General features: G+C 43.1%; 55 protein-coding genes and 2 pseudogenes (1 of these 57 running past the window's edge). 11 read left to right on the top strand and 46 right to left on the bottom strand.

Features of this window, described 5'->3' with window-relative positions:
- A protein-coding gene (locus DWX00_RS10105; RefSeq protein ID WP_118595154.1) for a glycoside hydrolase family 3 protein crosses the window boundary here: on the bottom strand, positions 1-1,027 show its beginning. 1,589 nt of this gene lie to the left of the window's left edge; only the first 1,027 of its 2,616 coding nucleotides appear in the window; the start codon lies at positions 1,025-1,027; its stop codon lies beyond the left edge, outside the window.
- Positions 1,028-1,349: 322 nt separating this feature from the next.
- On the opposite strand from DWX00_RS10105, the gene DWX00_RS10100 reads away from it, so the two are divergent.
- Positions 1,350-1,754 carry an ACT domain-containing protein gene (locus DWX00_RS10100; protein ID WP_022461391.1) on the top strand — a complete coding sequence of 135 codons (405 nt, stop codon included), beginning with the start codon at positions 1,350-1,352 and terminating at the stop codon, positions 1,752-1,754.
- Between the two features lie 77 nt (positions 1,755-1,831).
- Here DWX00_RS10100 and DWX00_RS10095 read toward each other — a convergent pair whose 3' ends face one another.
- Positions 1,832-3,211: an MATE family efflux transporter gene (locus tag DWX00_RS10095; RefSeq protein ID WP_022461392.1), complete on the bottom strand. Its 1,380-nt coding sequence runs from the start codon at positions 3,209-3,211 to the stop codon at positions 1,832-1,834.
- A gap of 22 nt (positions 3,212-3,233) precedes the next feature.
- Positions 3,234-4,556, bottom strand: a complete 1,323-nt coding sequence (locus tag DWX00_RS10090) for an APC family permease (RefSeq protein ID WP_158578796.1) — start codon at positions 4,554-4,556, stop codon at positions 3,234-3,236.
- A 310-nt stretch (positions 4,557-4,866) separates the two neighbouring features.
- On the opposite strand from DWX00_RS10090, the gene DWX00_RS10085 reads away from it, so the two are divergent.
- The 4 genes from DWX00_RS10085 to DWX00_RS10070 all read left to right on the top strand — a co-directional run bounded on the left by DWX00_RS10085 (position 4,867) and on the right by DWX00_RS10070 (position 11,267).
- Positions 4,867-6,402 carry an aminotransferase class I/II-fold pyridoxal phosphate-dependent enzyme gene (locus DWX00_RS10085; protein WP_117804349.1) on the top strand — a complete coding sequence of 512 codons (1,536 nt, stop codon included), beginning with the start codon at positions 4,867-4,869 and terminating at the stop codon, positions 6,400-6,402.
- Between the two features lie 364 nt (positions 6,403-6,766).
- Positions 6,767-8,839, top strand: coding sequence for an EAL domain-containing protein (locus DWX00_RS10080; protein ID WP_118595152.1), 2,073 nt, complete (start codon positions 6,767-6,769; stop codon positions 8,837-8,839).
- A 270-nt stretch (positions 8,840-9,109) separates the two neighbouring features.
- On the top strand, positions 9,110-10,084 hold the full coding sequence (bsh, locus tag DWX00_RS10075; protein ID WP_055219508.1) for a choloylglycine hydrolase: 975 nt from the start codon (positions 9,110-9,112) through the stop codon (positions 10,082-10,084).
- Between the two features lie 229 nt (positions 10,085-10,313).
- A complete protein-coding gene (locus DWX00_RS10070) occupies positions 10,314-11,267 on the top strand; it encodes a tRNA dihydrouridine synthase (RefSeq protein ID WP_055227649.1) in 954 nt (317 codons plus the stop codon).
- 326 nt (positions 11,268-11,593) lie between these two features.
- Here DWX00_RS10070 and DWX00_RS10065 read toward each other — a convergent pair whose 3' ends face one another.
- From DWX00_RS10065 to DWX00_RS10050, 4 genes are all read right to left on the bottom strand, one after another.
- Positions 11,594-12,370, bottom strand: coding sequence for a GTP pyrophosphokinase (locus DWX00_RS10065; protein ID WP_118595151.1), 777 nt, complete (start codon positions 12,368-12,370; stop codon positions 11,594-11,596).
- Positions 12,371-12,452: 82 nt separating this feature from the next.
- On the bottom strand, positions 12,453-13,154 hold the full coding sequence (locus DWX00_RS10060; protein ID WP_022461465.1) for a response regulator: 702 nt from the start codon (positions 13,152-13,154) through the stop codon (positions 12,453-12,455).
- Positions 13,147-13,455, bottom strand: coding sequence for a sensor histidine kinase (locus DWX00_RS10055; RefSeq protein ID WP_243037997.1), 309 nt, complete (start codon positions 13,453-13,455; stop codon positions 13,147-13,149). Before DWX00_RS10055 ends, DWX00_RS10060 begins: the two co-directional genes overlap by 8 nt.
- Positions 13,456-13,586: 131 nt before the next feature.
- Positions 13,587-14,105: a DUF4118 domain-containing protein gene (locus DWX00_RS10050; RefSeq protein WP_118595149.1), complete on the bottom strand. Its 519-nt coding sequence runs from the start codon at positions 14,103-14,105 to the stop codon at positions 13,587-13,589.
- A gap of 101 nt (positions 14,106-14,206) precedes the next feature.
- On the opposite strand from DWX00_RS10050, the gene DWX00_RS10045 reads away from it, so the two are divergent.
- A complete protein-coding gene (locus DWX00_RS10045) occupies positions 14,207-15,883 on the top strand; it encodes a diguanylate cyclase (RefSeq protein ID WP_118595148.1) in 1,677 nt (558 codons plus the stop codon).
- Here the strand turns inward: DWX00_RS10045 and DWX00_RS10040 are convergent.
- The 15 genes from DWX00_RS10040 to DWX00_RS09970 all read right to left on the bottom strand — a co-directional run bounded on the left by DWX00_RS10040 (position 15,787) and on the right by DWX00_RS09970 (position 31,080).
- Entirely contained in the window at positions 15,787-16,962 is a 1,176-nt protein-coding gene (locus DWX00_RS10040; protein ID WP_117760761.1) for a glycosyltransferase, read from the bottom strand. The two genes, DWX00_RS10045 and DWX00_RS10040, sit on opposite strands and share 97 nt — an antisense overlap.
- A gap of 31 nt (positions 16,963-16,993) precedes the next feature.
- Complete coding sequence (locus tag DWX00_RS10035; RefSeq protein ID WP_199669505.1) at positions 16,994-17,806, bottom strand: LicD family protein; 813 nt, start codon at positions 17,804-17,806, stop codon at positions 16,994-16,996.
- A gap of 60 nt (positions 17,807-17,866) precedes the next feature.
- A complete protein-coding gene (locus DWX00_RS20430; protein WP_173815309.1) occupies positions 17,867-18,556 on the bottom strand; it encodes a response regulator in 690 nt (229 codons plus the stop codon).
- 94 nt (positions 18,557-18,650) lie between these two features.
- Positions 18,651-19,577 carry a hypothetical protein gene (locus DWX00_RS10025; RefSeq protein ID WP_147343060.1) on the bottom strand — a complete coding sequence of 309 codons (927 nt, stop codon included), beginning with the start codon at positions 19,575-19,577 and terminating at the stop codon, positions 18,651-18,653.
- Between the two features lie 214 nt (positions 19,578-19,791).
- Positions 19,792-20,892: a non-hydrolyzing UDP-N-acetylglucosamine 2-epimerase gene (wecB, locus tag DWX00_RS10020; protein WP_118595146.1), complete on the bottom strand. Its 1,101-nt coding sequence runs from the start codon at positions 20,890-20,892 to the stop codon at positions 19,792-19,794.
- A gap of 2 nt (positions 20,893-20,894) precedes the next feature.
- A complete protein-coding gene (locus tag DWX00_RS10015) occupies positions 20,895-22,313 on the bottom strand; it encodes a CotH kinase family protein (RefSeq protein ID WP_118595145.1) in 1,419 nt (472 codons plus the stop codon).
- A 28-nt stretch (positions 22,314-22,341) separates the two neighbouring features.
- Positions 22,342-23,022 (bottom strand): DUF4956 domain-containing protein, encoded by a 681-nt coding sequence (locus DWX00_RS10010; protein WP_070103674.1) that lies wholly within the window; start codon positions 23,020-23,022, stop codon positions 22,342-22,344.
- 59 nt (positions 23,023-23,081) lie between these two features.
- Positions 23,082-23,756: a polyphosphate polymerase domain-containing protein gene (locus tag DWX00_RS10005; protein WP_118595144.1), complete on the bottom strand. Its 675-nt coding sequence runs from the start codon at positions 23,754-23,756 to the stop codon at positions 23,082-23,084.
- A complete protein-coding gene (locus DWX00_RS10000; RefSeq protein ID WP_118595143.1) occupies positions 23,720-24,313 on the bottom strand; it encodes a hypothetical protein in 594 nt (197 codons plus the stop codon). The genes DWX00_RS10005 and DWX00_RS10000 overlap by 37 nt, the downstream gene beginning before the upstream one ends.
- The gene (locus DWX00_RS09995; RefSeq protein ID WP_118595142.1) at positions 24,313-25,434 is read right to left on the bottom strand and encodes a DHHW family protein; all 1,122 of its coding nucleotides are present in this window, start codon (positions 25,432-25,434) and stop codon (positions 24,313-24,315) included. The genes DWX00_RS10000 and DWX00_RS09995 overlap by 1 nt, the downstream gene beginning before the upstream one ends.
- Entirely contained in the window at positions 25,421-27,118 is a 1,698-nt protein-coding gene (locus DWX00_RS09990) for a leucine-rich repeat protein (RefSeq protein ID WP_118595141.1), read from the bottom strand. Before DWX00_RS09990 ends, DWX00_RS09995 begins: the two co-directional genes overlap by 14 nt.
- Positions 27,115-28,389, bottom strand: a complete 1,275-nt coding sequence (locus DWX00_RS09985; RefSeq protein WP_118595140.1) for a glycosyltransferase — start codon at positions 28,387-28,389, stop codon at positions 27,115-27,117. The genes DWX00_RS09990 and DWX00_RS09985 overlap by 4 nt, the downstream gene beginning before the upstream one ends.
- Complete coding sequence (locus tag DWX00_RS09980; protein WP_055227661.1) at positions 28,380-29,165, bottom strand: hypothetical protein; 786 nt, start codon at positions 29,163-29,165, stop codon at positions 28,380-28,382. The genes DWX00_RS09985 and DWX00_RS09980 overlap by 10 nt, the downstream gene beginning before the upstream one ends.
- Positions 29,166-29,225: 60 nt before the next feature.
- Positions 29,226-30,680, bottom strand: coding sequence for a sensor domain-containing diguanylate cyclase (locus DWX00_RS09975; RefSeq protein ID WP_118595139.1), 1,455 nt, complete (start codon positions 30,678-30,680; stop codon positions 29,226-29,228).
- A gap of 25 nt (positions 30,681-30,705) precedes the next feature.
- Complete coding sequence (locus DWX00_RS09970) at positions 30,706-31,080, bottom strand: response regulator (RefSeq protein WP_117509294.1); 375 nt, start codon at positions 31,078-31,080, stop codon at positions 30,706-30,708.
- Between the two features lie 293 nt (positions 31,081-31,373).
- Here DWX00_RS09970 and DWX00_RS09965 point away from each other — a divergent pair, with 293 nt between their 5' ends.
- Together DWX00_RS09965 and DWX00_RS09960 are read left to right on the top strand one after the other, a co-directional pair.
- Entirely contained in the window at positions 31,374-32,009 is a 636-nt protein-coding gene (locus DWX00_RS09965) for a LytR/AlgR family response regulator transcription factor (RefSeq protein ID WP_330416942.1), read from the top strand.
- An 82-nt stretch (positions 32,010-32,091) separates the two neighbouring features.
- A complete protein-coding gene (locus DWX00_RS09960; RefSeq protein WP_118595138.1) occupies positions 32,092-33,411 on the top strand; it encodes a sensor histidine kinase in 1,320 nt (439 codons plus the stop codon).
- A gap of 133 nt (positions 33,412-33,544) precedes the next feature.
- Here DWX00_RS09960 and DWX00_RS09955 read toward each other — a convergent pair whose 3' ends face one another.
- The 19 genes and pseudogenes from DWX00_RS09955 to DWX00_RS09875 all read right to left on the bottom strand — a co-directional run bounded on the left by DWX00_RS09955 (position 33,545) and on the right by DWX00_RS09875 (position 50,194).
- Positions 33,545-35,224 carry a PAS domain-containing hybrid sensor histidine kinase/response regulator gene (locus DWX00_RS09955; protein WP_118595137.1) on the bottom strand — a complete coding sequence of 560 codons (1,680 nt, stop codon included), beginning with the start codon at positions 35,222-35,224 and terminating at the stop codon, positions 33,545-33,547.
- On the bottom strand, positions 35,221-35,490 hold the full coding sequence (locus DWX00_RS09950) for a hypothetical protein (protein ID WP_118595136.1): 270 nt from the start codon (positions 35,488-35,490) through the stop codon (positions 35,221-35,223). Before DWX00_RS09950 ends, DWX00_RS09955 begins: the two co-directional genes overlap by 4 nt.
- Before the next feature lie 141 nt (positions 35,491-35,631).
- Complete coding sequence (locus DWX00_RS20115; protein WP_243036657.1) at positions 35,632-35,961, bottom strand: hypothetical protein; 330 nt, start codon at positions 35,959-35,961, stop codon at positions 35,632-35,634.
- Positions 35,945-36,403 (bottom strand): CHAP domain-containing protein, encoded by a 459-nt coding sequence (locus DWX00_RS20110; RefSeq protein ID WP_243036656.1) that lies wholly within the window; start codon positions 36,401-36,403, stop codon positions 35,945-35,947. Before DWX00_RS20110 ends, DWX00_RS20115 begins: the two co-directional genes overlap by 17 nt.
- A complete protein-coding gene (locus tag DWX00_RS20105; protein WP_117509298.1) occupies positions 36,400-36,816 on the bottom strand; it encodes a glycoside hydrolase family 73 protein in 417 nt (138 codons plus the stop codon). Before DWX00_RS20105 ends, DWX00_RS20110 begins: the two co-directional genes overlap by 4 nt.
- Positions 36,813-37,229: a phage holin family protein gene (locus DWX00_RS09940; RefSeq protein ID WP_118595135.1), complete on the bottom strand. Its 417-nt coding sequence runs from the start codon at positions 37,227-37,229 to the stop codon at positions 36,813-36,815. Before DWX00_RS09940 ends, DWX00_RS20105 begins: the two co-directional genes overlap by 4 nt.
- Positions 37,226-37,564 (bottom strand): hypothetical protein, encoded by a 339-nt coding sequence (locus DWX00_RS09935; protein WP_330416939.1) that lies wholly within the window; start codon positions 37,562-37,564, stop codon positions 37,226-37,228. The genes DWX00_RS09940 and DWX00_RS09935 overlap by 4 nt, the downstream gene beginning before the upstream one ends.
- Positions 37,564-39,561, bottom strand: a pseudogene (locus DWX00_RS09930) (hypothetical protein). Before DWX00_RS09930 ends, DWX00_RS09935 begins: the two are co-directional and overlap by 1 nt.
- Before the next feature lie 74 nt (positions 39,562-39,635).
- The gene (locus DWX00_RS09925; protein WP_118595134.1) at positions 39,636-40,010 is read right to left on the bottom strand and encodes a hypothetical protein; all 375 of its coding nucleotides are present in this window, start codon (positions 40,008-40,010) and stop codon (positions 39,636-39,638) included.
- A gap of 44 nt (positions 40,011-40,054) precedes the next feature.
- Positions 40,055-40,963 carry a radical SAM mobile pair protein B gene (locus DWX00_RS09920; RefSeq protein ID WP_118595133.1) on the bottom strand — a complete coding sequence of 303 codons (909 nt, stop codon included), beginning with the start codon at positions 40,961-40,963 and terminating at the stop codon, positions 40,055-40,057.
- Positions 40,951-41,640, bottom strand: a complete 690-nt coding sequence (locus DWX00_RS09915; RefSeq protein ID WP_117509300.1) for a radical SAM mobile pair protein A — start codon at positions 41,638-41,640, stop codon at positions 40,951-40,953. Before DWX00_RS09915 ends, DWX00_RS09920 begins: the two co-directional genes overlap by 13 nt.
- A complete protein-coding gene (locus DWX00_RS09910) occupies positions 41,637-42,074 on the bottom strand; it encodes a radical SAM mobile pair system MarR family transcriptional regulator (RefSeq protein ID WP_007884694.1) in 438 nt (145 codons plus the stop codon). Before DWX00_RS09910 ends, DWX00_RS09915 begins: the two co-directional genes overlap by 4 nt.
- Positions 42,075-42,232: 158 nt before the next feature.
- Positions 42,233-43,243 carry a helix-turn-helix domain-containing protein gene (locus tag DWX00_RS09905; RefSeq protein WP_117509301.1) on the bottom strand — a complete coding sequence of 337 codons (1,011 nt, stop codon included), beginning with the start codon at positions 43,241-43,243 and terminating at the stop codon, positions 42,233-42,235.
- 149 nt (positions 43,244-43,392) lie between these two features.
- Positions 43,393-43,581: a hypothetical protein gene (locus tag DWX00_RS09900; RefSeq protein WP_117509428.1), complete on the bottom strand. Its 189-nt coding sequence runs from the start codon at positions 43,579-43,581 to the stop codon at positions 43,393-43,395.
- A gap of 316 nt (positions 43,582-43,897) precedes the next feature.
- A complete protein-coding gene (locus DWX00_RS09895) occupies positions 43,898-44,245 on the bottom strand; it encodes a ParB N-terminal domain-containing protein (RefSeq protein WP_243037996.1) in 348 nt (115 codons plus the stop codon).
- The gene (locus tag DWX00_RS09890) at positions 44,235-45,020 is read right to left on the bottom strand and encodes a ParA family protein (RefSeq protein WP_118595132.1); all 786 of its coding nucleotides are present in this window, start codon (positions 45,018-45,020) and stop codon (positions 44,235-44,237) included. Before DWX00_RS09890 ends, DWX00_RS09895 begins: the two co-directional genes overlap by 11 nt.
- 14 nt (positions 45,021-45,034) lie before the next feature.
- On the bottom strand, positions 45,035-45,355 hold the full coding sequence (locus tag DWX00_RS09885; RefSeq protein ID WP_118595131.1) for a SymE family type I addiction module toxin: 321 nt from the start codon (positions 45,353-45,355) through the stop codon (positions 45,035-45,037).
- A gap of 122 nt (positions 45,356-45,477) precedes the next feature.
- On the bottom strand, positions 45,478-47,229 hold the full coding sequence (locus DWX00_RS09880; protein ID WP_279220413.1) for a recombinase family protein: 1,752 nt from the start codon (positions 47,227-47,229) through the stop codon (positions 45,478-45,480).
- Positions 47,222-50,194 carry a TOTE conflict system archaeo-eukaryotic primase domain-containing protein gene (locus DWX00_RS09875; RefSeq protein ID WP_110925840.1) on the bottom strand — a complete coding sequence of 991 codons (2,973 nt, stop codon included), beginning with the start codon at positions 50,192-50,194 and terminating at the stop codon, positions 47,222-47,224. The genes DWX00_RS09880 and DWX00_RS09875 overlap by 8 nt, the downstream gene beginning before the upstream one ends.
- Positions 50,195-50,549: 355 nt before the next feature.
- On the opposite strand from DWX00_RS09875, the gene DWX00_RS20100 reads away from it, so the two are divergent.
- Both DWX00_RS20100 and DWX00_RS09865 read left to right on the top strand, forming a co-directional pair.
- The gene (locus DWX00_RS20100) at positions 50,550-50,735 is read left to right on the top strand and encodes a hypothetical protein (protein ID WP_014080774.1); all 186 of its coding nucleotides are present in this window, start codon (positions 50,550-50,552) and stop codon (positions 50,733-50,735) included.
- Complete coding sequence (locus DWX00_RS09865; RefSeq protein ID WP_118595130.1) at positions 50,728-51,336, top strand: GNAT family acetyltransferase; 609 nt, start codon at positions 50,728-50,730, stop codon at positions 51,334-51,336. Before DWX00_RS20100 ends, DWX00_RS09865 begins: the two co-directional genes overlap by 8 nt.
- Before the next feature lie 47 nt (positions 51,337-51,383).
- Here the strand turns inward: DWX00_RS09865 and DWX00_RS20310 are convergent, their stop codons facing one another.
- Positions 51,384-51,518, bottom strand: coding sequence for a hypothetical protein (locus DWX00_RS20310; RefSeq protein WP_199669434.1), 135 nt, complete (start codon positions 51,516-51,518; stop codon positions 51,384-51,386).
- A 250-nt stretch (positions 51,519-51,768) separates the two neighbouring features.
- On the opposite strand from DWX00_RS20310, the pseudogene DWX00_RS09860 reads away from it, so the two are divergent.
- Positions 51,769-54,015: pseudogene (locus DWX00_RS09860) on the top strand (tetratricopeptide repeat protein).
- 37 nt (positions 54,016-54,052) lie between these two features.
- On the opposite strand, the gene DWX00_RS09855 reads toward DWX00_RS09860, so the two are convergent.
- From DWX00_RS09855 to DWX00_RS09840, 4 genes are all read right to left on the bottom strand, one after another.
- Entirely contained in the window at positions 54,053-54,925 is an 873-nt protein-coding gene (locus DWX00_RS09855) for an ATP-binding cassette domain-containing protein (protein ID WP_009265788.1), read from the bottom strand.
- A gap of 3 nt (positions 54,926-54,928) precedes the next feature.
- Positions 54,929-55,585, bottom strand: a complete 657-nt coding sequence (locus DWX00_RS09850) for a transporter (protein ID WP_243037995.1) — start codon at positions 55,583-55,585, stop codon at positions 54,929-54,931.
- Entirely contained in the window at positions 55,582-56,652 is a 1,071-nt protein-coding gene (locus DWX00_RS09845; protein ID WP_117813827.1) for an ABC transporter permease subunit, read from the bottom strand. Before DWX00_RS09845 ends, DWX00_RS09850 begins: the two co-directional genes overlap by 4 nt.
- 116 nt (positions 56,653-56,768) lie before the next feature.
- Positions 56,769-57,659: a HAMP domain-containing sensor histidine kinase gene (locus DWX00_RS09840; RefSeq protein ID WP_442857808.1), complete on the bottom strand. Its 891-nt coding sequence runs from the start codon at positions 57,657-57,659 to the stop codon at positions 56,769-56,771.
- Between the last annotated feature and the right edge of the window lie 12 nt (positions 57,660-57,671).

The following is a 57,671-nucleotide window of genomic DNA, read 5'->3' as shown; positions in this document are numbered from 1 at the left end:
CATCCGGTGCGGAATAGTAAACCTGTACGACTTCTTTTCCGGCGAATGTATCACCAATATTCTTTACGGATGCGGTAACGGTAACGTTCTTATCATCTGCCTTCACGTCCCTTACTTCCGTCTCGAAATCAGTATAGCCTTTGCCGTAGCCGAAGCAGTAGTTCGGGGTTACGTTGAAGGTGTCAAAATAACGGTAGCCGACATAAATGCCATCGCTGTAATACTCATCGTTAGTGTCACCGTTGTTGTGGCTGAAATTTTCGGAGGACGGATAGTCTTCATAGGAAGCAGCCCATGTATCGGTCAGCTTTCCTGATGGGATGCTCTTTCCGAGAACAACGTCTGCAACGATGTTTCCGGTTGCATTTCCGGCCTGTCCTGCAAGAAGAATTGCATTCAGTCCTTTGATTTTCTTTAACTCTGTGGTGTCTACAAGGTTCGCAATATTCAAAATTAAAACTGTTTTCTCATAATGCTCTGCCAGATAGGCAATGTCAGCGAGCTCGTTTTCGCCGAGCAGATAATCGCATGCTCTGTTATAGCGGTCTGCACCTTCACCGGAGTTTCTTGACAGAACGTAGATAGCGGTATCGGTGTCCTCTTTTTCGGTAATCGCAGGTACATCAGGCTGCGCAAATGCTTCCGAGAACATGACAGCAAAAATCGGAATGTGAAGCTCCTCTGCTTTTTTTGCCAGCTCTGCCTGATATGCAGCCTGCGCATCTGCAAGCACTTTGTCATATTCGTCAAGCCATTTACCGGTCAGAATTTCAAAGCCGGCCTCTTTTAAGCCCTGTTCAATCGTAACAACCGTTCTTGTGTTAACGTCTCCGGAACCGGTACCCCCTTTTACCGTGTGGCGGACGCCGTTACCATAAACTGCGACTTTTCCTGCACCGGCAAGCGGCAGGGTTCCGTCGTTTTCAAGAAGTGTCATGCACTCACCGGCCAGTTCACGTACCAGCGCGGAATGTTCTTTTTCTCTAGCAGATACTTCTCCTGTTTTTGATGCATAAAATGTTGCCATAATTCTAATACCTCCCAATAACAAATTCACATATAGCGCTTTTATTGTAACGCATTTTTCGTCATTATGCAAAAGTTTTTTCACCCGTTTTCTCATATTTTATTTGTATTTTGTGCATTTTCTCTTATTATCCGACTTTTCTGTCTTTTTTTCGCTCATTGATTTCTTTTTTTATTTTTTATATTGATGCTTTTATTCTATTGATTTTTCTGTAAACGATACGCTTTTTCCACCTTTTTTCGTCTTCTTTCACAAAATTCGTTGACGCGTTTGATTTTGGCAGTATAATGGAATCACAGATCAATTTTAGGAGGCCCCAATTATGTTAAAACAACTTTCTATTTTCGCAGAAAATAAAAAAGGCACGATGCAGCAGATCACACAGATTCTGTTTGAAAATGACGTCAACATTTTAGGTTCCGTCAACAATGACAGCGCAGAGTACGGCATTGTCCGCATGGTCGTTTCCGATCCGGATAAAGCAGAGCAGGCGCTTCAGGCTGCCGGTTACATGACACGCCAGACGGATGTACTCGGTGTCGAGGTAGTTGATCAGCCGGGTAACTTAAATTCCCTTCTGAAAACACTGCTTGAGACAAATATCGACATCGACTATATCTATCTCTCTTTCAACCGCGAGTCCGGCTGCCCGATCATGGTGTTCCATGTACCGGATGTGTACGAGACAGAAGCAAGCTTAAAGAGCAAAGGATATACCGTTCTCTAGAGCATGTTTGAAAAACACGAAAAAAGACATCTAACGAAGTGATTTTTCACCTCTGCAGATGTCTTTTTCTATATCATCTATTCTTTTTCTTCATCCTCAAACAGATGATCCCGCGTAATGTTTTTTGCCCACAGTCCGCTCTTATACCGTTTCAGAACCCACGGCCATTTTACAAACTCATCTGTACACAACAGGAAATAAACCACAAGGACAGGAAGCTTGAAGACAAACGCTGCAATAAATCCAAGCGGCACCGCGTAGCACCACATATCAATCGTATCGCAGACCAGTCCGAACTTTGTGTCACCTCCGGCACGGAATACTCCGGCAATCAGCGTTGTATTGACGGCAGTCCCCATAATATAATAGGTGTTAATCAGCAGCATATATTTCAGATAATGCATCGCGGTCTCATTTAAAGAAGCAAACTTCAGTACAAACGGCGTGATACCCAGTACAACCAGTCCGCCCACAGCTCCGGTAACAACCGTCAGCTTCAGCAGTTTAGACGCATATTCCTTCGCCTTTTCCAGATTTCCTTCTCCCATAACATTTCCAAGCAGAATACCGCCCGCACTTGCCACACCAAAGCACAGCACAGTTCCGATATTTCTTACAACGACAACGAGCGAGTTTGCCGCTACCGCATCGCTTCCCAGATGGCCCAGGATCACAGAATACATCGAAAATGCAACGCCCCAGGAAAGATCATTTCCAAGCGCCGGAAGTGACAGCTTCACAAAATCGGAAAACAGCATCTTGTTGCGGATGAACATGTACCGCAGATCGAGCTTGATATCCTTACTCATGATCGACACAATCACACAGCCGATCAGTTCAATGACACGCGACATCGCCGTTGCGATTGCAACACCGGTTGCTCCAAGCTTCGGAAATCCGAAGAGGCCAAAAATGAAGCATGCGTTGAAAAATACGTTCAGTGCGAATGCCATCATATTCATCGCCATGCTGATCGTCACACGGCCGAGGCTTCGAAGTACCGCAAGATAGATCTCCGTGATGCCCCAGCACAGGTAGGTCACACCCATGACGCGCAGATACGAAGCACCGATCCGGATCAGTTCCGCATTATCTGTAAACAGACGCATCATCATCTGTGGCATGGTAAAAGCAATTCCTGCCACAACAACGGAGATGATGACGGAGAATCGAAGTGCGATTCCCTCGACAGTCTGAATTGCGCGCATATTGCCCTTTCCAAAGTACTGGGCACACAGAAGTGTTGCTCCTGTTCCCAGTCCGTAATAAACCATAAATAATACATTTGCATAGTTGGATGCCAGGGATACCGCGGAAATAGCGGACTGTCCCACGTAGTTCAACATCACGACATCGGCAGAGTTGACTGCCGCGCTTAAAAGATTCTGAATCACAATCGGCAGAACCAGCTTAAAAATCTGGCTGTAAAAGCCCTGCTCTTTTGTTGTTGCCCTCATGTTTCTTCTCCATTTCTCTTCTTTATTTGTCTTCTTTCTTTTCCTGTTTTGCCTTCACATACGGATATCGGACCTGCGTGTAAACAAACATCACCAGAATATAGATGCCGCATGCGATCGCCGCGGGAACCGTAAGATCCGACAGATTGACATACGAGGTTCCGATCATCAGAATGCCGATGAAAAACAGCAGAATGTGAAGTGTCCGCTTTTTCATACAAAACGCAGACTTCTGATACTCTTCCGGGAAGATATCCGGCAGACGCCAGCAGGCCAGGAGTACCATAAATTCCGTCACCATATCGGTTCCGACACCCATGTTGGAAATCAATGTCAGATCCATTCCCGTAAGGATCGGAATGGCGCCCATCAGGAAAAAGACCATCAGAAGGATCGCCGGAACACCGTTTCTATTCTCCTCCGCGGTTTTTTCCGGCAGCCAGCCCTGTTTTGCGGCAGCCTGCAGTCCTCTTGTCACCCAGCTCAAGGTTCCGTTCAGGGTGGTAAGCAGCGCAAATACGGCACCACCGAACACGAAAAACAGGTACAGCCAGGTTGGAAAAATCTCCTGTGCGACAAGCGTCAGATTCTGAAATGCAACCGTTTCGACCGGAAGCACGCCGCCTGCCACGATACCGATCAGCACATAGAATACAGCAACGATACTCGTGGAAAGCACGATAACCTTTGGAATTGTGCGGGACGGCTCCACAATATCGTCTCCGTTCTCCGCAACGAATTTTGCGCCTCCGCACGCAAAACTCAAAAGTGCCACGCCTGTGAAAAAGTTCTTCGGACCGTTCGGCATCAGGTTGGATACCGTCGGTGTCAGGGCATCCCAGCTTACTTTGGGCAGCCCGAATACAATAAATAAGAACAGGCTCAAAAGCAGCAGCACAACCATGCCCTTTTGCACCAGTGCGCTCGATTTCAGTCCGATGAGATTGATGGCGGTGCAGATAACAAGTGCTGCCATTGCGACAGCCGACTCGCCAAACTGCGGAAAAATCGAGCAGAAATAGCTTGCAAAGCCTTTCGCGTACGTTGCGATCAGAACCTGGCTTAAGACAAACATCGCAATGTACATAAATCCGGCTTTTTCACCCATCAATCGTCGGATGTAAGTAAAGCCGGCGCCTGATGACGGGATTGCGGACGTCAGGATGATGAACGGTACACAGGTGATAACGGCAAGCACGGCACCTAAAATAAACGCTGCGGCAATGCCGTGTCCTGTCAGACCGATGACGATTCCCGTCAGTACCATGATGCCCGAACCGATGATCTGTCCGATCGCAAGTCCCATACAGTCGGAAATATTCAGTTTTTTATGACCTTCCCCCATACATTTTCCTCCCTTTTTCTCCCAATGTACTCTCGTTTCTGTTGGCGGATCCCAACAGAAACGCATAGCATCCTATTTTTTTATTCTACCGAAATCTCATCGTTTGTCAATTTGCAAAATGCGCAAGGTTTAACGCTTTACCTGTACAGAATAGACAATATTATAATTGAACTCGTTTCGCTTTAATTTTGAACTTTTCAACATTTTTACAATTTTCAGTTTTTCTATTGAACTTTTTTCTTGTCCATGCTACAATAAGCACAGTTTTGAACTTTTTTTTATTTTGTATTCTATCTTAAGGAGATTTTCTATGACAAATGAAACCTTTTCCGACCGTCTGAAACTGGCCATGCAGGCGAAACAGTTCAAGCAGGTCGATTTGATCCGAGCGGCCCAGCGGCGCGGTGTGAAACTTGGAAAAAGCCATGTCAGCCAGTATGTCAGCGGAAAAACGGTTCCGCGCTCCGACATTCTTCACTTTCTGGCCGATGTGCTCCAGGTCGATCCCGACTGGCTGCTTGCAAAAGATTCCACAGTAAACTATACGGCAGATACGGTTTCCGATCCGGCAGAATCCTTTTCTGATCCATCTGCCGCTTCCCTTTCCCAGACAAAAACAGGAGGTTCCCCTATGCGAGAATTTAAAAAATCATCGAAACTCGACAATGTCTTATATGATGTCCGCGGACCTGTCGTAGAAGAAGCAAACCGCATGGAAGCGTGCGGCACACAGGTTCTGAAACTGAACATTGGAAATCCGGCTCCATTTGGCTTCCGTACTCCTGATGAGGTCATCTACGACATGAGCCATCAGCTTACCGACTGCGAGGGTTACTCTCCTTCCCAGGGTCTCTTCTCTGCACGAAAAGCGATCATGCAGTATGCGCAGTTAAAGAAACTGCCAAATGTTTCTATCGATGATATCTACACCGGAAACGGCGTCAGTGAGCTGATCAACCTCTGCATGTCCGCTCTTCTGGATGACGGGGATGAAATCCTCATCCCATCCCCGGATTACCCGCTCTGGACCGCCTGCGCAACGCTGGCCGGTGGAAAAGCCGTCCACTACATCTGCGATGAACAGTCCGAATGGTATCCGGACATTGATGATATGCGAAAGAAGATCACCGACCGCACAAAAGCGATTGTTATCATCAATCCGAATAATCCGACCGGTGCACTCTATCCGAAAGAGGTACTGCAGCAGATTGTCGAGCTTGCCAGAGAACATCAGCTGATCATCTTTTCCGATGAAATTTATGACCGGCTCGTCATGGACGGTCTCGAGCATGTTTCTATTGCATCCCTCGCACCGGATCTGTTCTGTGTCACCTTCAGTGGTCTTTCCAAATCGCACATGATCGCAGGCTTCCGTATCGGCTGGATGATCTTAAGTGGAAATAAAGCTATCGCAAAGGACTATATTGAAGGGCTCAAAATGCTCTCCAACATGCGTCTCTGCTCCAATGTTCCGGCACAGTCCGTTGTCCAGACCGCTCTTGGCGGCCACCAGAGTGTCAACGACTACATCATTCCGGGCGGACGGATTTACGAGCAGCGTGAATACGTTTACAAAGCATTCTGCGATATTCCGGGCATTACCGCAGTCAAACCAAAAGCTGCGTTCTATATGTTCCCGAAAATTGACACCAAAAAGTTCAATATTACAAACGATGAAAAATTTGCTCTCGATCTGCTGCGCGACAAGAAACTTCTGATTGTCCACGGCGGCGGCTTCAACTGGGGACAGCCGGATCACTTCCGCGTTGTTTACCTGCCGCGAATTGAAGTTTTAAAGGATGCGGTTGAAAAGATCACCGACTTCCTCTCTTATTATCATCAGTAAAATTCTGATCACTTTTTTCACAGAGCTCCACCGGAAATACCACCTTTTTTTCCGGCGGAGCTTTTTTCCTTTACCGGATTCTTTCCTGCTGCATTACACTTCACCGGTACCCGGCAAACAACAGGTAACTTTTCGTTACTGTTCACTCAGCAGTGAAACACTTGCTGTTTCGCTGCGTAAGAAAGTGATTCAGGCGTGAGCAGCCCTCCTTTTGCGAAGCAAAACTTTAAATGAGGGCTGCGAATGTTACAGTTCGCTGGGAACCAGTGAACTGTAACAACTTTTCTGTTCCACGGCTTAATTTCGATTGCGGCTCCTGTTCCTTTATGTTATAATTCTTTCAAATCAAGTCACAACCTTTCTTTTGAGTTCTGTTCTCGCTGTATCGCTTCTTGGCGGATGCCGCGCCTCCGACAAACCCGTTACGCTGACCGTATGGACGTATTACAACGGAGATCAGTTAGCTTCCTTTGAACGTCTTGTTGAGGAATTCAATACAACGATCGGAAAAAAAGAGCATATTACGGTCGAAGCCTCCAGTCAGGGCAGCATCAATGACCTGGAAAAAAATGTTCTCGATGCCGCCAAAGGAAGGGTTGGTGCCCTTGCCATGCCAAATATTTTTTCCGCCTACGCCGATACCGCCTATACGCTTGAGCAGATGGGACAGGTCGTTGATCTTTCCCCTTATCTTACAGAGAAAGAAAAGGCTGCCTATCTTCCCAATTACCTGGAAGAAGGTGACTTTTCCGATGACGGCAGTATCCACATTATTCTGACAACCTCCACAAAATTCCTGCGTATCATGGAAATGGCAAGTATTGAACTGGGTGGCTATGAGATGCGTTTTGATCTCAACACGGTCTATGTCACAAAGAACTTTTTTCCCATGCTCAACCTTCCATCTGAAGATGTCTCCGGGCTTTCCACCCGGTATTTCCAGCAGATGCTGCGTGAATTTGACCAGACACATTCTCATACCGTATGGGTCGGGCATTCTAAGGTGTATGAAATTTCATTTTCTGACGGAACAATCCGCTACATCCGTATGGAGACCTCCCGCGAGGGCTATGCGCAGATCGGACTTGTCGAAGATTTTACCTCCGTTATGCTGGAACGGCAGCGCATAGAGCACGAGCGTGATTACGATGCATTGACCGGTCTCTACAATCGACGCGCGTTTCAGCGGGAAAGTGAAGCTCTTTTTGAGCATTCGGAAGTTCTCGGTCACGCTGCCCTTCTGATGATCGACCTTGACAATCTAAAACGCACCAACGACACCTTCGGCCACGACTGGGGCGATGCCTATATCCGGCAGGCAGGACAGTGTTTTATCTCCTCTGTGCCGGCTAAAACGCTCTGTGCCCGTATTTCCGGCGATGAATTTAATCTTCTGTTCTACGGCTACCAATCGCAGGAAGAAATTCGAGCACTTCTGCAGAATCTTTCCCTTGCGGTTTCAAATACAGCCCTGGAGCTGCCAAGTGGTCGTAAACTGCCCCTTCGCCTTTCCGGCGGAGTTTCCTGGTATCCGGAAAACAGTACAGATCTGTCTACGCTGAAAAAATATGCGGATTTCGCAATGTACCAGGTAAAGAAAGCAGAAAAAGGGTACATTACCGAATTCGATCTGGAGCTTTTTACAAAAAACGCAAAGGAAACCGAGATGCGCCGCCTGTTCCATAAAATGTTGAATGAAGAGCTGTTTACGTATTACTTCCAGCCAATTGTTTCCGCTGCGGACGGCAGTATCTACGCCTACGAGGCGCTGATGCGCGGAAATCTCCCGGCACTTACTCGTCCGGATCAGATCCTGCAGCTGGCTCACGAGGAAGAGTGCCTGCATGAAATAGAACGTCTGACTATGTTTCTCTCTGCAAAATCCTATGCCACATTCCTCTCCACCCATCAGATACGCGGTGATGAGCTTCTCTTTGTCAATTCGATTGCAAGCCAATACATGAATCACGATGAGTCAGTGGCTTACGTCGAACAATACAGCTTTCTTCAGGATCGGATTGTCATCGAGATCACAGAGGAGGATTCACAGGATCTTACAGCTCTGTTGAAAAAACGTGAGATGCCGGGATTTTCCGGTGTATTTGCCCTGGATGACTACGGCAGCGGCTACAGCAATGAAAAAACGCTTCTGGAGCTTGCACCGGCGTATATCAAGCTGGATCTTTCCATCATCCGCGATATCGACTCCGATCCGGACAAGCAGCAGATCGTAGAAAATATTGTTTCCTATGCACATCAAAGAGGCATGAAAATCATTGCCGAGGGTCTGGAAACTCCAGCTGAACTTTTGAAGGTACTGGAACTGGATGTTGATCTCCTGCAGGGCTATTTTCTTGCAAAACCGTCCGCTGTTCCGAAACCTGTCAGTGCAGAATCCGTTGCTGTCATAGAACACTTCCGGAAGCATCTTGCGTAATTCCACCTCTTCCTGCAGCATCCTTTCAAATCACAGCATCTATGTCTGATCTGCTGCTTCGAAACAGGTACCGGTCAGCGACCCGGAGCGTATCTGAGCAATCATCCCTCAAAAAACATCCATAGCAAACCCTGCAAAAGCAGGGTTTTGTCTCCACTCTGAAGGATCCTTTTTTATACTTTTTTCATATTTTTCTCCTGTTCGTTCCTCCGCTTCTGTGCTATGATACCTTATAGCAATGACAAATCATCCATCGAAAGGAGTTTTTCTATGTGTACAGCAGCAACCTATCAAACACGCGACTTTTATATGGGCCGCACACTCGATTATGAATTTTCCTATGGCGACCAGATCACCGTTACACCTCGCAATTACCCGTTTTCCTTTCTTCATATGCCGTCCCTTTCCCATCACTATGCAATGATCGGCATGGCGTGTGTGATGGATGATTACCCGCTCTATTATGAGGCGTTCAATGAAAAAGGGCTTGGTATCGCCGGCCTTAATTTTGTAGGAAATGCCGTTTATTTCGATCCGAAACCGGAGAAAGACAATATCGCGCAGTTCGAGCTGATCCCGTGGATTCTCGGTACATGTGCTTCGCTTGCGGAAGCAAAAGAATCCCTCTCCCGTATCAATCTCATCAGCACACCTTTTAAAAAGAATCTTCCGCTCGCACAGCTTCACTGGATCATCGCAGATGCATCGGGTGCCATCACCGTGGAATCCACGGCGGACGGTCTGCATGTCTACGACAATCCGGTCGGCGTTCTGACAAACAATCCGCCGTTTCCAATGCAGATGTTCTCACTGAACAATTACCTGCATCTGTCACCGAAACAGCCGGCCAACACATTTTCCAACCAGCTCGATCTTTCTACGTACAGCCGCGGCATGGGTGGCCTCGGACTGCCGGGCGACCTCTCTTCTGCTTCCCGCTTTGCACGCGTGGCGTTTGTAAAGCAGAACTCGATCTCGGGAAACAGCGAAACGGAAAGTGTCAGCCAGTTTTTCCATATTTTAAATTCTGTTGACCAGCAGAGAGGATGCTGTGAGGTGGCGGACGGAAAGTATGAGATCACGCTCTATACTTCCTGCTGCAATGCGACGCAGGGAATTTACTATTATACGACGTATGACAATCATCAGATTTCTGCGGTTGATATGCACCGCGAGAATCTCGATGGCGAAACGCTTCGCTGCTTTGCGCCGGTGACGGGCGAGCAGATCCATATGCAGAATTAGAAAAATCCGGTACAGAAATCTTTGAGGACCCCTCAAAAAAGATTCTGTATCGGATTTTTTCTACATCTCATCACATATTGTAAAACAGACGTCGCACCGGCTTCTTCTTTTAACCTCTTACTTGTTTAGTAGATATTATTTTACTTTCATTTTTTTCTGTCCCTTCCGGCAGTTTTATGATACACTTTTCGTATTGGAAAACCGATTTTTTTGAAAGGATTTTATCATCATGCAATTTTATCTCGCCCCAATGGAAGGGCTGACCGGATATGTGTACCGGAGCGCCTACCACAAATATTTTCCGGCGGCTGACCGTTATTTCACGCCATTTATTACAAATAAAAAGATGAGCTCCCGCGAGCGCAATGACATTCTCCCGGAGCATAACGAAGGGATGACGGTGATCCCGCAGATTCTCACAAACCAGGCGGAGGACTTTCTTTCTCTGACAAAAGAACTGAAGGAGTACGGCTACGATACCGTCAATCTGAACCTTGGCTGTCCGTCCGGCACGGTTGTCGCCAAGCGGCGCGGCTCCGGACTGCTTGCGTGGCCGCATACACTCGATGCATTTCTCGATGAAATCTTTTCGTCCTGCGACTGCCGGATTTCCATCAAGACAAGACTTGGCACAACCGACACCGATGAGTGGGAGACGCTGCTTGCGATTTATGACAAATATCCGCTGGAAGAGCTGATTATTCATCCGCGGATTCAGAAAGATTTCTACAAATATACGCCGCGCATGGAGTGTTATCGGACAGCATATGAGACGAGCCGCCACTCGCTGTGCTACAATGGGGATCTTTTCTCAACCGCTGATTTTCAGAAGCTCTGCCATGATTTTCCCTTGACGGAAAAGGTCATGCTCGGCCGCGGGGTGCTGCAGAACCCCTGGTTGATCGGGATGCTGCGCAGTACAGATCCTGCCAGCAGTGAAAATTTAGCTCCGGCAGATAAGGAGCTGCTGCGCGCATTCTGCGAAGATCTCTGTGCCGGCTATGCGCGCGTTATTTCCGGGGATAAAAATGTGCTGTTTAAATTAAAGGCACTGTGGATTTACCTCGGAACATCGTTTACGAATCCCCAGAAGTATCTGAAAAAGATCAAAAAAGCAAATCGCCTTGCCGAGTATGAAGAGGCCGTTGATTCGCTCTTTCGGGAACAGGAGCTGATTTTTTAACCGAATCGAGCCGCGCAAGCCGCTTATGAACCTTCGCTTGATTTTTCCATCCTGTTCCGCACAGATAAAATTGAACCGCGTCTGATCAACGAAAACACAGCTCTCATCCTTTTCTCTTACCACACCGAATGCATCCGCCGTGAGGATGGCACTTCGTACGGCATCCGCGGACTCGAGACACAGGTCGCCGTCAAAGAGGACGAGAAATGGAAATTGCAGCATATTCATTATTCGAAAGAAGCATGAGCAAAAATACGCCGCAGATCTGATCACTAGACCTGCGGCGTATTTTTATGCTCTTTTTCTCCAACTCCCAAATCCGTTCTCTATTTCATCGGCAGCATTGCAAGCGTATCGCGCTCTTCCTCTTCTGCTTCCTCTGCAATCAGATTCCGGATATTCTGCATACGGTTATCCAGCTCCGCGCTCTGTCTTGCGCAGTCGTAGAGTTCATCCTGCAGATATTTGACATGATTTTCGGGAATATTTTTCTTGTAGCGCATCTTGTGCTCCAGACTCGCCCAGAAATCCATCGCGATCGTACGGAACTGTACTTCCACGTAGACCAGTTTCTTTGTATCCTGTAAAAAGATCGGCACCTGAACGATCAGATGAAGACTGCGGTAGCCGCTCTCCTTCGGATGCTGAATATAGTCCTTCCGCTCAATCAGCGTAATGTCATCCTGTTTCAGAAAACTGTCTGCCAGCTTATAAATATCGCTTGGAAAAGAACAGATCACGCGCACACCGGCGATATCGCGGATATTTTCCTCAATAGATTCCAGTGTGACCGGGATGTCTTTCACGCGGATTTTCCGCATAATGCTCTCATACGATTTGACCCTTGTTTTGATTCCTTCGATCGGGTTCTGGTCATAGGAAAGCGAGTATTCCTGATTCAGCACGCGGAACTTTGTCTCGATTTCCATAATGGCGCACTGATAATACGACATCAGAAGATCGAACGGCTTTTTGTTCTTCTGCATCATCTCAATAAACTCATCCGATAAAAGATTCTGCTTTACAAACTCATCCCGTTTTGTCTCGATCAGATTTTTTCCCTGTTTTCTAATTTCCTCCAGTACTTCGAGGTTTTTCATCATCCGTTTTTTCGTCCTCCCAAAACTGCGTTCTCTGTCCTTTATGCTATCATTTTAGGTCTGTAAAGTCAAATTTTTTCTTCTTTTACTCTACCTTCAGCATCCGGTAGCCAACCCCGATATGCGTCTGGATATACTGCGTCTGCTCTCCGTTCTTTTCCAGCTTTTTCCGAAGCGTCGCCATGAAAACACGGAGAGAAGCGATATCGTTCTCCCAGCTGCTTCCCCAGATTTTCTGTGTGATAAACGTATGCGTCAGCACCTTCCCTGCATTCTGCGACAGCAGGCAGAGCAGCTTGTATTCGATTGGTGTCAGATGAAGTTCCTCTCCGTCAAGATATGCGCACCCCGCTGCGTACTCGATCCGCAGTGCGCCGTTTTCAAAGACAGCCGACTGGACTCCATTTTCTGCCTGCATCTGGGACAGACGGCGCTGTGTGACTCGAAGGCGGGCCAGCAGTTCCTCCACAGAAAACGGTTTCGTCAGATAATCATCCGCTCCTGCGTCCAATGCCTCGATTTTATCGCTGTCCTCACTTCTTGCACTGATTACGATAATCGGCATATTCGACCAGCTTCGAATCTTTTCAATCACCTCTACGCCATCAATATCCGGCAGGCCAAGGTCGAGCAGAACAATGTCGGGATTATGTGTGGATGCCTCCATAATGGCACCCGCACCGTTCTTTGCAGAAATATACTTATAATCGTGTGTTTTTAACGTCGTAGTAATCAGGTTGTGAACCGGCGTATCATCTTCCACAACCAGAATTAATGTCTTATTCATTCAAATTCACCTCACTGAGCGGCAGGTTAAACCAAAAGCAGCAGCCCTGTGGATCGCAGTCATAAAGTGCTATCTCCCCGCCGTGCGCATTTACAATCGAACGGCAGAGTGCCAGTCCAAGGCCAAGGCTTCTGCGGCTGTCGCTTACTTTATTTTTCCCGGAATAGAACATCTCAAACACATGCTCTCTGGACTCTTTTGGAATCCCGGGGCCGTTGTCCTCCACCGCGATCCAGACATTTTTCTCCTCTTTTCTGGCTGTCGAGAACCCACTGAATGATTTCCTGTTCCCTTGGGTCAAAGATTTTTTCCGTCTTTCCTCCTGTCTGCGCGCTGTAAAGTGTTCCGCGGACAATTCTGCTCTCCTGTGCCCCTGCCGGTGCGGCCGTCAGATCCCTTCCCAGCAGTTTTACAAGCTTTGTCGCTGTAATATCAAAAATCTCCGACGCATCCTCTGCCTTCTGCAGAAGCTGGCTGGTATTGAAAAGAAGGTTCTGTCAGGAAGTAGTTAAACAGCACTACACTGATCACAGAACTGATTACGCTGCAGGTATAACCGCTGGTCAGAATGGACGTCATCATAACGCCGACCAGATATATGGTAATGATATTGGAATCCGGAATGATATGGATTTCCAAATCCGGCACCAGATCGGTCAGCCGTTCGGTCCATCCCCTTCTCTTTCGAAAAAATCCCTGATCCATCATGCTTTTTCCAATGACAATCCGCGTTACTTCGGAAATTCTCGCATATTCTGCAATCTGCAGGGCAATGTCCTCGCTGTGCGTCGTTACAATCTCCGCCCCGCTCTGTCCTGCCAGGCGGATATGCTTCTGCAGCCTTGCCTGATCCTCCGGCGTTTTCTCTGCCGGTTCCGCGGTCTGCACATACAGTGCTGTAAAATTAGCACCAAATGCCCGGGCCATCTGTGCCGCAGTCCGGATAAACACTCAAAAAGGACACCTTTTATTGTATAATTATGTTACCCCACAAACATACGAAAGAAGGTGTCCTTAATGAAAAATTAGCATTGAAGAAACTGCTAACTTATATGAAAAGTGTATACAAAATTCCACAAAAAATCAAGGGTTTATCCGATGAAAGAAAAAGAAAATCCATCCCGTTGTTTAATATCGTTATGCCAGTGCTGATTTTCCTGATGCTTCAGTATGAAAGTTTTCACACCATTTTTTCAGCGCCGGAAAGCATGGAGAAACGACTGAAAAACTGTATCCGTGGAAAAATCCCAAAAGTTGATGCAGTCAGGGATCTTCTTTCCCGGATTGATCCAAAAGAAATCGAGGAAATTCACGCGCAGACGATTGATGTTCTGAAACGCAACCGCGTATTTCGGGAAGGAACCATAGGCAGATATGTTGCGGCAGGTATTGATGGGATGGAATTATTCAGCAGTACAAAAAAGTCCTGTCCAGACTGCCTGAGCCGGAAGAACGTGACGGGGAAGACAGAATACTTTCATCGAAGTGTGGTATGTATGACGGTAGGAAAATCGCCGCATGTGATCTTTGGGCAGGAAATGCTGAAACCCAGAGATGGTTCAGAAAAAGATGAAGGGGGACTGACAGGAGCGAAAAGGCTCATCCGGCGTTTAAAGAAAAGGCATGGTCATTTCGCAGATGTGATTGTGGCGGATGCACTGTACCTGAATGCCCCGTTTATCAATACTTTGAAAGAATGCGGTTTAGAAACGGTAATCCGTCTGAAAGATGAAAGAAGGCTTCTGTTTCAGGATGCGGAAAGCATGTTTCAGCGGGACGAGGGGAGAAAAAGGAGCTTCAGGAAGGGAAAAAAGAGTATTGAAGTCTGGGATCTTTCCAGATTTGAGATAGACCTGGACGATATCTTAAGCGGACTGAAATACGAGGACGGCCACTACGATCTCGTGAGTCTTTCCGACAAGGATTATCAGAAAAAACTGGATGTCCAGATTGCCTGCTGGGATAAACTGAAAAATGAAATTCAGAAGGTCAGATCCGGAGAAAACGGAACGGCGGATCTGGTAGACATGAGAGAGACGTATTTCCAGATGGCAGATGAAACGGTTGCCGCAGTCAAAGTTTCCCGTGCCAACCGCCATCTGGAACAGAAAGCCTACATCGACCTTCACACGGGACTGCCGAACAAGAGCAAGTGCGAAGAGCTGTTCCACAATGTGGAATTCATCAAAACTCCTACCGCCTGTATCGTCTTTGACATGAACAACCTGAAACGCGTCAACGACAGCCTCGGCCACTCCATCGGCGACCAGCTGATTCTGAACTTTGCCCGGCTGCTGCGAAACTCGATTCCCGCGAAGCATTTCGTAGGAAGATACGGCGGCGATGAATTATGGCGGTCATCTATGATGCAACCCGCGAAAGCATCACAGAAATCCTCACAGAGCTTCAGAACGAAGTCGAACAGTTCAACAGCTACGGAACCCAGTTCCGCATCAGCTATTCCCACCGCTTGGCACTTTCCACCGATTACAACGAATGTACGCTCCGCACGCTGTTTGACAAAGCAGATAAATATATGTATGAAAACAAGCAGGGACGCCAGGACTAAAGAAACGCCGGAACCGGAAATATCTTATCGCCGGTTCTGGCGTTTTTTCTTGCTGTTTCTCTTTTATTTTTTTGCAAACGCTTCTATCTGCGCATATCCCGCTGAAAAATCAATGGGTTCCTCCCGCAGCTTCTTTCTGACCGCATCGCGTCCTTCCTGATCTGCCAGCACTTTCTGGATTTTATCGGCAAACTGCATCACATCCAGCGGACAGAGATATCCGTTTTCCCCATCCCGGATCTGCTCGCGCATGGACGGAATATCGGAAGCGATGATGACCTTCTGCAGGCTTCTCGCCTCTACAATCGTAATCGGATAGCCTTCGTGACGGGACGGCTGGAGATACAGGTCGCAGGATTTTACGTACGGCGCAGGATTTTCGCGCATTCCGAGAAAAATAATTTCCTGCTCCACCTGATATTCCTTTGCCATGGTCCGCAGCTTGTTCAGATCTCTTCCATCACCGATGATGAACCATTTGAAGCGAAGTCCCCGTTTTTTCAGCTCCGCCGTAATCTGCACCGCAATATCATATCCTTTTTCTTCCGAAGCTCTTCCCACCGTCAGAAATTTCAGCTCTCCTGTGTACTGCGGATCGCTAAGCGGCTCCTCACTCCGTCTCTGCACCTGTTTGATGTCAATGAAATTCAGCAGAACCTCTGTCCGGTCCGCGAGTTCCGGAAAACGGGCAATGACCTGTTTTCGGACAGGCTCGGAAACACAGTAAATTTTATCATACTCCGGAATAAAGTCCCTGGTCCGGAACAGCCACCAGAGATTTTCTCCGTGGAACCAGACCGCTTTTTTCCGCGCATTCGTCTTTCTGGCTCCGAATGCGGTTGTGAACGCACCGAATCCGAAAAAGTCGAAAACAAGATCGTATTGTTTTGTTTCCGGCTCCACACACTCCAGAATCCGTTCATACAGTTTTCCATACCGTTTCTTTCCATACACGACGCGCATCAGAAATACGCCCATTCCTCTGGCATAGAAAGACCGTTCTGCCGGTGTCTCCCGTTTTCCCACAATCCGTTCCAAAGCCGGATGCGGTTTTTTGTTCCAGATCATCTGGCGCACTTCCACTTCCTTCGGAATCCGCTCCAGCAGAACGCCTCTTTTTTCGACCAGAAGAAGCGTTACATCTTCTTTTTTCTCCACCAGTTTCTGCAGCAGCGCTGCCATGGCAACTTCCGTTCCGCCCATGTCCATGGTACGTCCCAGCACCAGTATTTTACTCATTGCTTACCTCTCATCTGCTTTTTTCTCTGTTCTAACGCCAGTAGGCATCTCCCACATGCGCAGGATGACGCTGATCCTCCGGCGGAAGCTGATGGTAATCGCCGTACAGGGTGTGAAGATACGTCTCATATCCCGCCGGGGCATTGATCAGATGGCCTTCAAACGGAAGGCGCACGATCTCTTCGATCGCTGTTTTGGGAATCGCGTCCGACTTGCGGTAACCGCCGCACTGGCAGGCCACCCACTTTGAGTCCTCCGCGCGGTACTTTCTGCACTCTTTTTCCATCTCGCGCAGAATCCGCTCTTTTCCATAGCATTTCCGGATCGCCCATTTGCACCATTTTGCGAAGCTTCCTTTGTTTCCTTTTAAGGTTTGGCGGTAGGTGCGGAATGCATTCATCCGCTGGCTTTCCAGAAACAGCAGCTTTTTCCAGTGACGGTCGTACTCCGGTGTATCTTTTTCCGGCAGTCCGTCAAACGGGAAAATGTCGACGAAAAGACCGGTATCCACAGCTCCTGCCACGTGCTCCACAAGACTCGTTCCGGTGTGTACCAGCTTTCCGTATGCCAGTGTGAAACCCTTTGTATTATGAAAATTCATGACGCGGTACAGTGTATCCGTTTCGCTGTTTACAATCTGTTCCAGTTTTTCATAATCCGCTCTCGGCATCCAGACATCCACATCATCATCCCACGGAATGAACCCCTGATGCCGGATCAGCCCGAGCAGCGTTCCATCTGCTGCAAAATAGATCAGGTGATGTTTCCGGCAGACTTCATCCAGATACAGTAATATTCCAAGCGCAATCTCCTGTTTTTCTTTTAATTCTGTAATTTTACGCATAACGGCATTGCCTTTCTGTTTTGTTTTTCCCATCCATTATAAACACTCTGCCGGATTTTTTCAATTTAAAGTTCCTGCCGCTCCGGCGCCCGTCTGAAGATTCCGCACTGTTTTTATCAGTACCTTCATATCCACCGGTTTTACTATGTGTGCGTTCATGCCCGCATTGAAGGCATTCTGCACATCTTCTGAAAATGCGTTGGCTGTCATCGCAAGAATCGGGATTTTCTTTGCCAGCGGGTGGCTGCTGTTCCGGAATTTCGTCACAAAGAGAACCGATGCCAGGATCAGAAGCAGAATTACTGCCAGAATCCTCAGCTCCTCGACAGCGGTATCCTCGAACATCTTCGTTCCGTTGCTGTCCACCACATACGTCGTGCTCTGGTTGCTGAATGCACTGCTTCTGAAATACGGTGCCATCTCCTCCATCGAACGGATCAGAATAAAGTGTGTGATGATACTGCCGTCGACCACCAGCTGGCTCTGCAGTTTTCTGGCAAATACCATCTGGTTTTCATTGGTGATCCAGTCCGATGTCAGAAAGCTTTTGATATCCGCATCCTGCAGATCTTTAGATCTGTACCACACGCCCTGCAGACCCTCATCGGAATAATAGTATCCTTCCTGGTTCACGGCAATAAACTGGAGGTTTTCATGCGTGGAGCTTAATTCTTCCTCACGTTTTTTCAGAAATTCACACAACCGGCGTTTTACTTGATTACAATCAGATTCGGGTTCTTTGGGCTTCATCAACATCCGCAAACTGCATATTGCAAATATGCTGTTTTGACAGGCACTATTTTTGAAAATTGCGATAGTATTCGTTTATTCACTCTGCACAAGATCATATACATGGTATAAATGCTGTTTTTATTTTTCTTTCATATAATCCATACAATTTCTCGCATTCCATGCATATCCATCCTGCTTCGCCTGTATATAGCGGATATTTTCGTTTCTTACAATATTCTGTTTCATAATTTCCTACTAATTCCACAAGGTTATTGATATCCCTCATCTGCGCAGCAGCCATTCCTGTCATTGCCCACAAAAAGCCAGTTCTTTTTTTATTCAGTTTCTGCCACTGAAATCTTTCCGTAAACTGATCATATAATACCTTTTGCTTTTTCTTCTCTTTTACCGGAAATTCATAAATCAGCGGATAAATCTGAGCAACACCATCCGGATAAAATTCTGTCTGATGATACCGATCACTGTTTCCGATAATTCTCCATCTTTGATTCGCATCATCCCAGAATATCTTTTCTATCTGTTTCTGTATCTTTTTACGAATTTCACTGATCGCCTGCGTATCTTCCAGTCCTGCAAGTTCCAATTCATACAGGCCTTTCCACACTTCCAGATTATCCATCAGATAAACTGTTGTGTTTTCTTCTGAAACCTGTGTAATTCCATCCTGCATCAGGCTTTGAATCTTTTTTAATGCAAGGCTGATTCCATTTTTCCAGGATTCCGGCAGGTCTGTACTTTCTGTCTTTTCCAGATATTTTCCCATAAGAAAAAGGTACATACCAAGATATCCGTCTTCGGAATCAGCCTTTTCTTTATAAATAAGTTCCCCACCCTCTTTCCTGTAGATTCCCATTTTTCCATCTGTTTCCAGCAAAACCCCAGTATGCCAGTCCAGATACCTGCCAACAGCTTTTTGCTCTGTTTCAGTCATGGGGCAATTCTTTGTTTCTGCCAGAAGCCCCAGTGCAGCCATACATGCAAAGTATGGATTAACATCTCCGGCTTTACTTCCATTCATATAGATTTCGCCTTCAGGGCCCTGATTCTCAAGGATCCACTTTTTTTCTCTGGTCAGGACGGTTTCCAGCCATTCCTGCCGGACAGATATTTCTTTTCTCAGGTTCTGATAATAAGCAAACATAAACACAATGCACACAGTTATGCAAAATATAATAAGTCCCATCAAGTTCTTTCGATGTTTCACTTTTCTTTTGCATTGGCTCTGTTTATGCTTATGCATCTATATCCTCCAGGATTTTTCTGATTTTGATACTTGCAGTCCCATCACCATAAGGGTTTCTAGCCTCACTCATTTTTCTGTATGTCTCCGGCTCTGTAAGAAGCCGCCTGCATTCTCTGTAAATATCCTCCATCTTCGTGCCTACAAGCTTTAAGGTTCCTGCTTCCACACCTTCCGGACGCTCTGTTGTATCCCGCATGACCAGTACCGGTTTTCCCAGTGCAGGAGCTTCTTCCTGAATTCCGCCGCTGTCTGTCATGATCAGATAACTGGCTTTCATCAGGTTATGGAATTCCACCACATCCATTGGTTCGATCAGGTGTATTCTCTCGCATCCACCAAATTCCTCATCTGCGATCTTCCTGACCTGCGGATTCAAATGTACAGGATAAATAACCTTCACATCTGTAAATTCTTCCACGATCCTGCGTATAGCCCGGAACATATCACGCATGGGCTCTCCCAGATTCTCCCTTCTGTGTGCTGTTACAGCAATCAGTCTGCTGCCTTTTGCCCATTCTGTTTCCGGATGATAAAAATCACTTCGCACCGTATAGTGCAAAGCATCAATTCCTGTATTTCCTGTGATAAAGATCCGCTCTGGATCTTTACCCTCTTTCAGCAGTGCATTCGCTGCTTTCTGAGTGGGCGCAAAATGCAGGCTGGCAGTAAGTCCAATGGCCTGCCTGTTAAATTCTTCCGGATAGGGAGATTTCATATTATAAGTACGAAGTCCCGCTTCCACATGTCCTACCGGGATCTGCTGGTAAAATGCAGCCAGAGATGCGGCAAATGCAGTAGATGTATCTCCATGGACCAGCACAATATCCGGTTTTTCCTTTTTCAGGATCTCCCTCATTCCTGTAAGAATAGCCGTTGTCACATCCGTAAGATCCTGCCCTTTTTTCATGATCGCCATATCATAATCCGGGACCACTTTAAAAATATCGAGAACCTGCTTCAGCATTTCCCTGTGCTGTCCTGTGACACACACCAGCGTTTCCAGCTTTTCACTTTTTTTCAGTTCCAGAACAAGAGGGCACATTTTAATTGCTTCCGGTCTTGTTCCAAAAATCACCAGTACCTTTTTCATTTTCAATTTCCTCCCAGTTCTTTATCCAGATACGCCAGTCTTTCGCGGATAGTATCTGTCAGCTGTTTCATAGCTTCTTCATAGCTTCCGATATCCCTCGATGTGCCCTCCTTACTGGTTCCGGTTAACAGATTCTCTTTAAAAGAATATCCCCACACTTTAAAGTTTCTGTCCACAGCCTCTCCCAGTTCCTCCTGATAAGATGCTATTTTCTCAGCGATATGTTCATCAGAGAGTGTGGTTTTACGCAGCTGCACATATCTCTCACAGACACGTTTTCTGAAAGCTTCATCCTGCCACAGCCTTTCAATCCATGAGTTTTTCACTGTATGCAAAATATCTGTCGATTTCACGGAATTCTGAAAATTATCAAATCCATTGTTAAAATCCCATACAGCAAGCTGCAGCTTTCCTCCAAGTTCTTTGTATATGTATGTAGAAAGATTGCCTGCGTCATAATTCATGGCAAATTCATTGATAATAAAGTAGTCCACCCAGTTATCTATGTCTATATATGCCTGATATCCAATTCTTTTGTCGCTGAAATTCTTCCCATACAGAACTTGTTCAAATTCAGAAATATCTTTCTGGATATATGCTTTTTGTTTTTCCGTTATTTTATTTTTTGACGGATACCCTATATACAAAGAATTGTTTGTATATCCTGCTGTCTTTCCCCAGGTTTTCAGCTCTTCTGATTCTGTATCACTTCTGTCTCTGCTTACAATATATGCGGTTTCTCCGGACAACAAACCAAATTCCGCGAGACGCAGTCTGCTTTCTCCGTTTGTTACAGGCTCCACTGCCAGATAAACGCCCTGATATTCTCCATCAACAAACAATTCCACAAACCGGGTGTCCGGAGCCCATCCATTTAATTCCCTTGCCAGATCATATACCAGTTTATTTCTAATCAGCGTCTTATCAAGATAAGGACCATTTAACACCCATTCACTGTTTGCTCCCATTCCTGCAAGAGACACTTCTTTTGCACTGTCTTTTTCATTTTTATAAAATTTAATGCGATACTGCTTTTTATCCAATTTGCTATAAGAAGAAGCGCCTCTGTATTTGATCGTAGCGCGGTATATGGAATTGGGGACAGAAAAAACAGATCGTTCCTCTCCGTTTCCATCCAACAGAGCAATATATCCCCAGATCACATTCTCCTTCAGGACCTGCTGTCCCTTTGTATTCATATAGACTACCGGAAGCGTCGTAGAGAATTCTCCCAGATCATAGTATTCCAGACTCTCCTCGTCCGGTTCATCCCACTCCTTCATTTCTTCTTTCGTGATAACAGTTCTCTTTTTTTCCTTTGACTTATTCTCTGACTTTACAACAGAATTTCCCACAACGGATAGTCCACAGAGAACTGTTATCATCAGAACACATAAAAGGATACGGCTTATCCTTTTCATAACAACACCTCTCAATCAGGCAGCCTTTTTACTGCGAAAGTTCATCCTTCTGATCAACTATATTTACCCTTTTCACACCATCGATTTTGATCAGTTTCTCTGAAATATCCATCTGATTTTCTTTTGCAGCTTTATACAGGATTCCCTCTCCGATAGAATAAACCAGTTCAAAGCTGCCTTCTGTAACATTTCTCATGGAAACATGTGCCTTTCCTGAAAAGAAGGTATCCACTGCTGCCTCTGTTTTATGTAAGCAGTCAGGTTTTCCCTGAACAACCAGCAGCTTATTACAGGATGTAAAGCCTTTTCTTGTAATAATAAGAAAAAGAAGTAAAAAAGCAGAACCAATAACAATAAGCGCATACTGAGATACACCGCAGCCAATGCCTGCCGCAATTGCCCAGAAAATATAAGTAGCATCTCTTACATCCTTTACAGCAGTGCGGAATCTTATGATAGAAAGAGCACCAACCATACCAAGGGACAATGCAATATTATTACTGATAATGCTCATGATCATAGCTGTGATAATCGTGATCGATCCGATCGAAATATTAAATTTTCTGCTGTATGCAGGTCCTGCATAAGAAATTTTATAAGTAAACATAATAAAAAAGGCAACGATCAGTGCGATCACATTATTCATTAAAATCACAGTCACACTCAGTGCTTCTGTATTTGTCAGATTTTCTACGATAAATTCTCTCATATTTTTCTCCAATCCCGGCATCCGGTTTCCCATCGGTCTGCCGCATGTAAAACTTACAGTCACATCATTCTGGCTCTGGAATATTTGCTGTGGCTGGTGGACAGTTCATCCGCTTTTTTCAATGTCTCAGCGATCATATCCGGCAGAAATCCTGTATATTTTACTTCCATCAGCACCTGTTCTGTACTGCCCAGCGCATCTGTTCCAACATCCTCGAACAGACCGTATGGATATAATGTTCCTCGGATATCCGTATCAAAAGTGATCCTTACATCACCTGCAGGATAAGCAAATGCCAGCCTCTGATAATCTATGATCGTCTTTGGACGGTAACAACCCTGTGTGATCCGCAAATACAATCTCATAGCCAGCTCTGTTTCATATTCCAGAAGAAACGAAGCATCTCCCTGTTCCATCCGAAGTGCGTGTTCACGGCTGACAGGTATGGAATATTTCACTCCGTCAAATCCGTTTTTGCATTTAAACTCCAGCTTTGCAGATAGATCATTCAAGGAATAAATTCTTAAACGGATCTTCCTTTTTTCATACATTCCATCCAGATTATCCCATAGATCCTGATCGTCTATGGAATCATAGTACTGAGATCTGATAAAATATCTGCCATTATCTCCATGGATATCTCTTTCCATAATGCCATCCAGCTTTTGTTGAAGAATCATGGCCTCTCTGCGGCTGATCAGATATTTGATTTCTTTGCGAAAAACCGTTTCCAAATCTTACGCCCCCTCTCTGATTTTCGTTCAAACAGAACGATCTGGAACAGGAGTCCGCATACTGTCAGCAAAGCCACGTATCTGACTCCCGTCTCGTGAAGAAGAAACATTCCTGCCACAACAGAAGAAAGGATCGCTCCCTCCAGAGGAAAAAAGGCCGCTGCAGCTGCAGCTCCTGCAGCGAAAATAACTACAGCCCACCAGAACGGATAACACATCCATACAACTGCCGCAGCAGTCATGGCAGACAAGATCATGGAATCTGCTGTTTTCCACTTAAATGCCATATATCCCATCAGACACCCAAGTATCGTAAATGCTGTTACGATCGTCCCCCATCCGGTTTTTCCATCCATAACAGTACATAGGGCAATCGTCACTGCCCAGAACATTATGAAGGAAACAATCAGACGGTACACCTTAGCTCCTGCAAAAACAAGCAGAATCCCAAGGATCAGGAACAGCATTCTTTCTGTATTTCCGCTTATATGAAGCTTGTCTGCACTTCCTGTTTTTTCCATAAACAGTTCCGTTCCCTTAAGGATCAGTTCCGACATCAGCCATTTCCTCCTTCCTTTAAAAGTGAATTCAATGCTTTCATATAGGATTTGTTTCCTGTTTCAGCAACATCCTGTGCCCATATAATATATTCTATATCATATTTTTCCAGTATTTCATCCAGATTCTGTATCAGATCTGCATCCTTATATATATTAGATACATAAACCTTATCAAAGATTTCTGAAAGATAAGAGATCATCATCTTCCCTCTTTCATCTGCAATAAGGAGAAGATTTCCTTTTCCTTGCCCTTTTCCTCTTCCTTCCACTATACTATGCTTATAACTCGAACCAATGACTGCATAATTTCCGCTGCCATTAAACTGTATCGTTTGTCTTTTTAGTGTCTGTAGCTGCCCTTCTTTGTTTTCAAAGGTTAATTCTTCGCGATTGGGATTTGAACCATTGATATAAATATAGAATGGTTCTTCTTCCATGTTTTCTATTCCTTTCTTTATTTCGTCTGTCGTATACTTTCCTAGCGCTTCCAAAAGAAGGTTTCCCTTAAAATTTCCAAAAACATATTCACGGTAATCATCCAGGTTTTCCTTATCATATCCAAGTTCTCCAAAAATCACCTGCGCCCCGTAAAATGCCCCACGCATTGTCCAGCTGTTTCCAGTTCTGAAATAAATATATTCATCCTGATGTTTCTCCAGTTCAGACAGCGGATTCAAAACCACTGAGGGATCTGAAAAAGAGGCTTCCAGTTTCTCTATAAAATCACTGTATTTTTCCTTTTCAGTTTCATATCCGCTTTCAAATACTGCTCTTTGCGGTATCGGCATAATATAAGTGTCTTTCCCACTCTTTTTCTGTAATGCTTTCATAATATCTGCCGCATATGAAATACGATCCTCAGAAATCTGATTTATATTAAAGATACGGTCTGTATAAATCACCTGATCCTGCGTTTCTATGATTTTGATTTTTGAAAGAGACTGGTCATTTTTTAAGCCATAATTATTATATAAATTTCTTGTTTCCGGAACATATACGCTTTCCTGCTTAACATTCTGCAATTTTTCCATCCCTTTCTGGAGGATCAGAATTCCTGCAGACATCACGATCAATATGAGCAAAACCAGAAACACTTCTGCGGTTTTATTCTTTTTCAACTGAATTCACCTCCCTGAACCTGATTCTGGCATTTGGACAGTTTTTCTCCAGTTCTGCAATACCCGGCTGATCTTTTATTTTCTCTGATACGGAAATTTGTTCAAGCGAAACACAATCTCTGAATGCACTGATCCCCACATATTCCACACTGTCCGGAAGATATACTTCTTTCAGATTCCTGCACCCGCGAAAAGCATGATCACCTATTTTCTTTAACAGTGAGGTGTCTGAAAATATCAGTTTATTAACAGACACGCATTCCGCAAATGCAGCTCCTTCAATCACAGTCAGGGAATCCGGAAGACTTATAAATTCCAGCGCATAACAGTTTTCAAAGGCTGATGTCCCTACCGATTTCAGCGAAAGCTTTTCTATGCTTTCCCATACTTTCAGCACATGACAGTCCGCAAATGCATAGTCCTCAATAACAGAAACGCTTTCCGGCAGATGCAGTTTTTCAAGACTTCTGCATCCAAAAAACTGACTCTTCGGAATAACGGATGCACCTTCAGGAATAACCGCTTCTTTTACATATATATCTCCTCGAAATCCCTGAAAGCTAACATTTTCATACTCTGACAGATCCCGGAAAGTAATCTTTTCTTCATGAACAGGTTCTCTTGGAAAACAATACTCTCCCAATACCTCTCTGTCCGATTTCAGGATTTTTCCACCGCCCTCTGAAACCACATATCCATAAACATAATTACCGCCATAAAATGTTATCGTTCCGCGGGCAACAACTGAAGTGATCTTATCCGGCTGACCTGCACTGGCGCCTTCTTCAAATATAATGTTTCCCTGTGTAAAAATGTTTCCGAGCACTGTTGCATTTTTTTCCAGCAGTATATCATTCTCCGCAAAAATATTTCCAAGCACCGATGCATTTTCCATGATTCTCACAGCCCCATCACTGTGGATATCTCCCTGCAGGATAATGTCCTCTATCACCTTTATATCCCCATCGGAAATAATCGTATAAGGAACTGTCCCGCTTTCCGTAACCATATCATCATCTATGTAATGCCTGTTATATTCATGACTGTTCATTACCGGCATACGAAATATTCTGGGATCACGTTCCTCCATAAACCGGTCCGGTTCCTCCGGACGCTGTCCCAGACGGATCACCGGTGCATACAGACTGTGAAAAACATTCTCAAAACCTATTACAAGCTGTTCTCCACTTGATACCCTTTCTCCCAGATCACATTCATCATAAACTGCAACCGCATGTTCTGCGTCCGCCCATCTGAGAAGCCGGATCTTATTTCCGAAAAGCAGTCTTTTTTTGCTGTATACAGCCCGGATCCGTATGTTTTCTTTCACAAACAGCGCATCCTTTTCACTGTAGATCTCTTTTTGGAAATGCAGATCACTTCGCTGCGGACAGAAGACGGTATTTCGGGCAATGACCAGATCTTCAATGTCAGGCTGCGCAAACTCCTGGTTTCCATCTGCTTCCAACACCTTTTCCTGTCTTGAAAGCATGATCGTACCATTCTTCATTTCCGGAAGAGCTTTTTCCACCAGAGCAGAAAAGCTTTTTCCAAAATATCTGGCATCTTTCACATAATCCTGCCTTATTTTCAGGATCTGCCCTTTTCTCATCCTGAAATACAATACTGCGACCAACAGAGGCATAGAGAACATACAGATAAAGATCAAGATCCATACCTTCATTTTTCAGCCTCCTTTTCCGTTTTCTGCACAGTAAACCGCACTGTTTTATCCCATTTCACACCTCTTCCGGTAACAGTATCTACCACTGCATCCCAAAATCCCAGAGAGATATTCCACATATAGAAGAAAAAATTAAACATCATAAGAGGCAGAAGCAATGCCTCTCCGGGAAGTCCGTCTATGATCAGCGAGGTACCTATCTCAAAAAATGGTGCAAAATTTCCAAGGGAATTATAAATTCCCAAAAACAATATAACCCACCAGCCACTGAATATCTGCATTTCACCTAGGAAAAACAATCCAAGGGAAACTACCCAGCCTACCAGCAGAAATACCGGTACCGAATAGATAAAAAGCAGAAATAAGCCATCTATTTTCTGAAATAGTCCCATATAGGGAGTTGTGATCGTAGGGATCAGATAACGGAACAATACTTCATTATGACCTCTTGACCAGCGTCTGATCTGTCTGCCTCTCACATTCCAGCTTTCCGGAGATTCTTCATAACATTCCGCCGAGTTAGCGTATACGACCTTCCATCCATTGGTAAAAAGCCGATATGTAAGTTCCGTATCTTCTGCCAGAACCTTTGGATTAAAGCCACCTGTTTCTAACAGAAAATCTTTTCGAAATCCTCCCACTGTACCGCCATACTGCGGAATTGTTTTCAGATTATATCGTGCCTGTTGATCTACCTGATATCCGCCGGACCGTTCCAGATTGATAAGTCTGGTCAGCATATTTGTGTTGGTATTGTACGGTATCACCCGCCCCATAACTGCACCTACCTGCGGATCCTCAAATCCCAGCGCAATCTGTTTCAGCATGTTTCTGGCAGGTCTGTAATCCGCATCAAATACAATGATGATCTCCCCTTTTGCCAGCTTCATTGCATCATTCAGACCTACCGGCTTTCCTCTGTCCGGACAATCTCTGTGAAGGGGGCGTATAAACTCATAATTTCTGTGATACTCATCCAGCATTTCCCTTGTACGGTCTGTAGAATTATCATTGATCGGAATAATTTCAAGTTTGTCCCTGTCATACTCACATTTCAGCAGAGAATCCAGAACGTTGGAAAGCACCTGCTCCTCATTATGCATAGGGATCAGTACGGAAATACTTTTCATCCGGTCTGTAAGGATATCATTGTAATAGAGACGCTGCCTGCCCAGAAGTCGTACAATTGTAAAATAAAAATGTCTGGCAGTGTACAGAAGCATCAGGATAATAACAAAAATAGTATAACCTTTCATAATAGCTACGACCATTTCCATACCTCCTTTCCCTTCCTTGAATCGTAAACACCGATCATGCGGTCGACAAACACTGCATAAATCATAACCAGATACAAAAAGTCAAACATGGGCCCTATTATAAAGTAGAAAAACGCCATATAGATCACAGAAAATCTGTACAGCAGCCAGATAAAAATCACATAGCGAACAGTTCCAAATACTATGGAATACAACATTACCGCAAGAAGTGTCAAAAGCTTATAGATCACTCCCCGGTCTCCTATAATTCCAGTGACCATAATTGTCATGACAAAAAACATCACCCATATGCCAATTTCCTGAAGCATATATAATTTCGAATAAACAGTTAAAGTATACGGAAAGTATTTTTCTCCAAATACAAACCACAGACTGTTTATCAGATGAATCGCACTGCACAGGATCAGATAAATGGCAAGAGGGCGTCCCTTCCATGGAAGTCCCGCCAGCAGAATGATTGCCGCAAGAGAAACTGCTGCATTTATAAGGCTTATCTGTATTCCCGGATATACGGTTCCTGCACTGAGATAGCTGATTTTTCCAAACAGAGGATACGTTTCTGAACGGATCCCAACATACATCTGCGGTTCATATTTTTTTAAAGCATCGACCCCTATCTTACAGATCACCCTGGTCAGATCATCGATCTGCGTCCACATAAGCAGAAAACCAAGCAGGATCAGTATGACAATATACAGAATACATTTCTTTTTATCTATCTCAATTCTTCGATAGGTTCTGGTATAATCAATTACTTTCTTTTCTTTCATAGACTTCTCCTTTTGTTCCGCTTCGCTATGCAGCTCATAACTGGGAACCTTCCAGATTTTTTACATTCCCTCCCCATAAATTACAGCACTGCAGCCTTTCTGCTTTTTACTCTGATACATTGCCCTGTCAGCCTTTCTGTATAGCTGATCAAAAGAAATATCTTCATATCCATCATAAAAACACGCACCCAGACTTATTTCTATACTCTTTCCACGCATCTCTATGATATCAATCTGTCGAATATTTTCAAAAAGGCGCTCGAAGAATTTCTCAGCTACTGTTTGCTCCAACATTTTCGGCATAAATATTGCGAACTCATCACCTCCAAGCCTCATAACCACATCACTGTCACGACATGTTTTCTGCAGCGTCTTCGCAACGGCTATAATCACCTTATCTCCTACAGAATGCCCATAAGTATCATTGATGGATTTAAATTTGTCACAGTCGATCAGGCAAAGCAATCCCTTTGTTTTTTCCTTTAAAAGTTCAGTAATCCTTTTTTCTCCGCTTCCACGATTACATAATCCTGTCATAAGATCTGTCTTCGCCAGATAAATCAGCCAGTTCTCACGCTTTTTTTCTTCTTCTATACACTCAGTACAAAAAAGCACATGCAGAAGTCTTCCATTTTCATCGTAGTCTACAGGAATAAATCTGCTTCGACACCAACCTGATTTTTTATCTATAAATTCATGTGTTATGCTCTTTTCTCCAAGAAGCCGTTCTTCCAGCGTATTGATATCTACAAACTCCAGTGATTCCTGAAGCTGCGATTCTATGCACATTTTCTCGACAATCTCCCTGACATGTCCGCAAAAATCATCCCTGATTTCATATTCTCCCATTTTCTTAAAATCTTTTCCCAAACATTCCATAATCTGATCTGTCATTTTTACAATATGATATTTCTTTGTCTGCACATCAACCAAATGCATGGATGTATAGATCTTCGAGAGGGATGTATAACTGCTGAGCCGTGCCTCTTTATTTGACTTTATAAATGAATTACGCAATTTCAGTAACGAGATAAGAAGCGTTCCTATCATATCCAGAAAAATAGTAAGCCCCCTGTAATCACCCTTTGGAGGATTATCCACACCGAAAAAACCACTTATCTCATCTTTGTAACGCAAAGGACATACCACCACATTTCTTACATTCTGTGCTTTTAACATATCATAGGGCATGCGATGTTCTTCTTTGATATCTTCTATATCAGCGATAATGATACTTTCGCCCTTGGAAAACGTATCGTACCACCACTTTATTATGTCCATATCTACATTCTGCAATCTGTCTCTTTCGGGAACCACTCCCTGCGCACACCATTCATACGTATTGTTTGTGACATGCCTTTCTTTACAATCTTCGAAAATATATATTCTGTCAGAACTGATATGTCTGCCGAAAAAACGAATAAATTCATTAATCTGCTCGTCAGGTGTATGGTAATTGAGTGCAGATCTAAGTGCTTCATTTATGACAAGTTCATACTTCATGATCGTCTTCATGCTGTTTTCCTCCCGAATGTCTTTCTTATCTTATTTTGTTACATTCAAGCCAGATGGAAAGTCCTTCTTTTATTTTCTGCTCTTCCACAGGTTTCATAAAAAAATATTCTATCCGTAGCCTGAACGCATGGAGCGAAAAATCAAGGTCACTGCACCAGATGATTCCACATTTCGGATACAGGGAACGGAGGTGTTCTGCTGCATTCAGGCCGGCTACACCCGGTAATGCGAGAAACAGCACTGTTGGTACTGTTTTCAATGTCTCTGCAAAAAACTGTTCCTGATTCTGATAAATTTCAATCAGCGGAAAGACATTCTTCTCTGCACAGTACTTCCTGATATATTCCGCGCTGTTTTGTCCTTCCTGTTCCTGGTCGGTCAGTATGGCAATACAATACACGATCCCCCTCCTTTCCATTTAATGTACTTTCATTTGTTACCCTCATTATAAAAAATATCAAAATTATTTCAATAATTCTGTCACGAAACGACAGAAAATGACACGAATTGCAACTCCGTCGTATTGTTTTATGATATACTGTTACCAGAGCGTTTTCGAAATAACTACACCACTTGCTTGTCTGCGAATTCGATTGCACAGATGAAAAAATATTACCGAAAACAGCGTGAACAGTAACGAGGAATTCTCAGCAGGCGGAATTTTATAAATATATATTATAAGGAAGATTTACTATGAGAATTGCAATTGTTGATGATATTTCAGAAGAGCGGACACTGTTACGAAACAGACTGGAATCTCAGTTTTCCAGGCGCAATGTCCATACAGATATATTGGAATATGAAAATGGAGAAACTTTCCTCACTGCGGCAAAGGAATGTCCTTTCACTGTAGTGTTTCTGGATATTTATATGAATGGTTCTAACGGGATTGATACAGCAAAAGAACTTCGCAGATCAGATACTGACTGTCTGCTGATCTTTACAACAACTTCTACCGACCATGCATTAGAGGGATTCCAGGTCCGGGCTCTGCACTATCTTGTAAAGCCCTACAGTGAAAATGATATTTCCGCACTGGCCGATGAAATTCTTTCCCGCATCCCGGATTCCGGGAAATACATAGATGTAAAGGTAAACGGCAGTAATATTCAGATTCCCTTCCGGAAAATAATCTACGCAGAGCATTTTTCCCATATGATCCACATCCACACTGACGGTGAAAGGGAACTGGTGACCCGTCAGTCCTTTGATTCCTTCATAACCGCCCTGAAAATGGACACACGTTTCTATCAGTGTAACCGGGGTGTTGTGATCAATCTGGAGCATGCTGTTGATTTTGACGGATCGATTTTTCGCCTTGATAACTGAAACAATGTCCCGGTCAGCCGGAAGCTGCTCAAAAACGCCAGACAGACATTTATGGAATTTCTGTTCCAAAGGAGGTCGTGAAATGACTGACATACTTCGCCCTGTACTTGAACTTTCCGTAATCATTCCCGGCATACTGCTGTCATATCTGCCAGTAAAAAGCTATCTGAGGCAGACACCGCTTAAGCTGACAGCGTGGCTTCTTCCTCTTCTTCTGGGAATCTGTATTTTCGGAGGAGCAGTTTGCTGTGCCTTCCACTTTCCCACCAGATGGATCCTGTTTCCTCTGCTGCCTGTTATTATGCTTATTTATCATAAAACGTTAAAAATCTCTGTCTGGAAATCCGTCAGTATTTTTCTGGCAGTCTTTGCAGTTTTTGCATGTGTCAACAGTCTTTCCCGGGCAGTCAATGCACTTATAACTGCTGACCTGCATATTACAGAAAATGAACTGTGGTTTCGTACCGGTGCCGGAATTTTCTATAACCTCATCTGCCTGCTGTTTGTTCTGGCATCCTGGTATCCTGCCCGCCACTGTGTTCAGACAATGATCGCAGACGAAAACTTTGCCCAGACCTGGTATGTATTCTGGATTATTCCGGTAATCTTCATCGGAGTGAATCTTTTTATGATTCCCAAATACCGTAGCACTTTATATACCGGGCGGATCCTGCAGTGTTATATTGTTTTCAGTCTTGTACTGCTCATACTCCTGCTCCTGTTTTATGTCATGTTTCTTATGATGGGGGGCAACCTGAACAGAAATGCCAGACTTCAGCAGGAGAACCATTTTCTTTCCCTTCAGCAGGAAAGATACGAGAATCTCTGCATGGCCATTGAAGAAGCAAGACAGGCGCGTCACGATATCCGCCATCATTTTGTCCAACTGTCCTCTCTGGCAGAGCAGGGTGACATGGAAAAGATCAAAAAATATCTCTCCGCTGCAACCGGAAAAATCTCTGACTATAACCTGCATTTCTGTGAAAATCAGGCTGTTGACAGTGTTTTCGGACATTATTCCACCCTTGCAGAAAGAGAAAACATTCCTTTTCATGCAATGGTTTCTCTGCCTGCTGATCTTTCCATAGATGAGATTAATCTGTGCCTTGTATTTTCCAATCTGTTGGAAAATGCCATCCAGGCAAGTGTGAAAACAGATCAGGCCCGCAGGAAGATTAATGTGGAGGTTTATCCCCACCATAATCATCTGCTTCTGATTCATGTGGAGAATACTTTCGATGGTAAAATACGGCAAGAAAACAATATTTTCCAATCCTCCAAACGTTCCGGAAACGGCATAGGAATCGAATCCGTCCGCCACATTACCGACAAAAACGGCGGTATCTGTGACTTTACCTATAAAGATGGTATTTTCTCTGCAAAAATAATGCTCCGGATATAATCATGTTTTTACCATTTTAATTTGCTGTACCTGTCCCAAGCTTCTTCAAAGGAATAAAAAAACAGACCATATAGCAGCTCTATATGCTCTGTCTTTTTATTCCTACAAATCTTCGTGCAGTTTTACATTGCTATTATCTGCCATGCATTTTTTTAAAGCAACAATCCTCAAAAATTTCAACTGCTTCCTGCCCGTCTACTGCACATGTAACTTCCATACCGCTGTCTTCCAGTATACATCTGGCAATCTCCATGTTCAGCTCATTGTCTTCCACAACCAATGCCCGTATGCCTTCCACTGAATAATCATCAAGGCTTACTGGCTTATCTGATAAATTACTGTTTTTATCCTGTGTGTCAATTTTGAACGGTATTTTTACAATAACTGTAGTACCAACACCAACTTCGCTCTTCAGTTCAATACTTCCATCCATCCTGTCCACAAGCTGTTTCGTAATTGCAAGCCCCAGTCCGGTGCCTTCATACCTGGATCTGCTTGTCTTGCTTTCCTGAGAGAACATATCAAAAGCATGTGCAATAAAATCTTCACTCATACCCACACCCTGGTCTTTACAGTAGAACGTAAAAAATGCTCTGCCATCATCCAGAGTTTCTTCCTTAACCCAGACCGTAATCACACTGCCCGCCTGACTGAATTTTATGGCATTGTCCATGACATTCGACAGGATCCTGCCAAGATATACCGGATTTCCAATCAGAGCGCTGTGGCTGTATGTACTATTTTTCCAGTCAACCTCATACCGGATGCCTTTCTTTGCAGCCCGCTCATCATAAATCTGGTTCAGTTCACGCAGTACCATTGTCAGATCAAACAAAATCTGCTGGTCCTTCAACTCTCCGCTCTGTAGTTTATTCATATCCAGCACATCATTTACCAGAGACACCAGATATTTCAGGGCTTCCATTGCCTTTTCTCTGATCTTCTGCTGCATCTGTGGATCATCTGCGTACTGATTTCCCATATTTACCATACCGATAATACCGTTCAGTGGTGTGCGGATATCATGACTCATAGTTGCCAGAAACCTTGTTTTCATTTCGGCTTCCCGCTTTGCTGCTTCCGCTGCAAAGTTAAGATCCTCTTCACGTCTTTTGGAATCGCTGATACTACGGACCGTACATAAAACATGGGTAACATTTCCAGACTGATCCCGTTTTTTTACAGTAAAAAGCATCCTGTGCCAGCTGCCATCACACATCCTGTATTCTGTAGAAATACATTCTTCCGTCTTCAATCTGGCTGAAAGTGTAGAAACATCCAGAAATGGACGTATCAGCGGACGGTATTTCGGTGCAACCATGGTATCACAAAGCTGATACAGTTTCTCCGATGCACATCCTCTGTTTCCTGTCAGTTTGTGTATTTCACTGTCATTTGATACCTCTTCAAAAAAATCTTTCTGAACATCAATCCTGTAAATAGAACAGTAACTCTTGGCAATTGCCGAAATTATTTCATTACTCAGCCGTGTCTCGTCCAGTGCCTGCTTTAATTGATTCTGGATGGTAGTTTCTTTTTCCATAATATCATCGATATGCCGGAAACCCACCAGTGCGAAAAAATGTTTCTCATCCTGGTATATTTTGACTGCCTGTGCCTCAAAAAATTCATGCTGATTCGGATTCGGTTTGCTTCTGTAATGATAGGTAATGCGCTCCTTCCTGGAAAGCTGTTCCTTCAGATGCCCCGTCGAAATCCACTCCTTAAATTCCTGTCTTTCTTTCCCATACAGATACTGGACCGCATATTGGTCAGCAGCATAATTGAAATTATCACACTGTTTCAGATTCATTTTTTTGCATTGGTTCCGTCGTTTATATGCAGAATCTCAAAGAAACCGATATTTAATTCGACATAATAGACAGCAGTAAAGTCTGAACATATTTTGTCCAAAAGCCGTCGTTCTGCCATCTGTTCTTCCAGCATACGTTTCAGTTTTCTGTTCCTCATATGTACCATTACAGTCAGGATAAGAAGCAGAGCGATCAGCACGGCTATAAAAGCCAACGCATCCACAGACTGCAGTTGTTTCGGAAATATATATTTCATTTCTGTCATAACAAAATCCTCTCTCTATGTTTCCTGTCCGCTTTTCCCATGCATCTGGAAGGCTCCTGATTGCTGCGGCTGTCTCATAATCATTCATGACAGGCATTTGACCTTCTCAACTCTTCGCTTATGGTCTGCTTAATCTTTTTATCATCCAACGGCTTTGCAAGATGTGCGTTCATTCCTGCTTCCATACACTTTACTTTTCACCAGCTCATTCACCTTCGCCTGCACTGCCGGATAATCATACCCTGCAGCCTGCAGTCTCTTCTTTCTGTCCTCGCCGTTCCCCCACTTTCCGGCAATCACTTCCTTCGCCACAGCTTCCACACTTTTCTTTCCTGTACCAGGATTCCCGCCGGTTCCTTTCACAGCCTTCTCATACTGCGGAGCCGCATATCCGCGGATATATCCCCATCCCAGGGGGATCACCCTTCTGTCAACCTTTTCACCCCGGTTACCTTCAATAGCAGTAATCATTCCCACCGGAAACCTCCTCCACAAAACCGATATGGTCACTGTACCCGTCATTCGGCTGTGTGGCCTTGTCCCAGTTATACACAATCACATAACCTGGCTCCGGCATAATGGTTCCGTCTTCGATCCAGATCCCCATCTCCCTGAAGATCTTCACGTGTTCCTCCACGCCGCACTCCCTGCCGATCAGCTCACTGCATCCTGCCCTGATCCCTGCAGCAGACACACAGGTATCACACCATTCATCCGAATGCTGCACCGCATATCCTCTGGGAAGCGGCTTCACACTATTATACAAGTCAATAATCTCCCTAAACTTTCCATTGGCCTCACTGAATCCCAGCCATCCCCTCATCACATCCAGAACACTCTCAGCAGTCTTTGCCATAGCCTCACATCCCCCTTCATCAAATCTTGTCAGTTCATACTGACGGATCACCTTCATGCAGTCTTCCACATAGGAAAAAGAAGTGGCATACCCGTCGGCACGGATGGTTTCCAGATACTCCTGCGGATCCCCCTCAGGTTCCGGTACCGTTCCAGCTGGATAAACTCAAAATACCCCTTTACGCCCTCTTCCATGGAATCAAACACCCGGAAATTATCACGGATGGAAGTCAGCGTCCCTTCCCTGTATTCTTCCTGTGTACGCATATTTACAGACCTGCCAGTCCATCTTGTGCCACATTTCAGTCCAAAATAGTTATAGTACTGACTGGTCAGCCGGCTCTCGCCCCATCCGGAGTCCAGAACCGCCTGTGAGATCACCGCAGAATGGCACAGGATTCCATACTGCCCGGCATACTTTTTCACATATCCCGCAATGTCCGCAATAAACTTTTCCCTTGCAATCCTCATTCCTCATCCCCCTTTTCACTTCTGTCATGCAGCTGTTCCAGCACCTCTTTCACCTTCTGCGGAATCGGCAGCCCCAGATGCCCTGCATTCTCCAGCAGACTCACACCCTCATTGGAAATATAGAAAAAGATCACCGCTGTCCTCAGCACGGATCCGTTCCCGATCACAGCCACATCCAGAATATTTGCCATTCCCACCAGCAGAAAGATCAGCACCTTCCTGCAGATCCCCCGGAAGCCCACTTCACTGGAAAGCGTATGGTCCGCAAAAGCACACATCACCCCGGTCAGGTAATCAATCACCACAAAAGCGACCAGTGCATACAGAAGCCCGTCACAGCCTCCCATAAACCAACCCAGCCATCCGCCTACAGCCATAAAAACCATCTGAATAAAGTTCCAAAATTCCTTCATGCCAGAATCCTCCTCCCATGAAAAAAGCAGCTCCCATTTCTGAGAACTGCCGTAAGCAGGTTCTTCCCCTGCTCGTAAATATGATCCGCCTTTTCTTCCAGCACTGCCGGAAACAGCAGGATCCCGCCGATCATGTTCGGGCAGATGGGAAGCAGCGTCCCGTTCCACAAAACAGAATTGTCATACTCCCCGCTGGCTTTCAGATAAATCCCCATGGGATTCAGCCCCAGAATATTATTCACTGCCTCCGTGATCATGTTCGTCTCCTGAACTGTCTCCACCGCACCCGCATTCGTATCGGTCAGTTCAATGACCATTTCACCTTTCAACTTCATCACACACCCTCCATTTCTACCGGCCTGCAGAAACCGCTGATTCCCGCTCTCTCAGCAAAATACACTTCAAATCCTCTGTTCACCGTCTCCTTCATCTGCATGGACAGCGATTCCCGGAAACCATTCACATCCAGTCCTCCGCCAATGGCAAATCTCGTGGTATAATCCTCCACCTCAAGCTTTCCGTCCCAGGCTTCCCCAGCCGCCATTGCCTGTCCGCTGACAGAAGCAATGCAGTCTCCCACATCAACCGTACCGCTGCCATACTCCATCCAGAGATACACATTGAATGTATTCGTATAATTGGCAACGATCTTCTCAATGGGATAATACAGCGACAAAATATGTTTCCCGGAATGCCAGGTCTCCACCGGACAATGCTCCACAATCTCCTCATTGTTAAATTCAAAGACCACATGGCAGACCGCCTGTCCGTCCTCCTACCACTTCACCGGCAGGCTCACATCCACAGAAACCTCCGAACCACTCCCGGTTCCGGATCCGGAATCCGAGCCACCAGCGACATCATCCGTACTCCCTGTATTCTCATTCCCAGAAGTATTTCCAACTTCATTCCCTGCCGCATCATTTTCAGAACTTCCTGCATCCGATGTCTCCCCGGTTCCATCAGAACCACCCGTACCACTTCCAGTTCCACTGCCGCTTCCGCCCGGAAATGGAATCACCACAGTCCCGGAAGCCTCTGCAGACCGTTCCACCGGATCCGCATCCACATCCACAACAACCTGCGCAAAAAACTGCATGTGGTTTTCCTCAGAAGAAGCAAACTGGATACTGATCAGCTTCACCTTCGTCTGCCCGATCTCATGCGCGGAAGCATTGGTAAACGTATGGATCCCGATCTTCCCGGTCTTCGCATTGTCTTCAATCTGATTCAGCAGTCCCGAAATATTCTTGTCATTCCTTGACTTCGCCTGATCCAGCCTCGGGTTCTTCCCCACACATTTCAGGCTCTGCTTTCCCCCGATTTTCTGTCTGATGGAAGTGATACAGGTGATCTGTCCCTCATCCGCCTGTCCTCCCGCAAATGTCAGCACATCCCCTGGATCCAGGGCAGGGTTCCCGATGGTATCCGAATCAAACGGCACATACCGGATTACTGACAGATCTGCCAGGATATTCCTGCACAGCATCTCTCTGGTCTCCTTTAACCCAAACTGCAGAAGCGGGTTCACCCCCAGATTCATAGTCAGCCCATTATCCGGATCCAGAGCATAATACTCCGCAATCTGCGTCTGCTTATTCGTAGAACTCACCGCCGTATACCTGGTGATAAAATCCGAAAAGCTGGAAGAAAACCGGTGCCGCTGCTCCACCTTCATCACAGGATCCTTCCCGTACTTTCTCAGTTCCAGCTTTCCCTCCCTGTTAATAATAAAGAAACCTCCCAGAACCTGTGCCACATAAAACAGCACATCCCGGCAGGTCTCAATATCATTTTCAGTATAAACAGAAAGCGTCACCCCGCCATTCGGCATGGCATCAATCTCCGCCCTCTTATTCGCAAACTCCACTTTACACCGCTTACAGCACAAAGCAATAAAATCATAAGCAGTCCCCACAGTCTCAAACCCGTTGAAACTCTTATCAAACCGCAGCATAAAATCATAGGCTTTCAGTTCCAGGCACTTTGCCAGACAGTTCGCCTCACTGACCTCAAAAACTCCCATCGGCACATCTTCCACCGAATCATCCGCCAGCACCAGATGAAACACCAGCGTCACCTGAGCATCCTCCAGCGTATACCTGTCAATGTCACTCAGAAGCGTGATCCCCATCTCCGCCGCATACACCGTCCCCAGTTCAATTTCCGTGCTTCCACAGCACTGCCTGGAAATATACCCGGAATCCTTCACAATCTCCTTCGCCCCGAACTCATACGTCATTCCGCCTCTGGTAACGATCGTACCCGTCCAGTAATATTTTCTTGTATTGCTCTTCACAGCTCTCAGAAACCCATCCGATACCGGATACATCCCGCCACCTCCATTTCCCCACGAAAAAAGCACCAGCCAACCAGGTGGCCGATGCCTTCGTAAATATAATCATTCTATCTGTTATAAGTCCAATGTTTCAGGTACCATTCATGCAGTTCTTCTGTTGTTTTACAGCAGTCTGCAATCTCTTTTCCCTGTGATATCCACTGACACGTTTCCCTGCGGAATGTATCAACATCCAAAGCATGAAATTTATATGTTCCACCCCGTCTGTGCATCACTTCATCATCACACTGGAACTCAAAATAATCATCCCCGTCCAAAACAACCTTTCCAGTCAGGTTCCACACCCCGGACCACGGAGGACCATCATCCCCTGGAACACAGAAGGACAGTCTTCCATCTTCCAGAATAACAGGAGCCACCGCAATATTTTTCATCTGCGGCATATATGGCTGTTCAAACCAATACGCTTTCCTCTCATCCATTTCTCTTCATCTCCATGATAGCCACCTTCCCTGCAAACTTGAAGTTAGCGATTTCTTTTTCCGGTATTCTCTGTCCCACGGATTTCCTCATGATAGAAATAATCTACGATCACCGGATGTCCCTGCGGGACTCTGCCATAAGGCATTTCATTATCCACAAAGGCACAATCATACTTCTTAGCCATTTTCTCAGCTTTTACTTCAAGTGCTTCAAAGTAGCTGCGGTTATGCTTGTTATAGATCTCGTCGTAAAGTGGTACAAGATCAGGATATTTTCCGGCGATATAATCCATAATTGTCTTTTTGAAACCGCCTCGAAGATTGAGATTTTCGAGCCAGAACAGATCGCACTGATCCTTTACCCGCTCAAAGATTGCTTCAAAATCCGTGATACTGGGGAATACCGGGGATACGAAACAGACTGTACGGATACCTGCCTCATATACCTGCTTCATAGCAGCGATACGACGCTCAATGCTCGAAGCAGAATCCATATCGTTCTTGAAATTTTCATCTAGTGTGTTGATCGACCATGAAACGGTTACATGTCCAAGCTTCTTCAGCAGATCAATATCCCGTACCACAAGATCCGACTTTGTGCAGATCAGAATATCTGCGTCACTGCCGATCAGCTGCTCCAGAAGTTTTCTGGTATTCCCGAATTGCTCCTCCTGTGGATTGTAGCCATCTGTCACAGAACCGATGACCACCCGCTGTCCGGCATATTTCTTCGGATTTTTAATTTCCGGCCAATGCTTCACATCAAGGAAAGTGCCCCATTCCTCCTTGTGCCCGGTAAAGCGCTTCATAAAAGAAGCATAGCAATACTTGCAGGCATGTGTACAGCCCACATAGGGATTGACCGAGTAACCGCCTACCGGCAGACTAGACTTAGTCATGATGTTCTTTGTTTCCACCTCACGAATGAGGATTCCATTTATTACTTCTTCCATGATTTCTGTACCTCTAACACTTTATTAAATTCTTCCGGCATTTCCTGAATCATATTTTCATCCCCTATGATAGGGACAAGGTCTTCCTTCATAAACACCGGAATGCCGAGTGCGTGTGCCTGATCCGTCAGAGACCATGCCCATTCCGGCTCCGTATGAATCTTCCTGCTCTGAGCCCCGGTCATAGTGCCGACAACGATCCAGTTGATTCTGGAAAGGTCAACTGTACCGGGATCGTCGAATAACGGTTCAAAGCTAACATGGTAATGCTTTGCTCTGATGTTTTTCCGAAGGGCGTCGATACGCCACAGTTCGGCTTTCCTCGTCACCGTAACGCCAAACCATGCGTTTTCCAGATCGGTATCAAAATCCAGCAGATCAGGTCGCTTGGTAAGGAACAGGAACTGATGCTGTGGATTTTCACGGATCTTTGCAAATACCTCGTCTCTCCATTCCGGCTTCCATCCGGAGAGATCGCTCATCCCAGTAAGAAGAAAGTTCTGCGGACGTTTCTTTTCCATCATCTTGAGCTTACCCGGAAAGAATTCAGGGTCAGCGAAGTCATCAATCATATGCCAGCGTTTCACGTTGTTGCGGGCATAGCAATATGTACACCCCACTGTGCAGCCAATGACGATATTCATGTTCTGAATCTGATCTTTGATACAAATACTCATGACTTCTGCCACTCCTCAAGATTCTTTCTGATGCGGTCGAGACATTCCTCAAACCGGATAATTTCTTCCTCTGAAAAACCTTTGTAGTAAATACTGCCCATCTCATCAGATACAGAATCGTACTCGCCCTTTAAGGCATGTGCTTTCTCAGTCAGAAACAGGAGTGTTTTCCTTTTGTCCGTTTCAGACTGAACACGGCTTATCAGCCCTTGATTTTCCATTCTTTCCAGCATCGTAGTAAGAGATGTTATCGCTAATCCGCATTTAGTCGAGAGTGACCTGATTGAGATACCATCCTCCTGCCACAGCACATAAAGAATACGTCCCTGGGCTCCATTAAACGCATCAATATTCTTTTCACTGAGAATCTTCTCAAAAATCCGGTCTCCAAGCTGTTTTATTTTGGTGACAAGAAATCCTCCATTCATTTCCATACAAAAGCTCCTATATAGTAGTTTATTAAAAACATACTATATAGGAGCTTTATTGTCAAGAGTTTATATGTCTTAATAGGTAAATTCCGTTTTTTTCAATTCTCCAAACTTGAATTTCTGGATGAGTATAATATGCGGAAAATAAACTTAACTCCATCTTAAATATAGTGCTGAGTTTCACTGCCACTCTTTAACACCATTTTCGCCACACCAAGCAATGCTGCAAACAAAACACCTGCAACCGGCCATACAATCCATGTAATATCCCAGCTCATCGTCCAGAAGCTCCATGCAAGGTAAATCGCTGTAGTCAAGCACCAATATACACCAGAAAACGTGTCAGTCTTTTTCTTAAACAGTTTTTCTTCTTTTGTATATTCCCCTTCCTGAAGAAGGGTATCGTAACTGCTTTTTACCATCCCAACACGAACCAACAGATTCACTCCTATTGCAAGTATGAATAGCAGTAATCCAACGGAAAGACCACAGTAATAGTCGGACGCTTCCATAGATTCGGCAATAATTGTCGGAATCACTGCCAGTATACAAAGCACTACCCCAACAGCCGTTCCTCTGATAAAAATTGGTTCATAGGAATCTTTTTTTTCTCGTACCATTCCAGATACACCATACTCTGTTTCAAAGCATTCTTTTTCAAAATGTTCCATATGTGATTCACTCATTCCATATGTAATAAACAAAAAGACGGCTGCCGCAACCATTCCAAGCAAAAAAACACATCCAAATACTGTTGCCAGAGATTCCGAAACATGAAATACGCTATCTTCTGCCATTGTCACAAGAACAATCAATAATATTGGACTTAAGATACACATACTTGTTGCGTTTGCCACTACTTTGGATCCATTTCTTTTCATGTCAAGAAATTCATTTGCATTCTCCATAGTTACTTTTTTCAACGGTTCTGCATAGCTTTCAGTACTTTCGTGATAGGTGATATTTTCTGCTTTCATTTCATCTTTTAATAGGTAATCTGTACTAACACCAAAAAGCTCCGACATCTGTAAAATTCTTTGCAAATCTGGAACAGCTCCTGCACTTTCCCACTTAGATACTGCCTGTCTGGATACGCCCAACTGATTGGCTAGTTCTTCCTGTGACCATCCATTCTTTTTTCTTTCCTCTGTAATCTTATCAGCTAAAATCATTTTTTCCTCCTTTTGCAGATTTTATGAGCTAAATATAACAGTTTTGCTGTTTGCATTCCACCATTTCAGGCTGTAAATCTGTCAACCAGCAGTTGCAAATCACAAAAGGACTCTATGAATCCCGATTTTCCAGCAATACAAGCAGGAAATTATTTATCATCTGTATTGTTTTCCTTTTTCTTATGAGTCGAACCCAAGCAAAGAAACGAAGAACCAAGACATAACCATACTATAGCCATAGAATTTTCATTTCCACTCGTAAAGTCTATAGCTGAGGCTACGAGAAACAGAACTGATGCAATATAAAATAAGATTGATTTATTTATTCCTTTTTTCATAAATAAGAATCTCCTCCAAATCCCGACTTTGATAAACCCATTATACCCTTTCTGAAACATCCTGTCACCACATTTCATCAGATCAGAACCTGTCAAAATCCTCCTGCGTGGCAACCTGTCTCCATCCCTTATACTCATCGTTCCTGCTTTCCACAAACATATCATTCACCATCCCGATAGTCAGCAGATCCAGATCCCGGATGGAAATCCCCAACTGCACACACCGGAGAAGAAACAGGGGAGTTGTCCTTTCACGGTCTGTTGCATGAAGTTTTTTTTAGCCTCCACATCCGTCCTGATGTTCATCCCCCACAACTCAATCAGCTTCGGCAAAACCTGATAAATACTGAATCGCAGGTATCTCTGTCAATCCTGCTATCTTTGCCGCATTGGTTCTGTTATGCCCTGCAAGCATCTCATAGCCCCTTGCAGCTTTCCTCACAATCACCGGATTCAGCACACCATGATCCCTGATGCTCTGTACCATATCTTCCAGGCGTTCTCCCTCATACAGCCGGAACGGATGATCCTGAAACGGATGTATTTCCTCAACCGGAATAGAAACAATCCCGTTCACAGGCACTGGCGTATTCTTCACCGGATCCTCAGCAAGAAGATCCAGTGCGTCCTGAAATACTTTTCTTTTTGGTGCATTAGCTTTCATCCCCAACCACCTCCTCTGCCAGATTCCGGTATGCTTTACAAGCCTTATTCTCCGGTGCATACTCCAGAAGCGGCTCACTGTAATAAATTGATTCTCCCACCTTTACTGTGTTTGGTATGATACTCTTAGAAATCCGGATCTGTCCATCAAAAGTATCCGTCAGCTGTTCTGTGATTACCTTACAGAGATTTGTTCTGGCATCACACATAGTCAGCAGGATCCCTGCAATCTGCAGGCGGTCATTCAGTCTGCTTCTGACTTTCTTCACTGTCCGGATAAAATCCTGCAATCCCATCATTGCCAAAAGCTGCGGATTGACGGCAATAATCACCTCATCAGCCGCCGTCAATGCGTTAATCGTCAATGTTCCGAGCGATGGACAGGTGTCTACAATAATATAGTCATACAGCCCTCTCAGCGGCTCCAGAATACCAGTCAGCATCTTCTCTGAACCCATCTCCATCCGCAGCTTACTGTCCACTGCTGAAAGCATCATGGATGATGAAATAAAGTCCACGCTATTTCTGCTCTGAATAAACTCTGACGGATCCGGCATTTCCTCATCTTCCAGCCGATTCATCATCAGATGTCCAATCGTCACCGGCACAGCCGCAGGATCTTCAATTCCGAAGCAGGTTGTCAGATTTGCCTGGCTGTCAAAATCAACAGCCAGAACCCTTTTTCCCATCTCAGCCAGTGAATACGCCAAATTCCAGGAGCTGGCAGTTTTGCCAACTCCCCCTTTAAATGATCCACACATTATAATCCTTGCCATACATTCTCCCCCTCTCATGCTTTCTTTCCATAACAGCCTGCACTCTGCTCTGCCACATATTTTGCAGTAATTTCTTCTTTTTCATTCTGGTATCTGATTATCAGTTTCTTAATCTCCTCATCCATAAATGCGGTCTTCGCTTCCTGCTCTTGTGCTTTATCCACATCCGGCGTGATAATCAGCTGACCATTTTCACATTTCACCTGCACATAATCCTCAAGATGAAATCCCAGTTCTTCCAGCCACTTTCCTTTTAATGTAATTGCCGGAACTGTCTCATATTTATAACCGCTCTGTCCACAAACCTTCATATTCCTTACATTTTTCTTTGCCATAGAATTGACTCCTTTCAGATTTGACTAATAGATTTTCAGATAAAAAGAAAAAGCCGCTGACACGTTATCTTCTAACGCATCAACAGCTTCTATCCTGCTTTAATTCAGTGTATTATTCGATTTTATTTAGGCTCTTTACCATCTTTAATACGATAGTAATCATCCATATCCACGCTGAGTTTTACCGTGGTATCTGGTTTTCGGTTGCTCAAGAGGCACACAGTTTCAACTGTACTTTCGTTGTCCCAACAAAGTTCCTGCGTCTCCCTGTCTCCAAAATACACCGGAAAACGGAACTTTATGTGCTTCAGGAATCTGCCATCTGGCTGCTCCTGCTCGTAAATGTCCACCTGTTCCACAAAACTGTTAAGAAATTCTTTCTTCTCCAGGTCGGTGAACTTATCATATAGTTTATCAAAATACAAAAGAAATTGATAGACGTTTTCTTCTGATATTTTCTGTTGCCGGATATTCAGCAGGCGGTTCTTGACTTCTTCTATACTGTTCTCCACGCCTTCAATCTCATCATACAAACGGTATAACCTTGTCTCCATATCCTGATATTTCTTCTCATAAAATTTATCCATGATATCCAGACTGTCCATCTGCTGTCCAAGTCTTGCTTTTGCTCCGGTCAGTTGCCTGTGCTGTTTTTCCAGTCTTTCAATCTCTTTTTCTATTTCTTCTGTATCTATTCTTGAACCGATTTTATTCAGAATTGCTTCTTCAAATTTCGGATTCTTCACCAGCTTCCGAATAACTTCTTCCACTGCATTGTTAATCTTCTCCTCGCTCCATTGTTTACGATATCCACATTTATGACCATCTACCAGGCGACGATGTTTGCAGGCATAATAGAAATAATCCTTATATAAGGTTCCGTCTTTCTTTTTCTTTCGGTTCACGTTTCCATACATACCACTTCCACATAATGGGCATCTCAATATTCCGGATAAAATATGCTCATGATCGAAACTATGTGTCTTTTCATATTTCACACCTGTTTTTTCCCGTTTTTGATGTGCCAGCTCCCAGTCTGTTTCTGAAACAATCCCTTCATGGATACCATCGTGCAGCATATAATTTTCCTGCTTTACAATGCGGTATTCATTTCTTGTACCAGAAACTTTCTCGTTTTTCCTTCGTCCATAAGCCAGCTTTCCACAGTATACCGGATTATCCAGAACGCCCTTTATAAATGAAGCGGCAAATGCGTCCAGTGTATTATTCTGTCGTTTTTTCTTTTTGTATCCATGCTGGTTCAGCCATGCAGCAATCGCAGAGATTCCCATATTGGTATGAATAAATTTGTCATAGATCAGACGAATAATCTCTGCTTCGTCCTCTGCAATCTGCAATTCTCCATTTACTAATTCATAACCATACGGAGCAAATCCACCATTCCATTTTCCTTCCCTGGCTTTCTGCTTACGTCCTTCCATTGTCTGAACAAGGATATTCTCTCGTTCGATCTCTGCCACCGCAGACAGAACAGAAATCATCAGCTTTCCACTATCTTTTGAGCTGTCAATTCCATCTTCTACACAGATCAGATTCACTCCAAAATCCTGCATCCTCTGCAAAGAATTTAAAACATCTGCCGCATTACGACCAAATCTGGAAAGCTTGAACACCAGTACAAACTGCACCTCATCTGTTCCATTCTCAATATTATCCAACATTCTCTGAAATTCCGGTCTGCCCTCTACGCTTTTTCCAGACTTACCTTCATCGGAATACTCATTTACGATTTCCATGTTCTGAAATTCCGCATATCTCTCGAGTTTTTCTTTCTGAGCATCCAGACTGTAGCCATCTACCTGCATGGTTGTGGATACTCTGGTATAGATATCACATTTTATCTTTTTATTCACTTTTCCTCCTCTCCTCAGAACATCCCAAAGCAATTTCCAACAATTCCGTTGCAACTTGTGAATTTCTGATACGCATTAAGTTATCCCAGACATCAGCTTTTCCAAGTAGATTCATCCCACCATGCCATACTATTTCATCATCAATAACGGCAAAATATTCTTCTACTTCTGTTCTTGTTATCACATTTATTCCTACCAATTGCATTGCTCTGATTAATTCATAACATACATCTGACTTTCCGTAAGTAATATCTTCCGGATCTGTTGTAATAACTGTGACCTTTACCCCTACTTCCTGTCTCTTCTTGACTAGTAATAAAAATCTGTCAATTTTATCCTGTCTGATATCCGGACTGGAAATTACCACCATTTTTTCTGACTCTACAATATCTTGCTCGAATTTTTCGGTATAATTTACAGAATCAAATATTGCATTTATTATTTGTTTAGGTTGCAACTCTTGCGTCCAGATTGAAAATCCCATTTTCCTATATGTTCTCAATCTTTTTGCATACATTTTATCAAAATAACGCACATGCGAATCGATATAATCATACACATAAACGGCTTCTTTTCCGACATAATCTCTGTTTAATCTACCTACATACTGTTCCAGGCGTCCTTCAAAAGATACAGGTGCTGCAAGCATTAATACATCCAGTCTTGGGAAATCAAACCCTTCTCCTATTTTCTGACCAGTTGCCACCAAAATAAGCGATTCATTTTCAGGTATCTGCTTTAATTTTACTCTTATTTCAGCATTTTCCTTATCCGAATTATCCCCATACAGAAGGAATACATGATCTGCTTTTTTCTTTAAGGCATCATGTAAAAATTTTGCATGTTCCTTAAATCTTGTCAAAATTACAGGAGTTTGTTTTCTTGCAACACAAGTTATAACATCATCTATGATCATTTCATTGCGCACCTTACTGGTACTAATCAAATTATATGCTTTATTAATATTATCCTTGCTTTCTGCAGTATCAACTACTCTTGTGTATCTTGGGACAAAATAATGTCCAATCCCCTGTTCCTTAGCCCTCTCCAATGCAGTAAATCTATGTCTCAAAGGTCCTAACAGCATATAGATGATCCGATCAAGACTGTCACCACGTTTAGGTGTAGCAGAAACACCATATACGTATTTTGCATTTATTTTCTGCAATAATTCCATAGATGTGTTAGAAGCTGCGTGATGACATTCATCCATAATTACCATTCCGTAAGAATTAATCCGTTCATTAAATTTTCCTCTGCTGTACATTGAACCAACCATTGCAACATCTATAATCCCTGTCAATGTATTTTTATTTCCGTGCAAAACGCCTATCACACTATTTCTTTTTTTCTTTCTTCCTGTTTTTGTTTCATATTCCGGTGGTTCTTCTCTTATCTCTAAGAAATGATTCAATTCATCAACCCACTGATTAAGCAAATCTTTATTTTGCAGCAAAATGAGCGTATTTACTTTTCGCTCTGCAATAAGGTAACTACATACTACAGTCTTTCCAAATGCAGTTGCCGCACTCAAAACCCCATCTGAATGTGATAATAATTTTTCTGCTGCTAATTCCTGTTGCATTCGCAAATCACCTTTAAAAGATACTCTGATAGGTTGTCCTGTTTCTCTTTGATCTGAAACATCAACTGAAATGCCTGCTTTTTCACATTCCTGTATAATATTTTCCCGCAGTCCTCTCGGAATCTGTATATATCCATCTATATCCTTACCTAAATATACAGTACTGAAATTATAATAATTAGAATATCCCAGCCTTTTATTTTTGTAAAATTCCGGATTATCAAATGCCGCCAAACTACGGACCTGATTTTGTATTCTTGGCATAAGATTCAGAGTATCAATATAAACTCCATTGCCCAATACCATATGAAGCTTGCCCACAACATCTGACTTACAAAACTCACATTTCTTCTTCCATGGTTTCGGTCTGACATTCTTCTCAATATTAGTAAGCGTTCCTCTGACTTCTGCTAATTCTCCCTGCCATTTTGCCATGCATTGTTCAACATCTTCTATTCCCAGCTTTTTTGTTTTATTGAAAAGAGCATCCCATTGATCAGGATATGCATTCCAATTTTCATCTACAAAAGCACTATTTCCATTTTTAAGTGCCTGCCCCTGTAATGGCAATGCAATCAAATTACCTATGCTGCTTGCCACATCCTGCGAAGGATACATTCTATCATAATAATGAAAAGATTTCAGATTGATGGAAGTTGAACCCTTGTCTAACAGGAGAAATCCAAAATTCCTTGCTGTTGCCGCAGATATTGCCTTTTTAAAGAAAATCCATACATGGGCACCTTTTCCAGATCGAGATCTCTCAACTAAAGGTCTGATACCATTAAGCTCACACATTTTTCTAAGCGCATCCACTTCTTTATGCCACTCATTATCCGTATTTGCAAAGTCCGTAACCTCTGCTCCTTTTTCATGATTATCAAAATCAAATACAATAAATCTGCATGTTCCATTTGGCAGTAAAGGATATACACCTATTACATCTGATCCATCTTCTTTTGTGCCTAACAAATGAGCAATTATTTTTTTTACATCCAGACTTATCCATTTGGTATTTTCACATTCATCACAAAATACCTTCTCTTTACGTTGTTTAGGACAAAGCCGGTCATTCCAACGATTTGCACATTGTGGAAAATAACCCCCGTTCTTTCCCCGTCTGGCATATACATCTTCTCTTCCCCAAAACATCGAAAAGAAACGTATTGCCATTTTCTCTGTAATATATGGCGGATTTACAATACGACTCCCTTGATCCAGGTCATATTCTTCTGCACTTTCTATTTTTTCTTCAAAAGGATTCACCTCTTCATATGAAATGCCTGCTTTCTTCAATTTATCTTTTAATATCTTGTTCTCATATTCAAGCAACCTAACCATTTTTCTCAATGAATCAGCATCATATGCTTCTATGTTCAAACCTTCCACCTACAATTCTTATTATCTCGTAACATAACTTCCATTCAATGTCCCAACTTAATTTTAGTACTTGTTCCAACTATTTTCAATACTTATTTTCCGTATTGACGCATTTCTTCGCCAATCGTATAATTAAGTTAGATACAGAGCATTTCTGTTATCAAAATATTGCCCGCCCACCATTGGCGACTTATAAATGATTGGCTCGAAAATATTGTTCGCTTACCGGAAGCGTCTAATAAATGTCCGGCTTGAAAATTATTTAGAAATTATTTTTGTTTTCGATATTGTGTTTTTATCACACATTGCATATACTATAAATACACAAAAAAGCCAAAAAAGAGGAGGTGTTAGTATGGCTACTTCAAGTATTACTCATAATTTTGTCGTATCCAATCCAAATAGCGTAAAGCGTTTTGTCGCAGCAATTGACGAAGCCGACCGTGACCGCACACCAAAGCAGACACTTCCCGGACGTCAGTTAACGAACCCACAGGAAATCTTAGCTTTAATGTCAAAAAGGAAGAAAAAACATGTCTGATAAATATTTTACCGTTAATATTCGGGCATATTTGTATAAAGACGAACCGACATATATCGGAGAGGAAAGTCTTTACGACTTACTCTCCGATTTTTCTTGTCCCAAAAATCCCGATGTGGAATACTTTTTATTACATAATGCGATTGAGTTTACCAAAAAAGATCAATCTATCACTTATCTGGTATTTGATGCTGAAGATGCTTCACTGGTTGGTTATTTTTCACTTACAGTAAAACCAATCTCTGTCCGTGCTTCAAATATCAGCAAGACAATGGCAAAAAAGCTGTCCCGTATCAGTATTTTGGATGAAGAAACACAATCCTATACTACCGCAGCTTACCTGATTGCCCAGTTGGGAAAGAACTATTTTCTTCCAAAGAATAAACGAATCCCTGGAAATATTCTACTGGGATTTGCACTGGAAACCATATCCAGTCTCAAATATTCCGTAGGCGGCGTTATGGAGTTTCTTGAATGCGAAGATAATGAATTTCTTCTGAGCTTTTATACACAGAATCATTTCAAGCCATTTGATACTCGTATTACCGCTTCCCAGAATAATGAGCCACACACTCTGCATCAGCTTTTAAAATTTATTTGATTTAAAAATACACGAAAAAAGCGACAGTATGATTTACATTTTGTATTTCAGAAAACTGCCGCTTCTTTTTCTTGCTTATTCTGTTTTTCTTCCTCCAACTCCCGGAGGACTTCTTCGCCGTACTTATCAATCATCCGTACCAGAAAATCAATGCACCGCTCAAATTCAATATTCTGTTGCATAAGCTCCTCCCGTTATTGTTTTGATCTGAGCTTATTTTACAGAACCTGCCGGAAAACCACATTGAATAAAAATTGATTGTAAATTGACACAATCAATTTAAAAATATCCGCATTTTCTTGAATCGAATATATGTTCGTGCTATGATAGATATACTTAATCTTAACTACGAAAGGGGAATTTCTATTGAATCGATGCGATTTTTCTTCTATTAGCACTTGCTTAAAAAATCATATCAGCGAAAATAATCAAATGAGTCAGCCTGATTTTTTATACGAATTATTTGAAGATTTTATGGATGATCCGGCAAATCAGGATTTTTCTATGGATAATGGTCTGGTTTGTCGTTGGCTGACCGGTCAAGCAAAGATCAGTCCCAAAATATCTGCCTACTATTCCAAACCCAGTAATCGGAAAAAACTGGCAGAAACCATTCACCAGAATCTGCTTCCATTGATGTCTGACTGCAATATGGCTATGCAGGATATATACACATTATTTATACAAGATGACACCATCTCCGATGCCAAAAAGAAAAATCTGGCTTCTCTGTACAAACCAGCCAGCTCACGTCTGCTTTTTCTTGCAAAGCTGGTTTCTTTTGGCATGGAGCGACAATTTATCAAACGTGATACTAAAAATCAAAAATTAATTGCCGGAGGTGCCCTGTCCCCCATTGTGCTGGATTATATTATGGACAGTGAGGTTCCGAAACCATGCCGTCATTTTATCGGAAGAGATAAAGAACTGGAAGAATTATATACCATGCTTGAGGAAAACCGTCATGTTTTTCTTTGCGGAATCGCCGGCATCGGAAAAAGTGAACTTGCCAAAGCCTACGCAAAGCGATACATAAAGCATTACACCAATATCCTTTATGTAGAATATACCGGCAATCTCCATCAGGATATTACTGACATGGATTTTATTGATGATCCACCAGAAATCAGCGAACAGGAACGGTTTCAAAGACATAACCGTTTTCTGCGTTCTCTGAAATCTGATACTCTGCTTATCATAGATAATTTTAATGTCACTGCCACACAGGACAGCTTTCTGTCAGTAGTATTAAACTATCGCTGCCAGATTTTGTTTACAACCAGAAGCAAACTGGATGAATACTGTACTCTGCCATTAAAAGAAATAGAGGACATGAACGCTCTCCTCCAGCTGGCATCAGCATTTTATTCAGAGGCAGACACGTACCGGACAACAGTTGAAAAGATCATCGAAACTGTTCACTCTCATACTCTTGCCGTGGAACTGGCAGCAAAACTTCTGGAAAACGGAATCTCGACTCCAGACCAGTTATTAACAAGACTTCAGGTGGAAAAAGCATCTTTCCATAACGAAGATAAAATTAAAATAATCAAAGATGGACAAAGCAGCAAAGCCACCTATTACAGTCATATCCATACGCTGTTTTCTTTATACACTTTATCTCTTAAACAGCAGGATATCATGTGTAATATGTGCTTTCTTCCTTCCACCGGTATTTCTGCCCGTATATTTGCCAAATGGCTGGAACTGTCCACACTAAATGAAATCAACGATTTAATTGAGACTGGTTTCGTTCAGACAACAACACGTCGCACTATCTCTCTGCATCCGATGATTCAGGAAATCACTCTTTCAGAGACAAAACCATCTGTAAGTAGTTGCCACACATTGCTGGATTCTTTACAGCACATATGTTTAATGCATGGAATGGAAGTAGATTATTACAAAAAGCTATTTCAAACAATCGGAAATATCATAGAATTGATTGAAAAAGATGATATGCCAAAGTATCTGCTTTTTCTGGAAAATGCATTTCCATAGATGGATAACTATAACTATCACAAAGGTATGAAGGGAATCATTCAGGAACTGAAGGTGCTGTTAAAGACAAAAAGCATTGGCACCAACTCTGACCGGGCGTTATTACTGGATTTTCAAGCAGCCCTTGAAACCAAACCTGAAAAAGCAATAAAACTGGAAAAGGATGCACTTGCCCAGATAGAAAATATTACTGCTGACAATGCTCGTCTTGTTTCCAACCTTCATGCCAATCTCGGTGGACTTTACCGCATAAACGGTCATCCCGATCTTGCAAGAGAACACATGGAAAAAAGTATCTCACTGCTTGACCAATTTAACCTGCTTCATATAAATGACAGCATACCTCAGATTGCCAATTATGCAATGTTCCTGACAGAACAGCAGGAACCCGAAAGAGGGATCTCCGAATTGCAAAAATTATCCGGCATCATCAAGGAATACCATTCCGATGAATGTCTGGATTAGGCCAAAGTACAGGAAACCCTTGCAACCATTTATCTGATGACCGCCAATCTTTCACACGCCAAAACACATTTTAAAAAAGCTTTCAAAATATATGAAAAGATCTGGGCTGATGAACCAGAAATGATTGAAGCAAAATATCAGGAAATTCAGGAGTTATATCCACAGATTGGATTTTTCATTGGAAAAAATCTATCCGGTCTTTTAACAAAATAAGCATAATTTACGGCGGGCAACTTGCCCGCCGTTATATTCAACTATTCGTCAAATAAATATATGCATCTTCCAAAGTGATATCATTATCCAGGACACAATTCTCATTTGGCTTTCCTTTGCTTAATACTTTCATATGAATTCCATTTTCTACATACTGCTTAGATGATATAGAATAATTGGCTTCTAACAAACGGGCTTCTTCTGCATTTTGTACCGTACAATTCCAAACACATCCCTTTGCATTTTCCAGCAACCCACTCACGCTTCCAGAATATAAAAAACTTCCCTTTTTCATAATGGCAAGCTGTGTACAGGTTGCTGCTAAATCTTCTACTACATGAGTGGAAAACAGCACAGTTCTATCCTTTGAAAAATCAACCAAAAGATTGCGGATCCTGATTCTTTCTTCCGGATCTAACCCGGTGGTAGGTTCATCAATAATCAAAAAATCCGGATTATTAAGAAGTGCCTGTATGAGTCCGACACGTCTCTTCATACCACCAGATAATTGCCGCATTTTTTTATTCTGATGCTCTGTAAGAGAAGTCTTTTCCAAATAATAGGTAATTCTTTGTTTGAGGTCATTTGTGGATACTCCTGATAGTCCACCCATATATACAAGGCATTCTTTCACCGTAAGATTCGGATATAAATCGATTTCCTGTGGAAGATAACCAATCTTTTTCTGTATTTTTTCATAATTTCCCTCGTTATACAGAATTCCATCAAGGGAAACCATTCCTTCCGTTTGTTTTAAAACAGTTGTAAGAACCCTCATCAAAGTGGTTTTTCCAGCACCATTCTCTCCCAAAAGTCCGTAAATTCCCTTAGGTATTTCAAGAGATGCCTTATTTACTGCAACTACACCATTTTTAAATCTAACTGTTAAATCATTTATTCTAATACTCATAATCTATCCCCTTTTCTTTAAAGCCATTGGTAATACTGCAAATAAAAGCTGACCCACTATAAAAGACACAAGTGTTCCATAAATCCAACTCTCGGACATTAATTGAGTAGGTTCACAAAAGCTGAAAGAAAACAATCCCAGATTTCCGAAAAATGAACTTCCCGCTTTTGATATAAGTCCAATGACAATTCCAAATAAACATCCTATACCTGCCCACATATTTCCAAGCAATGTACACAAAATCACAGAGCATATACTCCAAAGCCAGATGGTTCCGAACATTGCAATGGAAAATAAAAGGAATATCTGAGTGCCCGAAACGCCTTCGTTTACACTGCCCGGTTTTTGCCAGAAAAACAAAACATATCCAACACAGGAAAGTATTAATAAATATAATATTTGAACGCACACTCTCTGTGATATTACTTTTAACTGCTTTTTTTGATCATACAAATGAAATACATCGGCACGCTTACTTTTTACTTCCATCAAATATGTGTCACTACAAAAAATAATTGTTAAAAATGCTATTGGAGACTGAATTGCTGAACCGATTTCTTCATAGTATATAATCGGATGAATAACACACAATATCAGTATAAAGGCACATGAATAAAAAATCTTATATAACGACAGGCAGTTTTTGAGTTCCGTTTTCAATGAACCCTCCTCCTTTTCCAGATTGTAACAGAAATACATACTAATATAACAGATGCGATCACAAGCATAATCTGATTTATATTTGACATTTTGGCTGCATGTGTTTCAAAAAACCTGCCAGGAAATCGCACCATAATAGAGAACGGTCTCATATAATAAATATCATTCTTCTCGGTCAGCATATTTGAATATATAATGTGTAAAAACAAAACTGGTGCTGCCGGAAGCGGATTTTTAAATATTAATGCTGTAATTGTATAGACACAACATATCATCAAAAGATTCGGCACAATATAGATCAGAGAATTCACGCAAAAATCAATTGGTGTTACCGGAAATCCCGATTCTAAAGACGTTTTCAAACACAGCATAAAGAATATAACATTCAAAATCACTAATACTCCCAGCATACTAATGAATCCGCTTATTACTTTCCCACATATATATTGGATTGCCGTAACAGGCTTTGTATGTAATAATTCATAGGTACTTTTTCGTGTATCCTGAATAAATAAAAATGATAGCAAGACTGTTGCAAAAAAGGCCATATGCAATCCTGCAAAATCCGTGAACTTTTTGGCAAAGTACCAGGAAAAAGAATGTTCGGATAATTTCCGCTCGATATAATGATTGATTTCTTCTGCTGTCCCCTTATGAATTTCAAGGTCCTCATAAGCATATATTGCATTATAATAGCCATATTGGGATTCCAAAAACTCAGAAGCAGTCTTTACATCCATATTCTGAATTTCTTTCATTACATGATCCGCTTCCTGCCTGCTAAATCCAAAACCATTTTGGGAGGTGTCCATTAACGTCTCTTTGATCGTATCTTCCCACTCCCTTCTTCTTTCTTTATCATCAGATGTGGGAATGTACCCATCCATGACATCGGCATCTTCCAATTCTACATCATTTTGTGTGACCTGTTCATTCTGTTTGATATAATGAATTTGCAAATACGATGACAGACATTGATACATACTGGCAACTATAATAATCAAGCCAATCCACAAAACAGGGTTCTTTAAATAATCAAGTATACTTCTTTTTATGATTGTTTTCATTGTATCTCTTCCTTTCTTTATTTCTTTAACAACATCATACAAATCAATTCTCAATAAATTCACAACAAAAAAGACTAAAACCACTTTATTTGTGATTTCAGCCTTATAAAGTATTTTTATTCAGCTTTGAAAAGAGCTTCTACATGAGCACCGCCTTGTCTGGCATTATATATTTTCAAATTTCCTCCATGCTTTTCACAGAAAATACGAGAAATATACATACCAAGGCCAAAATGCTTTAAATCATCTTGTGGATTCTTATGATAAAATGGTTCTGTTACTTTTTCCTCAGTATCCACAAATCCTATTCCATCATCTTCAACAGAAATTATAAGAAAACCATCCTTTTTCTTTATCTGCAAAGCAATACTTTTTTGTGCATATCGAACCGCATTTTCCAGTAAGTTGTCTGTCACTTCCATGACAAGTTCCTCATCCACTTTCACAATGTTTTGTTCCTGCACTCTTTCTACCTTACATAATTTACTTTCCTTCTTGGACAGCATGGCAGCTTCTGCCTCAATCTTTTTTGCCAGTTCCGATAATTCTATCTCTGAGCATTGCAGTTCCCTCTGTTCTAAATGGGACATTTTTCTCATGTTTTCCGTGAAATGCTCTATACGGTCAATCTGATACATGCCTGTTTGTAAGATATCAATAACATCCTCTGTTTTTATACTCTCAGCAGAAACAAACTCTAAGAGCATTTCCTGATACCCACGCAATATGGAAAGTGGAGAACGTATATCATGTGCAATTGCATTCCGCAAAGCCTTCTCGTCATCAATCATTCGCCACATCTTTCTGTTGTTATCTGATAAATCACTTCGCATCATTTCAAATTCTTTACACAAAGTTCCCATCTCATCTTTATTTTCATAGGACACATGAAAATCCAGTTCATTATCTGCAATCATTTGTGAGGCATCTTTTAGTTCCTGTAGAGGTGTCTTTAACTTATTTTTATAACTATAAATGAGCAAATATCGAATTTTGCACAAACTTATCCCACAAACTTA

Source organism: Blautia sp. AF17-9LB (genome assembly GCF_003479185.1).
GTDB lineage: Bacteria > Bacillota > Clostridia > Lachnospirales > Lachnospiraceae > Fusicatenibacter > Fusicatenibacter saccharivorans.
Note: the sequence above shows the minus strand (reverse complement) of the source record. Positions and strands in the feature narration are given on the sequence as shown.

Coding starts and splice junctions, on each gene's coding strand:
- DWX00_RS09920 (WP_118595133.1), bottom strand. CDS start 40,963: ATGGAAGAAGTAATAAATGGAATCCTCATTCGTGAGGTGGAAACAAAG.
- DWX00_RS09955 (WP_118595137.1), bottom strand. CDS start 35,224: ATGAATCTGAAACAGTGTGATAATTTCAATTATGCTGCTGACCAATAT.
- DWX00_RS09890 (WP_118595132.1), bottom strand. CDS start 45,020: ATGGCAAGGATTATAATGTGTGGATCATTTAAAGGGGGAGTTGGCAAA.
- DWX00_RS20110 (WP_243036656.1), bottom strand. CDS start 36,403: ATGAAGGTGATCCGTCAGTATGAACTGACAAGATTTGATGAAGGGGGA.
- DWX00_RS10035 (WP_199669505.1), bottom strand. CDS start 17,806: ATGCGTAAAATTACAGAATTAAAAGAAAAACAGGAGATTGCGCTTGGA.
- DWX00_RS10015 (WP_118595145.1), bottom strand. CDS start 22,313: ATGAAAAGGATAAGCCGTATCCTTTTATGTGTTCTGATGATAACAGTT.
- DWX00_RS09895 (WP_243037996.1), bottom strand. CDS start 44,245: ATGAAAGCTAATGCACCAAAAAGAAAAGTATTTCAGGACGCACTGGAT.
- DWX00_RS09975 (WP_118595139.1), bottom strand. CDS start 30,680: ATGAAGACGATCATGAAGTATGAACTTGTCATAAATGAAGCACTTAGA.
- DWX00_RS09990 (WP_118595141.1), bottom strand. CDS start 27,118: ATGAAGGTATGGATCTTGATCTTTATCTGTATGTTCTCTATGCCTCTG.
- DWX00_RS09980 (WP_055227661.1), bottom strand. CDS start 29,165: ATGAAAGAAAAGAAAGTAATTGATTATACCAGAACCTATCGAAGAATT.
- DWX00_RS20430 (WP_173815309.1), bottom strand. CDS start 18,556: ATGAAGCCCAAAGAACCCGAATCTGATTGTAATCAAGTAAAACGCCGG.
- DWX00_RS20105 (WP_117509298.1), bottom strand. CDS start 36,816: ATGAGGATTGCAAGGGAAAAGTTTATTGCGGACATTGCGGGATATGTG.
- DWX00_RS09845 (WP_117813827.1), bottom strand. CDS start 56,652: ATGAAAACAATCATAAAAAGAAGTATACTTGATTATTTAAAGAACCCT.
- DWX00_RS10095 (WP_022461392.1), bottom strand. CDS start 3,211: ATGAGGGCAACAACAAAAGAGCAGGGCTTTTACAGCCAGATTTTTAAG.
- DWX00_RS09855 (WP_009265788.1), bottom strand. CDS start 54,925: ATGAGTATTAGAATAAATGATTTAACAGTTAGATTTAAAAATGGTGTA.
- DWX00_RS09985 (WP_118595140.1), bottom strand. CDS start 28,389: ATGGTCGTAGCTATTATGAAAGGTTATACTATTTTTGTTATTATCCTG.
- DWX00_RS09865 (WP_118595130.1), top strand. CDS start 50,728: ATGTCTGATAAATATTTTACCGTTAATATTCGGGCATATTTGTATAAA.
- DWX00_RS10000 (WP_118595143.1), bottom strand. CDS start 24,313: ATGTCGGAACTGATCCTTAAGGGAACGGAACTGTTTATGGAAAAAACA.
- DWX00_RS09915 (WP_117509300.1), bottom strand. CDS start 41,640: ATGAGTATTTGTATCAAAGATCAGATTCAGAACATGAATATCGTCATT.
- DWX00_RS09885 (WP_118595131.1), bottom strand. CDS start 45,355: ATGGCAAAGAAAAATGTAAGGAATATGAAGGTTTGTGGACAGAGCGGT.
- DWX00_RS09900 (WP_117509428.1), bottom strand. CDS start 43,581: ATGAAAAAAGGAATAAATAAATCAATCTTATTTTATATTGCATCAGTT.
- DWX00_RS10025 (WP_147343060.1), bottom strand. CDS start 19,577: ATGAATGGAAGTAAAGCCGGAGATGTTAATCCATACTTTGCATGTATG.
- DWX00_RS20115 (WP_243036657.1), bottom strand. CDS start 35,961: ATGATTACTGCTATTGAAGGTAACCGGGGTGAAAAGGTTGACAGAAGG.
- DWX00_RS10090 (WP_158578796.1), bottom strand. CDS start 4,556: ATGGGGGAAGGTCATAAAAAACTGAATATTTCCGACTGTATGGGACTT.
- DWX00_RS09950 (WP_118595136.1), bottom strand. CDS start 35,490: ATGACAGAAATGAAATATATATTTCCGAAACAACTGCAGTCTGTGGAT.
- DWX00_RS09935 (WP_330416939.1), bottom strand. CDS start 37,564: ATGAAGTTGAAAGGTGAAATGGTCATTGAACTGACCGATACGAATGCG.
- DWX00_RS09905 (WP_117509301.1), bottom strand. CDS start 43,243: ATGATTTTAGCTGATAAGATTACAGAGGAAAGAAAAAAGAATGGATGG.
- DWX00_RS10065 (WP_118595151.1), bottom strand. CDS start 12,370: ATGATGAAAAACCTCGAAGTACTGGAGGAAATTAGAAAACAGGGAAAA.
- DWX00_RS10060 (WP_022461465.1), bottom strand. CDS start 13,154: ATGAATAAGACATTAATTCTGGTTGTGGAAGATGATACGCCGGTTCAC.
- DWX00_RS09960 (WP_118595138.1), top strand. CDS start 32,092: ATGACTGACATACTTCGCCCTGTACTTGAACTTTCCGTAATCATTCCC.
- DWX00_RS20310 (WP_199669434.1), bottom strand. CDS start 51,518: ATGCAACAGAATATTGAATTTGAGCGGTGCATTGATTTTCTGGTACGG.
- DWX00_RS10070 (WP_055227649.1), top strand. CDS start 10,314: ATGCAATTTTATCTCGCCCCAATGGAAGGGCTGACCGGATATGTGTAC.
- DWX00_RS10045 (WP_118595148.1), top strand. CDS start 14,207: ATGAAAAGTGTATACAAAATTCCACAAAAAATCAAGGGTTTATCCGAT.
- DWX00_RS09925 (WP_118595134.1), bottom strand. CDS start 40,010: ATGGATGAGAGGAAAGCGTATTGGTTTGAACAGCCATATATGCCGCAG.
- DWX00_RS10100 (WP_022461391.1), top strand. CDS start 1,350: ATGTTAAAACAACTTTCTATTTTCGCAGAAAATAAAAAAGGCACGATG.
- wecB (WP_118595146.1), bottom strand. CDS start 20,892: ATGAAAAAGGTACTGGTGATTTTTGGAACAAGACCGGAAGCAATTAAA.
- DWX00_RS09965 (WP_330416942.1), top strand. CDS start 31,374: ATGAGAATTGCAATTGTTGATGATATTTCAGAAGAGCGGACACTGTTA.
- DWX00_RS09940 (WP_118595135.1), bottom strand. CDS start 37,229: ATGAAGGAATTTTGGAACTTTATTCAGATGGTTTTTATGGCTGTAGGC.
- DWX00_RS10085 (WP_117804349.1), top strand. CDS start 4,867: ATGACAAATGAAACCTTTTCCGACCGTCTGAAACTGGCCATGCAGGCG.
- DWX00_RS20100 (WP_014080774.1), top strand. CDS start 50,550: ATGGCTACTTCAAGTATTACTCATAATTTTGTCGTATCCAATCCAAAT.
- DWX00_RS10010 (WP_070103674.1), bottom strand. CDS start 23,022: ATGAGAGAATTTATCGTAGAAAATCTGACAAATACAGAAGCACTGAGT.
- DWX00_RS10040 (WP_117760761.1), bottom strand. CDS start 16,962: ATGAGTAAAATACTGGTGCTGGGACGTACCATGGACATGGGCGGAACG.
- bsh (WP_055219508.1), top strand. CDS start 9,110: ATGTGTACAGCAGCAACCTATCAAACACGCGACTTTTATATGGGCCGC.
- DWX00_RS09910 (WP_007884694.1), bottom strand. CDS start 42,074: ATGGAAATGAATGGAGGATTTCTTGTCACCAAAATAAAACAGCTTGGA.